General features: G+C 61.4%; 50 protein-coding genes (2 of these 50 running past the window's edge). 40 read left to right on the top strand and 10 right to left on the bottom strand.

Features of this window, described 5'->3' with window-relative positions; genetic code table 11:
• From E4S58_RS08415 to E4S58_RS08405, 3 genes are all read right to left on the bottom strand, one after another.
• Window positions 1-1,384: the 5' portion of a flagellin N-terminal helical domain-containing protein gene (locus tag E4S58_RS08415; protein ID WP_136635973.1), read on the bottom strand. The gene continues 167 nt to the left of window position 1, outside the view; the window shows 1,384 of its 1,551 coding nt (coding positions 1-1,384); the start codon lies at window positions 1,382-1,384; the stop codon falls past the left edge of the window.
• 209 nt (window positions 1,385-1,593) lie between these two features.
• Complete coding sequence (locus E4S58_RS08410) at window positions 1,594-1,944, bottom strand: hypothetical protein (protein ID WP_136635972.1); 351 nt, start codon at window positions 1,942-1,944, stop codon at window positions 1,594-1,596.
• On the bottom strand, window positions 1,937-2,215 hold the full coding sequence (locus tag E4S58_RS08405) for a rod-binding protein (RefSeq protein ID WP_136635971.1): 279 nt from the start codon (window positions 2,213-2,215) through the stop codon (window positions 1,937-1,939). Before E4S58_RS08405 ends, E4S58_RS08410 begins: the two co-directional genes overlap by 8 nt.
• Before the next feature lie 1,715 nt (window positions 2,216-3,930).
• Between E4S58_RS08405 and E4S58_RS17880 the strand changes: the two genes are divergently transcribed.
• From E4S58_RS17880 to E4S58_RS08390, 3 genes are all read left to right on the top strand, one after another.
• Window positions 3,931-4,980, top strand: a complete 1,050-nt coding sequence (locus tag E4S58_RS17880) for a flagellar hook-length control protein FliK (protein WP_169052640.1) — start codon at window positions 3,931-3,933, stop codon at window positions 4,978-4,980.
• A gap of 3 nt (window positions 4,981-4,983) precedes the next feature.
• Window positions 4,984-5,631, top strand: a complete 648-nt coding sequence (locus tag E4S58_RS08395) for a flagellar hook capping FlgD N-terminal domain-containing protein (RefSeq protein WP_136635969.1) — start codon at window positions 4,984-4,986, stop codon at window positions 5,629-5,631.
• A gap of 61 nt (window positions 5,632-5,692) precedes the next feature.
• Entirely contained in the window at window positions 5,693-6,556 is an 864-nt protein-coding gene (locus tag E4S58_RS08390) for a phosphotransferase (protein WP_136635968.1), read from the top strand.
• Here E4S58_RS08390 and ubiB read toward each other — a convergent pair.
• Both ubiB and ubiE read right to left on the bottom strand, forming a co-directional pair.
• On the bottom strand, window positions 6,537-8,072 hold the full coding sequence (gene ubiB / locus E4S58_RS08385) for a 2-polyprenylphenol 6-hydroxylase (protein WP_136635967.1): 1,536 nt from the start codon (window positions 8,070-8,072) through the stop codon (window positions 6,537-6,539). The genes E4S58_RS08390 and ubiB overlap by 20 nt on opposite strands.
• The gene (gene ubiE, locus E4S58_RS08380; protein ID WP_136635966.1) at window positions 8,072-8,818 is read right to left on the bottom strand and encodes a bifunctional demethylmenaquinone methyltransferase/2-methoxy-6-polyprenyl-1,4-benzoquinol methylase UbiE; all 747 of its coding nucleotides are present in this window, start codon (window positions 8,816-8,818) and stop codon (window positions 8,072-8,074) included. The genes ubiB and ubiE overlap by 1 nt, the downstream gene beginning before the upstream one ends.
• 100 nt (window positions 8,819-8,918) lie before the next feature.
• Between ubiE and E4S58_RS08375 the strand changes: the two genes are divergently transcribed.
• From E4S58_RS08375 to E4S58_RS08360, 4 genes are all read left to right on the top strand, one after another.
• On the top strand, window positions 8,919-9,416 hold the full coding sequence (locus E4S58_RS08375; RefSeq protein ID WP_136635965.1) for a hypothetical protein: 498 nt from the start codon (window positions 8,919-8,921) through the stop codon (window positions 9,414-9,416).
• A gap of 8 nt (window positions 9,417-9,424) precedes the next feature.
• On the top strand, window positions 9,425-10,276 hold the full coding sequence (gene mutM, locus E4S58_RS08370) for a bifunctional DNA-formamidopyrimidine glycosylase/DNA-(apurinic or apyrimidinic site) lyase (protein WP_136635964.1): 852 nt from the start codon (window positions 9,425-9,427) through the stop codon (window positions 10,274-10,276).
• 66 nt (window positions 10,277-10,342) lie between these two features.
• Complete coding sequence (locus E4S58_RS08365; RefSeq protein ID WP_136635963.1) at window positions 10,343-11,119, top strand: enoyl-CoA hydratase; 777 nt, start codon at window positions 10,343-10,345, stop codon at window positions 11,117-11,119.
• Between the two features lie 57 nt (window positions 11,120-11,176).
• Window positions 11,177-11,965 (top strand): SDR family oxidoreductase, encoded by a 789-nt coding sequence (locus tag E4S58_RS08360; protein ID WP_136635962.1) that lies wholly within the window; start codon window positions 11,177-11,179, stop codon window positions 11,963-11,965.
• A gap of 234 nt (window positions 11,966-12,199) precedes the next feature.
• On the opposite strand, the gene E4S58_RS08355 is transcribed toward E4S58_RS08360, so the two are convergent.
• Complete coding sequence (locus E4S58_RS08355) at window positions 12,200-13,840, bottom strand: alkaline phosphatase family protein (protein WP_136635961.1); 1,641 nt, start codon at window positions 13,838-13,840, stop codon at window positions 12,200-12,202.
• Window positions 13,841-14,230: 390 nt separating this feature from the next.
• Here E4S58_RS08355 and E4S58_RS08350 point away from each other — a divergent pair, with 390 nt between their 5' ends.
• The 7 genes from E4S58_RS08350 to E4S58_RS08320 all read left to right on the top strand — a co-directional run bounded on the left by E4S58_RS08350 (window position 14,231) and on the right by E4S58_RS08320 (window position 20,589).
• On the top strand, window positions 14,231-14,836 hold the full coding sequence (locus E4S58_RS08350; RefSeq protein ID WP_136635960.1) for a helix-turn-helix domain-containing protein: 606 nt from the start codon (window positions 14,231-14,233) through the stop codon (window positions 14,834-14,836).
• A gap of 70 nt (window positions 14,837-14,906) precedes the next feature.
• On the top strand, window positions 14,907-15,170 hold the full coding sequence (gene rpsT / locus E4S58_RS08345) for a 30S ribosomal protein S20 (protein WP_136635959.1): 264 nt from the start codon (window positions 14,907-14,909) through the stop codon (window positions 15,168-15,170).
• Window positions 15,171-15,650: 480 nt separating this feature from the next.
• Window positions 15,651-17,063 (top strand): chromosomal replication initiator protein DnaA, encoded by a 1,413-nt coding sequence (dnaA, locus tag E4S58_RS08340; RefSeq protein ID WP_136635958.1) that lies wholly within the window; start codon window positions 15,651-15,653, stop codon window positions 17,061-17,063.
• A 186-nt stretch (window positions 17,064-17,249) separates the two neighbouring features.
• Window positions 17,250-18,368 (top strand): DNA polymerase III subunit beta, encoded by a 1,119-nt coding sequence (gene dnaN / locus E4S58_RS08335; RefSeq protein ID WP_136635957.1) that lies wholly within the window; start codon window positions 17,250-17,252, stop codon window positions 18,366-18,368.
• 51 nt (window positions 18,369-18,419) lie between these two features.
• Window positions 18,420-19,544 carry a DNA replication/repair protein RecF gene (gene recF / locus E4S58_RS08330; protein WP_420821276.1) on the top strand — a complete coding sequence of 375 codons (1,125 nt, stop codon included), beginning with the start codon at window positions 18,420-18,422 and terminating at the stop codon, window positions 19,542-19,544.
• Window positions 19,541-19,972 (top strand): VOC family protein, encoded by a 432-nt coding sequence (locus tag E4S58_RS08325; RefSeq protein ID WP_136635956.1) that lies wholly within the window; start codon window positions 19,541-19,543, stop codon window positions 19,970-19,972. The genes recF and E4S58_RS08325 overlap by 4 nt, the downstream gene beginning before the upstream one ends.
• Window positions 19,969-20,589 (top strand): LysE family translocator, encoded by a 621-nt coding sequence (locus E4S58_RS08320; RefSeq protein ID WP_136635955.1) that lies wholly within the window; start codon window positions 19,969-19,971, stop codon window positions 20,587-20,589. The genes E4S58_RS08325 and E4S58_RS08320 overlap by 4 nt, the downstream gene beginning before the upstream one ends.
• Here E4S58_RS08320 and E4S58_RS08315 read toward each other — a convergent pair.
• A complete protein-coding gene (locus E4S58_RS08315) occupies window positions 20,586-21,200 on the bottom strand; it encodes a glutathione S-transferase family protein (protein WP_136635954.1) in 615 nt (204 codons plus the stop codon). The two genes, E4S58_RS08320 and E4S58_RS08315, sit on opposite strands and share 4 nt — an antisense overlap.
• Before the next feature lie 164 nt (window positions 21,201-21,364).
• Between E4S58_RS08315 and gyrB the strand changes: the two genes are divergently transcribed.
• Both gyrB and E4S58_RS08305 read left to right on the top strand, forming a co-directional pair.
• Complete coding sequence (gyrB, locus tag E4S58_RS08310) at window positions 21,365-23,782, top strand: DNA topoisomerase (ATP-hydrolyzing) subunit B (protein ID WP_136635953.1); 2,418 nt, start codon at window positions 21,365-21,367, stop codon at window positions 23,780-23,782.
• 231 nt (window positions 23,783-24,013) lie between these two features.
• Window positions 24,014-25,840 (top strand): ATP-dependent nuclease, encoded by a 1,827-nt coding sequence (locus E4S58_RS08305; RefSeq protein WP_136635952.1) that lies wholly within the window; start codon window positions 24,014-24,016, stop codon window positions 25,838-25,840.
• 302 nt (window positions 25,841-26,142) lie between these two features.
• Here E4S58_RS08305 and E4S58_RS08300 read toward each other — a convergent pair whose 3' ends face one another.
• From E4S58_RS08300 to E4S58_RS08290, 3 genes are read right to left on the bottom strand one after another with little or no spacing between them, the layout of a single operon-like run.
• Window positions 26,143-27,213 carry an alpha/beta hydrolase gene (locus E4S58_RS08300; protein WP_136635951.1) on the bottom strand — a complete coding sequence of 357 codons (1,071 nt, stop codon included), beginning with the start codon at window positions 27,211-27,213 and terminating at the stop codon, window positions 26,143-26,145.
• A gap of 5 nt (window positions 27,214-27,218) precedes the next feature.
• Window positions 27,219-27,533 carry a DUF4387 domain-containing protein gene (locus E4S58_RS08295; RefSeq protein ID WP_136635950.1) on the bottom strand — a complete coding sequence of 105 codons (315 nt, stop codon included), beginning with the start codon at window positions 27,531-27,533 and terminating at the stop codon, window positions 27,219-27,221.
• Entirely contained in the window at window positions 27,530-28,903 is a 1,374-nt protein-coding gene (locus tag E4S58_RS08290) for an acyclic terpene utilization AtuA family protein (protein ID WP_136635949.1), read from the bottom strand. The genes E4S58_RS08295 and E4S58_RS08290 overlap by 4 nt, the downstream gene beginning before the upstream one ends.
• A 132-nt stretch (window positions 28,904-29,035) precedes the next feature.
• Here E4S58_RS08290 and E4S58_RS08285 point away from each other — a divergent pair, with 132 nt between their 5' ends.
• The 24 genes from E4S58_RS08285 to E4S58_RS08160 all read left to right on the top strand — a co-directional run.
• Window positions 29,036-29,683, top strand: a complete 648-nt coding sequence (locus E4S58_RS08285) for a GntR family transcriptional regulator (protein ID WP_136635948.1) — start codon at window positions 29,036-29,038, stop codon at window positions 29,681-29,683.
• Complete coding sequence (locus E4S58_RS08280; protein ID WP_136635947.1) at window positions 29,683-31,422, top strand: ABC transporter permease; 1,740 nt, start codon at window positions 29,683-29,685, stop codon at window positions 31,420-31,422. Before E4S58_RS08285 ends, E4S58_RS08280 begins: the two co-directional genes overlap by 1 nt.
• The gene (locus E4S58_RS08275; RefSeq protein WP_136635946.1) at window positions 31,415-32,476 is read left to right on the top strand and encodes an ABC transporter ATP-binding protein; all 1,062 of its coding nucleotides are present in this window, start codon (window positions 31,415-31,417) and stop codon (window positions 32,474-32,476) included. Before E4S58_RS08280 ends, E4S58_RS08275 begins: the two co-directional genes overlap by 8 nt.
• 52 nt (window positions 32,477-32,528) lie before the next feature.
• Complete coding sequence (locus E4S58_RS08270) at window positions 32,529-33,596, top strand: ABC transporter substrate-binding protein (RefSeq protein WP_136635945.1); 1,068 nt, start codon at window positions 32,529-32,531, stop codon at window positions 33,594-33,596.
• 64 nt (window positions 33,597-33,660) lie between these two features.
• Window positions 33,661-35,139, top strand: a complete 1,479-nt coding sequence (locus E4S58_RS08265; RefSeq protein WP_169052639.1) for a serine hydrolase domain-containing protein — start codon at window positions 33,661-33,663, stop codon at window positions 35,137-35,139.
• 1,358 nt (window positions 35,140-36,497) lie between these two features.
• Window positions 36,498-37,649: an aminotransferase class V-fold PLP-dependent enzyme gene (locus E4S58_RS08255; protein WP_136635943.1), complete on the top strand. Its 1,152-nt coding sequence runs from the start codon at window positions 36,498-36,500 to the stop codon at window positions 37,647-37,649.
• A 64-nt stretch (window positions 37,650-37,713) separates the two neighbouring features.
• Window positions 37,714-38,601 carry an amino acid ABC transporter substrate-binding protein gene (locus tag E4S58_RS08250; protein ID WP_136635942.1) on the top strand — a complete coding sequence of 296 codons (888 nt, stop codon included), beginning with the start codon at window positions 37,714-37,716 and terminating at the stop codon, window positions 38,599-38,601.
• A 56-nt stretch (window positions 38,602-38,657) separates the two neighbouring features.
• Window positions 38,658-39,425 (top strand): amino acid ABC transporter permease, encoded by a 768-nt coding sequence (locus tag E4S58_RS08245; RefSeq protein WP_136635941.1) that lies wholly within the window; start codon window positions 38,658-38,660, stop codon window positions 39,423-39,425.
• On the top strand, window positions 39,422-40,114 hold the full coding sequence (locus tag E4S58_RS08240; RefSeq protein ID WP_136635940.1) for an amino acid ABC transporter permease: 693 nt from the start codon (window positions 39,422-39,424) through the stop codon (window positions 40,112-40,114). Before E4S58_RS08245 ends, E4S58_RS08240 begins: the two co-directional genes overlap by 4 nt.
• Before the next feature lie 14 nt (window positions 40,115-40,128).
• Window positions 40,129-40,881, top strand: a complete 753-nt coding sequence (locus E4S58_RS08235) for an amino acid ABC transporter ATP-binding protein (protein ID WP_136635939.1) — start codon at window positions 40,129-40,131, stop codon at window positions 40,879-40,881.
• Complete coding sequence (locus E4S58_RS08230) at window positions 40,881-42,296, top strand: aspartate ammonia-lyase (RefSeq protein ID WP_136635938.1); 1,416 nt, start codon at window positions 40,881-40,883, stop codon at window positions 42,294-42,296. The genes E4S58_RS08235 and E4S58_RS08230 overlap by 1 nt, the downstream gene beginning before the upstream one ends.
• Before the next feature lie 53 nt (window positions 42,297-42,349).
• Window positions 42,350-43,477, top strand: coding sequence for an S-(hydroxymethyl)glutathione dehydrogenase/class III alcohol dehydrogenase (locus E4S58_RS08225; protein WP_136635937.1), 1,128 nt, complete (start codon window positions 42,350-42,352; stop codon window positions 43,475-43,477).
• 158 nt (window positions 43,478-43,635) lie between these two features.
• Entirely contained in the window at window positions 43,636-44,412 is a 777-nt protein-coding gene (locus E4S58_RS08220) for an IclR family transcriptional regulator (RefSeq protein WP_136635936.1), read from the top strand.
• Between the two features lie 886 nt (window positions 44,413-45,298).
• Window positions 45,299-46,006, top strand: a complete 708-nt coding sequence (locus tag E4S58_RS08210) for a hypothetical protein (RefSeq protein ID WP_136635934.1) — start codon at window positions 45,299-45,301, stop codon at window positions 46,004-46,006.
• Window positions 46,003-47,934, top strand: coding sequence for a DDE-type integrase/transposase/recombinase (locus E4S58_RS08205; protein ID WP_136635933.1), 1,932 nt, complete (start codon window positions 46,003-46,005; stop codon window positions 47,932-47,934). Before E4S58_RS08210 ends, E4S58_RS08205 begins: the two co-directional genes overlap by 4 nt.
• A gap of 5 nt (window positions 47,935-47,939) precedes the next feature.
• Window positions 47,940-48,929, top strand: coding sequence for a TniB family NTP-binding protein (locus E4S58_RS08200; protein ID WP_136635932.1), 990 nt, complete (start codon window positions 47,940-47,942; stop codon window positions 48,927-48,929).
• Entirely contained in the window at window positions 48,926-50,725 is a 1,800-nt protein-coding gene (locus E4S58_RS08195) for a TniQ family protein (protein WP_136635931.1), read from the top strand. Before E4S58_RS08200 ends, E4S58_RS08195 begins: the two co-directional genes overlap by 4 nt.
• Window positions 50,712-51,131: a hypothetical protein gene (locus tag E4S58_RS08190; RefSeq protein WP_136635930.1), complete on the top strand. Its 420-nt coding sequence runs from the start codon at window positions 50,712-50,714 to the stop codon at window positions 51,129-51,131. The genes E4S58_RS08195 and E4S58_RS08190 overlap by 14 nt, the downstream gene beginning before the upstream one ends.
• Window positions 51,132-51,718: 587 nt before the next feature.
• Window positions 51,719-52,636 (top strand): dihydrodipicolinate synthase family protein, encoded by a 918-nt coding sequence (locus E4S58_RS08185; protein WP_136635929.1) that lies wholly within the window; start codon window positions 51,719-51,721, stop codon window positions 52,634-52,636.
• A gap of 3 nt (window positions 52,637-52,639) precedes the next feature.
• The gene (locus E4S58_RS08180; protein ID WP_136635928.1) at window positions 52,640-54,145 is read left to right on the top strand and encodes an aldehyde dehydrogenase; all 1,506 of its coding nucleotides are present in this window, start codon (window positions 52,640-52,642) and stop codon (window positions 54,143-54,145) included.
• Between the two features lie 7 nt (window positions 54,146-54,152).
• Window positions 54,153-55,514 (top strand): NAD(P)/FAD-dependent oxidoreductase, encoded by a 1,362-nt coding sequence (locus E4S58_RS08175; RefSeq protein WP_136635927.1) that lies wholly within the window; start codon window positions 54,153-54,155, stop codon window positions 55,512-55,514.
• A 37-nt stretch (window positions 55,515-55,551) separates the two neighbouring features.
• The gene (locus E4S58_RS08170; RefSeq protein WP_136635926.1) at window positions 55,552-56,517 is read left to right on the top strand and encodes a LysR substrate-binding domain-containing protein; all 966 of its coding nucleotides are present in this window, start codon (window positions 55,552-55,554) and stop codon (window positions 56,515-56,517) included.
• Window positions 56,507-57,544 (top strand): GlxA family transcriptional regulator, encoded by a 1,038-nt coding sequence (locus E4S58_RS08165; RefSeq protein WP_136635925.1) that lies wholly within the window; start codon window positions 56,507-56,509, stop codon window positions 57,542-57,544. Before E4S58_RS08170 ends, E4S58_RS08165 begins: the two co-directional genes overlap by 11 nt.
• Window positions 57,545-57,619: 75 nt before the next feature.
• On the top strand, window positions 57,620-57,671 hold the 5' end (the start) of the coding sequence (locus E4S58_RS08160; RefSeq protein WP_136635924.1) for a DUF2946 family protein. The gene runs 314 nt beyond the window's last position; 52 of the gene's 366 nt are visible here — the first part of the coding sequence; the start codon lies at window positions 57,620-57,622; its stop codon lies off the right edge, out of view.

The following is a 57,671-nucleotide window of genomic DNA, read 5'->3' as shown; positions in this document are numbered from 1 at the left end:
CGATGAACTCCGACTGGGTTTCGATACGGCCCTGAACGGAACCGAAGGCGGCGGCCGCGTCGATCGAGGTGTCGATGAAGGTCTCGATGTTGGTCAGCGCCGCAGCCGCACCTTGATCATTGGTGACATCGAGATCATCGAGGCCGGACAGACCACCTGTTGCGGTACCACCCGCGTTCCCGTCAACGGCCAGCGACACGTCGGCGCCGTCGTTGTCCAGCTGCAGAACATACTGGGAGTTGGCCGAGTCGTAGGTCACCTTGGAGGAGATACCGTCAAGCCCGGCGCCGTCGATCACGGTCTTGAGGCCGTTGGCGACGTCTTCGAACGTTTCGTTCTTGCCGGCGACATAGTCGTAGTTGGTGCCGTCGATGGTTACGCGATAGCCGTCACCCTCGCTGACGGCCGCAGTGGCCGAGAAGGCAACCTCGGAGGCGCGGGAGTCGATCGTTTCGCCCGTGAAGCCCGCACCGGCGCCGCCCGCGCCACCACCGTTGACGTTGGCCGTTACGGCAGAGTCGGAGGTCGACAGGTTGACTTCCACATCGTCGAACTTGGAGGTCGAGGTGATGGTGATCGTGTCGGTTGCGACGCTGGCGGTGATGTCTTCGATCCCGGCAGCCGACAGGGCGGCGGTCAGGCCTGCGGCGACGCTGTCTGCAGTGTTGCCCGAAGCTGCCGAGGTGAAGGTCACCGTCTCACCCGCGACCTGCAGGTTGTAGGTGTTGCTCGCGCCCGCGGTCACTGCGGCCAGCTGAACCGTCATCGTGTTGCCGGAGCTGGAGAATTCCGTGCCCGCGACACCGGCGAGGCTGTTGGAGCCAAGCGTTGCGGCCACGTTGCCCCCCAGGGTCGCGCCCGTGCCCATGACACCGGCGTCGAAGGTCAGGTCCTGACGCGCGACCGTGATGTCCGAGGACGACACGGTCCCGTCGTTCGCCCGGTCGAGCGAGCTGAGAACATTCACGTCTTCCGAGCCGGACAGAAGGTTCAGACCGTTGAATTGCGCCGCGCCGACAACGGATTTGATCTGGTCGGTCAGGGCGTCGATGTCGGTCTGCAGCTTGTTGCGGTCGACGTTGCTTTCATTGGCCGAGATGATCTTGCCCTTCATGTCCTGAAGCAGCTCGGTCACGGTTTCAGACGCGTTGCGTGCGACGGCAACGGTGGATTCGCCAAGCGACAGGCTCTCGGAGATCGCCTTGAAGCCCTTCACGTCGGATTCCATCACCTTGGAGATGGCCCAGACGGCGGAATTGTCCTTGGCGGAAGCGACGCGCATGCCGGTGGAGATCTGGCTCTGCGTTTCGCCCATGGACTTGTTGACCGACTTCAGGGTCTGCAGGGCCACCATGGCGCTGTTGTTGGTCAGAATGCTGGACATATACTGGTTCCTTGAGTCTTGAGCGCTTTGCGCCCGTTTCGCGATCCGCCCCGTTCGGGACGGGTAAGACTGTCGTTCTGACGTGTGCAGGAACCGGGTTCGTCCCGGTGCCGCGCCACCCTTTCGGATGCAGGGGCACCTTGACCGCGAGACCCTAATGGAAACCTAAGCAGGGCTAGCCATATTCATCGGATTTGATTCAAAATCCTTCAGGCCCGGCGTTCCACCTTGTTTTCGGTGATCGCGGGAAGCGCGCTTTTGTGGCCGTGTTCGTCGTAGGTTTCCAACGTCTTTCGAATGCGCCGAAGGGTCGCAAACCGGGTCGCCACCGTGCGGATGCCACGCAGCGCGCTGTCCAGAAGTGCCTGGTTGCGCACGGCCTTGCCCTGCAACCGTTCCAGCGCCTGTTTCTCGGACCCGCCTTCCAGGGCCAGGCGCTCCATCAAGGCCTCTTTTTCGGCCAGCAGGTCACCGATCGACGCGAGGTCGCCATTGATCAGCGCTGACCGCTCCCGCTCCAGCAGGGCATCGAGGGATTCATACAATGTGGTCTCAGTCATCATTCCGCTCCTTCAGCGAATGGAAAAGGGTCTCGGCCAGACCGATTCCCCCGGATTTCACCATTTGTCGGGCCTGTTCATCGCGCAGCATCGACGCGAACTGTTCTTCCCCCGCGCCTCCGCCGAAGGCCGACCTGCTTTCGCCAAGGCCTGCAGACTTCAGCATTTCCGACAGGAACGTGGCTTCGAGGTCTTCGGCCGCGCGGCGCAACTGCTGATCGCGCACCGTGGGTTGCCGCGATGCCGTTGTCGCGATTGGATCAGGGGTCATCAATCTCTCCAATTCTCATCAGATTGCTGGATTTTGCCGTGAACCGGTAAAGGATGAGTAACTGAATTCCCGGATAGTCGGCCCCGACCGGAAGAATTCCCGAGGCCGACATGAAAACTGACCTTTTGACCGTACTGACCGGCAAGACGCCGATGCGCCCCCCCGTGGCTGACAAGGCGGGAGATGTTGATTTTGAAAAGGTTTTCTTGATCGCGCAGGACGGGCCGCCGAAGGGTGGCTCAAGCGATCCGCAGACCCGACGGCAGGCTCAACCGTCCACCAAATCCGAGGATTCGCCGGACTCCGGCGATGTCGAGTTTGACGAAGACGCGATTCGCGATTCAGGATCAAACGGAGAAGAAAAGGATAAAACTACGGTTGAGTTTGAGGGTCAGGAAGCCAGGCCTCAAGCCGAGCGCCGATCCCGAAATGCAATAGTCGAGCAACAGGAATCACCCCGTGGCGAGGCGTCCAGAAGTGACGCCTGGTCTCGTTCGCGCGACGCCGATCATTCGGCAAGGTTCGCAGGGGCAGTTGAGGTGCCGCTGGCGAAACCCATCAGCGATGACGTGGCCTCAGCTCCGGTGAGACAGGTTTCCTTACCGGCCACTGACGGCAGGGGCCCGGCGCAGCGTCATCGGATGGCGCCCTCGCAAGGTTCAGTCGATTTTCGCTCAATAACCATCGACGGACCTGCGTCCAAACCCATCGACGAGCCTGTCTCAAATCCTGCACCCAGGTACGATTCCCCGATCGGCGCCGATACGGTAAAGGCACACCCTGAACCGGATTCTCCGGCAGCCCGATCCAGTGAGCCGCGGACCGGCCCGCAGGTTGCTGAATGGACGTCCCCTCCGTTGGGTAACGAGCCGGGCCTGGCCTTTCATAAAGCCACGTCGGTGCGCAATCGTGCCTTTGTCCCCCCCGCGTCACCAACTGACACCCGGGTGGAAACGGCCAGCCGAACGATCCACACGGGCCATCCTCCTGCCGACCGCCACGCTGCGCAGCTGGTCGCGCCCAATGCCAAAATGATGCCGGGGATACAAAACGACCATGCCGGTGCCACGGGGTCCCAGGCACCAGACCCGCGACCTCAAATTGCCGCCGACGGCGTTCCAGCGACGCGCGAGGCTGACGGAGATCCCAGGCCAACCGTCCAGCCGCCGACGGCCGGTCCGGACCGCCGGTGGACACCGGCCACGACTGTCCGTGGCCGTGCCGAGAAAACGCATCAGCCACAGCACACCTTTGCTCAAGCCCCGGGCGGGAACCGAGGGGTGGTCATGTCACATCCGCCAGCGGCCAAAGTGCCCGATAGCAGCCCCCTCCCTGCACAACGCGAAGATCTGCCCGCGTCCCGAGTGCCGGGGACACAGGATACGTCTTTCGCGACCAAGACCTCGGGGCCCAACCGTGACCGCGAAGGCCCCCGCGATCCTGCGACGCATGATTTCGAGGGCGGAACAGCCCGGTTCGACCCGCGCGCCGACGCTTCGACCCGTCAGAGTACGGACCAGACGCGAGCTTCGCCGAATGCCGCATCACGTGTGGTCCGACCTGTCCCGGCGGATGACCCGGCGCCGGTGCGCCCCATGCCGAGCAATACTCCAGAAACGCGGGCGGACGCCCGGCAAGACCCTGTGCACGTGGGTCGGTTCGAGTCTCAGCCTCAGGGCCTCAAAGCTGGCGCGACCAGACAGGAACCGCACGCAATGCCTTCCCGGATCACCTCTCCGGCGCCAACAGCAAGCAAACCGCTGTTTTCCGACACACCGCGCGTGCAGCCGGTGGCCGCGGATGTCGAAGGCGCACCTGCAGCAGCGACCAGCCAGGTCATGACCGTGAAACACGCCCCGGCCCCGATCACCATGACCACGGCTACAGATCGGGTGACAATGGTGCGCAGCGAAGTTGATCAACCGCCCGCCAAGGCTGAGACTCACGGCGCGGCGGTATCCGCCGAGGTGCGTGATCAGCGGTCGGACCACACCGCTCAATCTGCGAACCGGGAAACGCTGCCAAGCCAGAAACAAGAGGCGACACATCCGACCACGTCGCCGCTGGTTCCGGCCGAGCCCCAGCTGCGACGCCCGGTCGCCGCTGCCGACCGGGCGAAGTTGGCACCCCGCAAAGAAATCCCGGAAGATGCGGCAAAGACAATCCCGTCGAATGACACGCAGCGTCAAGCCAAAGCGATGTCGACTGTCTTTCCCCTGAACGCGCCGCAACCCACTGCAGGCAATGCGGTTTCACCCGAGGTGCCATTCGAGCTCACGATCGCCGATCAGCCTGATCTGCACCCCGACGCGATCCGAGAAACCAGCCATGGCACGACCTCCCACGCGGCCCCTCGACCGTCTATGGCTCCACAGTCCGACCTGGCCGCGCGCGTGGCAGATCAGGTTGCTCAAGTGGCGCGGCATCTACCTGGTGGGCCCGTCGAAATCGCGCTGAGCCCCGAGGAGTTGGGGCGCGTTCGGATGCAGCTGACGACCTCCGACACCGGACTGACGTTGATGATCACAGCCGAACGTCCCGAGACGCTGGATCTCATGCGGAAGAACATCGACCTGCTGGCCGATCAATACCGCGACCTTGGCTACGGAACCCTTGATTTCGCCTTTGGACAGGAAACTGCCGATCAGCGTGGCTCCGGGGGCGGTGGAAACCCGTTTGGCGACACGCCCGCAAACGAACCGGTCGAACAGGTCCAGCGCTCCGTTCTCAAAACCGCCAAGAGCGGCATGGACATCAGGATATAACCCATGGAAATCAACAGCACGACGCCGACCTCGACAGCTTCCAAACCTGCCTCGCAAAACAAGGCGGTCATCAGTTCGGATTTCGAAACCTTCCTCAAGATGCTGTCGACCCAGCTTCGGAACCAGGATCCGATGAACCCCGTCGATTCGGCCGATTACGCCGTTCAGCTGGCGACTTTTTCCTCGGTGGAACAACAGGTTCTGACCAACAACCACCTCGAGGATCTGGCGAACCGCATCCAACTGTCGGGGATGAGCGACCTTGCCGGCTGGGTCGGGATGGAGGCGCTGAGCACCTCTGGCTCCGTCTTCGAAGGCGGCCCCGTGACGCTGAACCCCGATCCGCCCGCTGCGGCCGATCGGGCGGTTCTGGTCATCAGAGATAGCAAGGGATCGGTCGTCGACCGCATCGACCTGCCACTGACCGAAGACCCCTTTGACTGGGATGGCACGACCATGTCCGGTTCGACTGCCGCCTATGGGCATTACACCTTCGAACTTGAAAGCTCGGCCGACGGAGAGATCCTGTCGACCGACCCCGTGCCCAGCTATTCTCAGGTCGTCGAGGCGCGGCGCATGGGCACGGAAACGCGGCTGATCCTGTCGGGCGGTGCCACGATCTTGGCTGCGGATGTCATCGGGCTGCGCTGACCTTGCGTGACGGCATGTGCTGGCTTATCCCGGTTCAATCGACCGGAGCCGGACCAGCCCGATGTATCACGCCCCGCCGAAATCCTGCCCGCCGCCCTCACTGGTTGAGGCCGTAGAGGCGTCGCTGCCAAGCGCGGCATGGCAGCCGCTGACTGGCGGGTTGACCAATCGCGTCTGGCGGGTCGGTGATCATGTGGTCAAACTTTATGAACCGCGGTTCGCGACCCCCCTGTTTCCCAACGACCCGAAGGCCGAAGAGGCCGCGTTGCGGGCCCTGGGTCCCGATGGTCTGGCGCCACGGCTGATTGCACATCTGGAAGGGGTCTTTGGCGCCGCACTGATCTATGAATTCCAACCTGGTCCTTCGGGGTTTCATGACTTGGCCGGATTGGCGACTGCCTTGCACCGCGTCCATCGGACCGCGCCGCCGATCGGACTGCGTCGGCTTCCAGGAGGGTCGGATGCGATTCTGGCGCAGACCCAGGATCTGATGGCACGACTGTCAAAGTCCTATCCGGACCTGACCGGGGCCTTGCGTGACCTTCGGTCTGCGCCGAACGTGGTCGCTGTTGACCCGGTGTTCATCCACACCGATCCGGTCGCCGCGAACGTGGTGCAGGGGGCGAAGGGACCAATTATGATCGACTGGCAATGCCCTGCCTTGGGCGACCCGGCCGAAGATCTTGCGATGGTGCTGTCGCCGTCGATGCAGTCCGCCTACGGGGTGGCGCTGCCAAGCGACGCGGCCGCGACATTCCTGGCCGCCTATCCTGATCCGGATGTCGTCCAGCGTTACCGCAGGCTTGCGCCGTTCCACCATCTCAGGATGGCGGCCTATGCGATGTGGTCGCTTGAAAACGGGCGGGTGGCAACGGCCCGCGGGGCGGATCTGGAGCTCGACGCGCTCAGGCGAGCAGTGCCATAGCCCCGACCGCGACAGCCGCTCCGATCACGCCGCCCGCGCCCAGCCACAGGTATCGCGCCCGTGACGGTGCCGGTCGGCGCTGCTCAATCTGGGCCATCTGATGCATCAGGCTGCGTTCCACCAGCATCGGCAGGCGGGGGCCGAAACGTGTCAGGACCTCGGCCGTCTTCTTCAGGTCGCGGGCCAGCGCCACGGGGCCAAGACTGCGGCGGATGTAGTCTTCGACAACGGGGCGCGCGACCTCCCAGATGTTGATCTGTGGCGACAGCGACCGGGCGACGCCTTCGACGACAACCATGGTGCGCTGCAGCAGGATCAGCTCGGTCCGGGTTTCCATTCCAAATCTTTCAGTCACGTCGAAAAGATATGAAAGAAGACGTCCCATCGAGATGCGGGTGGCATCCATGCCGAAGATCGGCTCTCCGACGGCGCGCAGGGCGCGGGCAAATTCGTCGACATCCTGATCGGCCGGGACGTAGCCGGCCTCGAAATGCACCATCGCGACGCGCATGTAATCGCGCTTGATGAAGCCATAGAGGATCTCGGCGTATACGCGGCGGGTGTATTCGTCGATGTGGCCCATGATCCCGAAATCATAGGCAATGATCGCCCCGTCCGCGGCGACCTTCAGGTTGCCCTGGTGCATGTCGGCGTGGAAATACCCATCCCGAAGTGCATGGTTCAGGAACAGCGTCAGCACATGTTCGCCCAGCTTCGCGCGGTCATGCCCGGCCGCATCCAGCGCGGCATTGTCACCAAGCGACACGCCCTCGGCCCAGGTCATGGTCATGATGCGGCGGCCGCTTTCCTGCCAGCGGATCGCGGGCAGGCGAAAGCTTTCGTCCCCCTCGGTATTGGACGCAAAGGTCGAGGCGCTCGCGGCCTCCAGCCTAAGGTCCAGCTCTCCGCGCACCACGCCATCGAAGTGTTCGACCACCTCCGAAGGGCGCAGGCGGCGCGACGCCGGAGACAGGAATTCGATGATCGAGGCGGCAAGATAGAAGGCGTCGACGTCCTTGTGGAACGCGCGCTCGATGCCGGGGCGCAGAACCTTGACCGCAACCTCTTCACCGGTCTCGGTCAGGCGGGCCTTGTGCACCTGCGCGATCGAGGCCGCGGCGATAGGTTCTGAAAATTCAGAAAAGACAGTATCAAGTGGCCGTTCCAGTTCGGCCTCGACCATCTTCTGCGCGACGTCGCGGGAAAACGGGGGCAGACGGTCCTGCAGGACGCGCAGCTGTGTCGCCAGGTCTTCCCCGACAAGATCGGGCCGCGTCGACAGGATCTGCCCGAACTTGATGTAGGCAGGTCCGAGCGCCGACAGGGCGCGGGTGGCGGGCGGCATGGACGGATCGCCCTTGTGGCCCAACCACTGAAACGGCCATCCGGCCACCCGGGCGGCCATGCGCAACAACGGCGGTGCGTCGTACGCATCAAGGATCACCTTCATCGCGCCGGTCCGTTCCAGCGTGGCGCCCGTGCGGACCAGCCGCCAGATGTTGTGCGGGCCGCGCATCAGATCTTCCAGCCCGAATGAAGCGCCGCGATCCCCATGGTCAGGTTGCGGTATTTCGCCTGTTCGAACCCGGCCTCGCGCAACATGCCAAGGAAGGTATTCTGATCGGGAAACTTGCGGATGGATTCGACCAGGTACTGATAGCTGTCTCGGTCGTTTGCGATCACCTGTCCCAGCAGCGGGATCAAGTTGAAGGAGTAGCGATCATAGGCCCATTGCAGCGCCGGTGTCGGAATTTGCGAAAATTCCAGAACCATCAGACGGCCGCCGGGTTTCAACACGCGGTAGGCCTCTTTCAGCGCCTCAAGCGGCCGGGTCACGTTCCGGATGCCGAAGCTGATCGTGTAGACATCGAAGGTGCTGTCGGCAAAGGGCAGGGCCATCGCGTCGCCCACCACCCAGTCCAGGCTGTCGGCCATCTGCGCCGCCTCGGCCCGTTTGCGCCCCGCGACCAGCATCGGTTCGGTCAGGTCGCACACCGTGGCATGGCCCGACCCCGCACGGTTGAGAAACCGGAACGAGATATCGCCGGTCCCACCCGCGACATCCAGCAGACGCTGCCCGGCGCGGGGTGCCAGCCAATCCATCATCGCGTCCTTCCAGATGCGGTGGATGCCCAGGCTCATCGCGTCGTTCATGACGTCGTACTTCGAGGCGACAGAAGAGAAGACCCCCTGAACCTTCCCGGCTTTCTGATCCTCGGGGATGGTTTCAAACCCGAAATGCGTCGTGTTCTGATCGGTCATGGAAGGTGGTTTACCCTGCCTAAGAAAAGCCTCAGTTCCCTGCCATATGTGGGCGCGAGACACAAACCGTCAAATCGGCGCATCAAAGGACCGAAGCGGTATGGAGCAGGTATTGTCATACGCCATGCTGGGCATGGCCATCGCACTGTTGGCGGTGCTCATGCGGATGTTCAGCCGCCTCTCCTCCGAGGGGCTTGAGATCGCGCGCGACGCCGGACGCAGCGTTCACGAGGTCGCGATCCCGATCCGGGTCATCGCGGCGCTGTCGACGCTGATCGTGCTGATCCGGGTGGCCGAGGTCGCGCAAGTGTCGGTCTACGGCGTGATCGGCGGGTTGATCCTGATGCCGTCGCTCGCTTGGCTGAACGCCTATGTCTGGCAGTTCCGCGCGACTTTGAAGGGGTCGGACCTGACGGTGATGGGACCGAATTTCCGCACGCAGGACTATGACCTGACACGCCTGATCGAGGTGCGCGACAACCTGCATGGCACCTGGGGCCTGCGGTTTCAGGGTGGCGAAGGCTGCTGGCTTCTGAAATACCTCAGTGGTCGCAACACCCTGCGCCGGGCCCTGCTTGAGGCGCAGCCCTACTACTAGGCCGCCCCATGCCCGAATTGCCCGAGGTCGAAACCGTTCGCACCGGCCTTGCCCCGGTGATGGAGGGCGAGGTCATCGCCCAGGCCCATGTCAACCGCCCCGACCTGCGCTGGCCCTTCCCCGAACGGATGTCCGAACGGCTGACCGGCGCGCGGATCGAACGTCTGCGGCGGCGATCCAAGTACATCCTGGCCGACCTCGACCGGGGGGAAACGCTGCTGATCCATCTGGGCATGTCCGGCCGCATGACGGTCTCGGGCGATCCGCTTGGTCAGTTCGTGCATGACCACCCGCAGGCCGAAAAACACGACCACGTGGTCTTCGACATGGCGTCTGGCGCGCGGATAACCTTCAACGATCCCAGGCGCTTCGGTGCGATGGACCTGATGTCGACGGTTGAATCCGAAAGCCACCCCCTGCTGGCGGCCCTTGGGCCGGAACCGCTCGGCAATGCCTTCAACGAGGACTACTTCATCGCCGCGGTGAAGCCCCGCCGCACCCCGATCAAGACCGCGCTGCTGGATCAGAAACTGGTCGCCGGGCTGGGCAACATCTATGTCTGCGAGGCACTGTTCCGCGCCGGGATCGCCCCCACGCGCCGGGCTGACCGGATCGCCACGCCCCGTCTTGCCGCGCTGGTCCCGATCATTCGCGACGTGTTGGCCGAGGCGATCGCGGCGGGGGGATCCTCGCTCAAGGATTATCGGCAGGCGGACGGCGAACTGGGCTATTTCCAACACAATTTCGATGTCTACGGGCGCGAGGGCGCGCCCTGCCGCACCCCCGGCTGCGAGGCCACGATTCGACGGGTCGTGCAGTCGGGCCGGTCGTCCTTCTACTGTCCGCAATGTCAAAGATAGCTTGATCCGAAGGGGCAAGCTGTTAGTGAATCGCTTCTGACACTCACAACAGACGGCCCTTACCCCATGGCTTACGAGACGATTATCGTCGACATCGAAGACGGCGTGGCGACAGTCAAACTGAACCGCCCCGACGCAATGAACGCCCTCAACACCGACCTTCTGGGCGAACTGGCGGATGCGCTAACTGCCGCACAGGCCAACGAAAAAGTCCGCTGCATCATCCTGACCGGATCCGAGAAGTTCTTTGCCGCCGGCGCCGACATCAAGATGATGGCCGAGAAGTCCTTCGTCGACGTTTTCGCGGGTGATCTGTTCACCGAGGAAACCGGCGCCATCCTTCGTGTCCGCAAGCCGATCATCGCTGCCGTGGCGGGATATGCGCTGGGTGGTGGCTGCGAACTGGCCATGATGTGCGATTTCATCATCGCCGGGGACAACGCCAAGTTCGGCCAGCCCGAGATCAACCTTGGCGTCATCGCGGGCATCGGCGGGACGCAGCGCCTGACCAGATTTGTCGGCAAATCCAAGGCGATGGACATGAACCTGACCGGTCGCTTCATGGATGCCGAAGAAGCCGAACGCTCGGGCCTCGTGTCGCGGGTGGTGCCTGCCAAGAAGCTGATGGAAGAGGCGCTGGGCGCGGCCACGAAGATTGCCGAGAAGTCGATGATCTCCGTCATGGCGGTGAAGGAGGCGGTCAACCGTGCCTATGAAACCCCGCTGACCGAAGGCCTTCTGTTCGAGCGCCGGGTGTTCAATTCGCTCTTCGCGACGGACGACCAGACCGAGGGCATGAACGCCTTCCTCGAAAAACGCCAGCCGCAGTTCCGCGACAGATAAGGCGACGGGCGGACACGGTTCCGCCCGTAAAATCAAAGCGTTCCGGGGGAGGGAACCATGGAGATCAAGGGCAAGGTTGCCATCGTCACCGGCGGTGGCCAGGGGATCGGCGCGGCGCTGGCACGGGCATTACATGCCGCCGAGGCCAAGCATGTCTGCGTCTGTGACCTGAATGGCGACAACGCCCGGGCGGTGGCGGATGAGATCGGCGGCACGGGGCTGCAGGTCGACGTGCGCGATGCCGCGGCGATCGAGGCGATGATCGACCGGATCGAGGCCGATGAGGGCCCGGTGGATCTGATGTGTTCCAACGCCGGCATCGCCAATGCCTTTGATCTTAAAGTGGAAAACGCGGCCGGCGCGACGGCGGAGGAGTGGCAGCTGGCCTGGGAGGTCAATGTCATGGCGCATGTCCACGCGGCCCGGGTGCTGGTGCCCCGGATGATCGCGCGCGGTGGCGGATATTTCCTGCACACGGTCAGCGCGGCAGGCCTGCTAAGCCAGATCGGCAGCGCCACCTATTCGACCACGAAACACGCCGCCGTGGGCTTTGCCGAGAACCTTGCCATTTCCCACAAGGACGAGGGAATTCGCGTATCTATCCTTTGTCCTCAAGGGGTTGCGACCCCCATGCTCAGCGGGATCGGCGACAGCGGGCCGCAATCCGGCGACGGGGTTCTGACCGCCGAGGCCGTGGCCGAAAGCGCGTTGGACGGCATCCGGAACGACCAGTTCCTGATCCTGCCGCACCCGCAGGTGCAAGAGTATATCGAGGCGAAAGCGGCCAACTATGGGCGCTGGATCGGCGGGATGGCCAAGTTCCAGCGCGGGTTTCGCGAGACCTGATTCAAGGCGCTGATTCTTAGGGGAAATCCTGACGTCATAAGTAGCGCTAATGAATTTCGGAATCCATTAGCTCAGCTTATCGAAGGGGTGCTGCCGGGGGCTTTGCCTGCGAAACGGGCAGAGCCGCGCAAAACGCCCCGGCGGTTTGCGCGGTCCGTTCGGGGCAGGACGCGCGCCCCTTTGGCAGGGGGCGCCTGACCAACCCTTTCCAAACCGTTACAGCTCCGCCCGGTGTCAGTCGCGGAAATCGCCCTTGGACTTGCCGCGATACTTGGCGGTCAGGGCGTCGGGCACCTCGGATCCGTCGTAGAGGAAGGGCAGGATGCCGACCCGCGCGCCGCGCCCGCGCATCTTTTCCAGATCCGCCTCGGACCGGGTGACCCGCTGCGACAGGCGCAGGCCCCAGGCGTGCAGGTGGCCATAAAGCCGCGCGATCTGATCGGCCTGCGCGGGATCGGCGCCGAGGTCGTGATATTCGTCGGGGTCGGTCGCCAGGTCGAACAGCATGGAGCGGAAGCCGCCTTCGGCATGGATCATCTTCCACCGGCCGTCGAACACCATGAAAAGCCGCGCATCGCGACTGTCGACGCCCAACTGCGCCCGCATCGGCGTGACGGAATAGTCGTATTCGGAAATCACGACCTCGCGCCATGTTGCGGGCTTCTGTCCGTGCAGAAATGGCAGAAGGGATCGACCTTCGATGATGTGGTCGGGCACGGCGCCGCCCGCGGTCTCGACAAAGGTGGCGGCCAGGTCGATCGCCTCGACCAGGGCATCGCAGGTGGTGCCGCGCGTGGCCTCGGCCTGGGGCCGGGGGTCCGAGATGATCAGCGGCACCTTGACCGACTGCTGGTGAAACAGGTCCTTTTCGCCCAGCCAGTGATCGCCCAGGTAATCGCCGTGATCCGAGGTCAGCACGATCATCGTGTCGTCGATCTGCCCGGTCGCCTCGAGATGGTCGAGGATGCGGCCCAGCTGATCGTCGCATTGCCTTATCAGGCCCATGTAGGCGGGAATGACCTTGGCGCGGACCTCGTCGCGGGAAAAGCTTTGGCCGATCTTGTTGCCCATGAAGGCGGCATAGACGGGATGTGGATCGACGCGTTCGCCGGGATCGCGGCGGGCGGGCAGCACGTCGTCGGGGCCATACATGTCATGGTAGGGCGCGGGCACGATGTAGGGCCAGTGTGGCTTGATATAGCTGACATGGGCGCACCAGGGGCCGGTCGCGTCGCGCAGGAAATCCAGCGTGCGATCGGTGAGCCAGGGGGTCTCGCTGTCCTCTTCGCGGATGTTGGCGGGTTTGTCGGCGTTGCGGAAGAACCATCCCGAGGCGATTTCGTCGCCCGACAGCCCGGCATTGGCGAAATCGGCCCAGGGGTTGTCGGACGGATAGCCCCTGGATTTCAGGAATTCGTTGTAGGGGCTGCGCTTGCGGTCATAGAACCCGTCCGGCCCTTCGCCCCAAAGCCCGTCATCGCGCACCACCGCGTCAAAGCCGCATTCGGACTGCCGCGCGCCGATCACCGTGTCGGGGGCCAGGCCCAGGCGTTCCATCCCCTCGGCGTCGGCGACCATGTGCGTCTTGCCGATCAGGTAGCAGCCCATGCCGAGCTTGCGCAGGTGATCACCCAACGTGATCTCGCCCACCCGCAGGGGAAACCCGTTCCACTGCGCCCCGTGGGACGAGGCATAGCGCCCGGTGTAGAAGGACATGCGCGACGACCCGCAGACCGGCGATTGCACATGCGCCTGGGTAAAGCGGACCCCGCGCGCCGCTACCCGGTCGAAATTGGGGGTTTGCAGCGTCGGATGCCCGGCACAGGAGAGGTAATCGAACCTCAGCTGGTCATACATGACGAACAGGATGTTCATGGCGATCCCCCCCTTGATGCAGCGCAGTTAGGCATCCTGACCGCGCGATGCCAAGCGGGACGCCGATGCAGTCGGGATGCCACAAGAATTCACGGCTTCGTGATCGGCGTCGATGCCGCGCGGTTCCAGCGCCACCAGATCCCTTGTTTTGCTGGAAAAGGGGGCGCGCGTCGATTGCGCCGGGCGCCAATGCGGAATGGCCAAATTTCAATTATTCCGGTAGGATAGTATGATGCAAAGGGAAACGCGGCTTCCGTCGGACCATTGATCCAGATTAAGGTCGTACCCGTATACATGTTGTGAATAAGTGATGCCGGCAGCACGGGTGTCAGAGGCGATTTGACCTGTCACCTGCCTGCCGGTTCCAGTGACCGGGGTAAGGGGGTAGCCATGTCAAAGCCAGCCGCCGAACGCAGTCGCACGGAAATGGGGTACCGGGTGAAAACCCTGCGCGAGAAGCGCGGGCTTACATTGCAGGTTCTGTCCGACCGGAGCGGCCTTGCGATTTCGACGATTTCCAAGATCGAGCGGGGCCTTATGGCGCCCACCTACGATCGGTTCTCGGGCCTGGCGAAGGGCCTGGGCGTCGATGTGTCGGAACTGTTTTCCGACCGTGGAGAGACCTTCGAGCCCGGCCGGGTCGAGGTGGCCCGCGTCGGAGAGGTCAGCCACCTCGAGACCGAGAACTACAGCTACGAGCTTTTGTTCACCGATGTGCGGGCCAAGGGCATGACGCCGATCCTCGGCACGCTCAAGCCGCTTGAGAAGATGCAGTTCGACCGGATGGTGCGCCACCCCGGAGAAGAGTTCCTGATGGTGCTGTCCGGATCGGTCGTGGTGCAGCTGGAAGGCAAGGACGACGTGATTCTCGGCACCGGGGATTCCCTGTACTTCGACAGCGGTCGCGGCCACCTTTATGCTGCGGCTGAAGATGCGGGGGCACGGATCCTCGTTGTTTGTACGCATTCCGGCGATAACCCGGTGCAACCCGGTTGACTTCGCGGCGAGTCGGGCCTAATAGCGCGGCTTCAGAACGTACGAACCCTAACCACGGGACGGAATAATTATGGCCAATTCGCCTCAATCCAAGAAGCGCGCACGTCAGATGGTTGCCCGTCAGACGGTCAACAAGGCGCGCCGCTCGCGCATCCGCACCTTCCTTCGCAAGGTGGAAGAGGCGATTGCGTCGGGTGACAAGTCGGCAGCTTCCACTGCACTTCAGGCTGCACAGCCTGAACTGATGCGCGGTGTCACCAAAGGCATCATGCACAAGAACACCGCAGCACGGAAAATGTCGCGTCTGTCCGCCCGCGTGAAGGCAATCGCCTGATCCGAACGGACAACTGCTTGAAGTTTAAAGGGCGTCGCGAAAGCGGCGCCCTTTTGCTTGTGGCGCTTCTGCCACCGTATTCAGATTCGATTTCGACCTTCTGCGAGTCAAGAACTTCTTGTCGTTGCGACTCTCTCCCGGCAGTTGCTAAAGCTTGTCTTGCGATTCACGTCGCCTGTTTGGGGCACCAAGGACCCCGGTCGAGCGGAACACCCGGCACAGCCAGCATAGAATGGCGCTACGCCGGATTAGGGACGATCCGAACCGAACCAGGGTGCAGGCGGGTTTCGCAGCTTTAGGTTGAGTGGTCGGGGACAATGTTCCACCCAACCCGCTGCGAGTCCTGACAAAGTATGTATGACCAGAGCGTGTTCCTGCTGCGGGGACCGTACTGGCTGTGCTTTGCCGTTACAGCGCGTGTTTCGGGCCATGAGGCCGATTGAGCAAGTTCGAAGAAAATCTGGGGGCAACAGAACCAAAATGACAAAAGAGCAATGGGGCACGGTCAAGGAAAAGCTGCTGAAGAACGTCGGGCAGAGCAATTATCGCAATTGGATCGAGCCCCTCGTCTTTGACCGGATGGATGAAGGCGTGGCCGTGATCGGCGCCCCGAACTCTTATGCCGGCACCTACGTCGCCCGGAATTTCGGCGATCTCATCCTGGGCGAAGTCTCTGCCGTCTACGACCAGGTCCGCCGCCTTGAGTTCATCGTGAACAAGGCCGCCAACACCAACGCATCCCAGCCCGCGCGCCCCGCGGCGATGGAGGTTGAACCGACAGCCGAGGCGCCTGCCAGCGCCCCGGCCCCGGCTGTTGCCGCCACGCCCGCGCGCACCGGCCTGGACGCGATGCTTCAGCCCGCGCCGCTGGATCCGCGTTTCACCTTCGACCGCTTTGTCGTCGGCAAGCCGAACGAACTGGCCCATGCCGCTGCCCGGCGTGTGGCCGAAGGCGGCCCGGTGACCTTCAACCCGCTGTTCCTGTACGGCGGCGTCGGCCTGGGCAAGACGCACCTGATGCACGCGATTGCCAACGAACTGCAGGTGAACCGGCCCGAGCTGACGGTGGTCTACCTGTCCGCCGAACAGTTCATGTACCGTTTCGTCCAGGCGATCCGCGAACGCCGCACGATGGATTTCAAATCGCTGTTCCGCACCGTCGACGTTCTGATGGTCGACGATATCCAGTTCATCGCCGGCAAGGACAGCACGCAGGAAGAATTCTTCCACACCTTCAACGCGCTGGTCGATCAGAACAAGCAGATCATCCTGTCCGGCGACCGCGCCCCGGGTGAAATGACCGACATGGAAGAGCGCATCCGGTCCCGCATGCAGTGCGGCCTGATCGTTGACCTGCACCCGACCGATTACGAACTGCGCCTTGGCATCCTGCAGTGCAAGCTGGATGCGCACCGCGACCAGTACCCGGATCTCAAGATCGCGCCCGGCGTTCTTGAATTCCTGGCGCACCGTATTTCCACCAACGTCCGCGTCCTCGAAGGCGCGCTGACCCGTCTGTTCGCCTTTTCGTCTCTGGTCGGTCGCGAGATCACGCTGGACCTGACCCAGGAATGCCTGGCCGACATCCTGCGCGCCTCGGACAAGAAGATCACGGTCGAGGAAATCCAGCGCAAGGTCGCCGAACACTTCAACATCCGCATGTCCGACCTGATCGGGCCCAAGCGGGTGCGCACCTTTGCCCGGCCGCGCCAGATCGCGATGTACCTGGCCAAGACGCTGACCTCGCGGTCGCTGCCGGAAATCGGCCGCCGTTTTGGCGGGCGCGACCACACCACGGTGATCCACGGCGTGAAGCGCGTGGAAGAGCTGAAGGTGCAGGACAGCCAGATCGCCGAAGACGTCGAGATGCTGCGCCGCGCGCTCGAGGCCTGATCCGCCAAAAAACCGGTACGTGACGCAGGGGATCGTGGAAACGGTCCCCTTCGTTTTGCGGGTTGCCTTGACCCTGCCCGGAAACCATCGGAAAAAGCCAAGAAACCACTTGTGTGACGCCATGAAACCGGTAGCTTTCCGGTCCCGGCATCGCACGGGTCAAATCTGGGACAGGAGTCTGGGGTCATGAAAATCAGCATCGAACGTGCCGCGCTTCTCAAGGCGGTGTCCCAGGCCCAGTCGGTGGTCGAGCGGCGCAATACGATCCCGATCCTGGCGAACGTGCTGATCGAGGCCGAGGGCAACGACGTGCAGTTCCGCGCCACCGACCTGGATATCGAGGTCGTCGACAAGGCGCCGGCGATGGTCGAACGCGCCGGGGCGACCACGGTCAGCGCCGTGACCCTGCACGAAATCGTCCGCAAGCTGCCCGACGGGTCCATGGTGACCCTGTCCGAGGACGGCGCGGCAGGCCGCCTGACGGTCACCGCGGGCCGGTCGAACTTCAACCTCGCGACCCTGCCGAAGGAAGATTTCCCGGTCATGGCGTCGTCGGAATACCACTCGAACTTCTCGGCCCCCGCGCCGGTGCTGCGCCGCCTGTTCGACAAGTCGAAATTCGCGATTTCCACCGAGGAAACGCGGTATTACCTGAACGGCGTCTACATGCACATCGCCGAAGGCGAAGGCGGCCGGGTGCTGCGCTGCGTGGCCACCGACGGCCACCGCCTGGCCCGGATCGACGCCGAGCTGCCCGAGGGCGCCGAGGACATGCCGGGCGTGATCGTGCCGCGCAAGACGGTCGGAGAGCTGCGCAAGCTACTGGAAGACGACGAGATGAAGATCGCCGTCTCGGTCAGCGAAACCAAGGTGCGCTTTGCCACCCCCGACATCACCCTGACCTCGAAGGTCATCGACGGCACCTTCCCGGATTATTCGCGGGTCATCCCGCAGGGCAACACCAAGAAGATGGAAGTGGACGCCGCCGATTTCGCCAAGGCGGTCGACCGTGTGGCCACCGTGTCTTCGGAACGGTCGCGCGCGGTGAAGCTGGCGCTGGACGAGGACCGGCTGGTCCTGTCGGTGAACGCCCCGGATTCGGGCGCAGCCGAGGAAGAGCTGGCCGTGGCCTATGGCGATGAGCGGCTCGAGATCGGGTTCAACGCGAAATACCTGCTGGAAATCGCGTCCCAGGTGGACCGCGAGAACGCGGTGTTCCTGTTCAATTCGGCCGGTGACCCGACCCTGATGCGCGAAGGCAACGACACGAGCGCGGTCTACGTCGTCATGCCGATGCGCGTGTAAGGGGTGGCCGCTGGCGCGGCCAGCGCGTCGCGCGAGAGTATTTTTGGCAAGATGAAGATGGGGGTTGGCTTGGGACGGTTGTGTCTGACCCGGCTGACCCTGTCGCATTTCCGGTCCTACCGGCGCGGCGTGGTCGAGACCGACGGGCGGCCGGTGGCGATTCACGGGCCGAACGGGGCGGGCAAGACCTCGCTTCTGGAGGCCGTGTCTATGATGTCGCCCGGACGCGGCATGCGGCGCGCGGCGGCCGAGGATCTGATCCGGCGGCCCGAGGCCCTGGGCTGGAAGCTGACGGCCGTGCTGCGGTCGCTGCACCAGGTGCATGAGCTGGAAACCATGGCAGAGCCGGGCACGGCGCGTAGCGTGCGTATCGACGGCAAGGCGGTGGCGCAGGCCGGGCTGGGGCGCGTGGCGCGGGTGCTGTGGCTGGTGCCCTCGATGGACCGGCTGTGGATCGAGGGGGCCGAGGGGCGGCGGCGGTTCCTGGACCGGATGACGCTGAGCTTTGATCCATCACATGCCGAGGTATCGCTGGCCTATGAGAAGGCCATGCGCGAACGCAACCGGCTGCTCAAGGACATGGTGCGGGACGAGCATTGGTACGTTGCGCTGGAAGGCCAGATGGCCGAGGCCGGGGCAAAGATCATGGCGAACCGGGCGGCGGCGCTGGAGCTGCTGAGGGCGGCGACAGAGGATGCCGCGACGGCCTTTCCCGCGCCGGAACTGGCGATGCGCCATGCCGAGGGGGATCTGCCCGACGGCGCCGAGGGGCTGCGCCGGGCGCTGGCCGAAGGGCGGCGGCGCGATCTGAGTGCGGGGCGCACGCTGATCGGGCCGCATCGCATCGACCTGGAGGCGCATTGGGCGGCCAAGGGGATCGCGGCCAGGGATGCCTCGACCGGGGAACAGAAGGCCTTGCTGATCTCGCTGATCCTGGCGAATGCGCGGGCTCTGGCCGAGGATTTCGGGGCGCCGCCGATCCTGCTCTTGGACGAGGTGGCGGCGCATCTTGACGCCGATCGGCGCGCTGCCCTTTATGACGAGGTCTGCGCCTTGGGCGCGCAGGCCTGGATGACCGGTACCGGAGCGGAACTGTTCACGGAGCTGGGCGCGCGGGCGCAGCACCTGCGCGTGACCGAAGAGGCCGGTGAAAGCCGGGTGGAGGAGGCGGCATGACCCCGCAGCGTGTGAACCTGATCACTTTGGGTGTGGCGGACCTGGGCCGGGCGAAGGCGTTCTACGCCGCGCTTGGCTGGGATCCCGTGCCCTCGCCGCCCGAAGTGGCGTTCTACCGGATGCATGGCATGGCGCTTGGGCTGTTCGGGCTGGCGGATCTGGCGAAGGACCAGGGGCGCGAGGGTGCCACGCTTGGCTTTGGCGCGGTGACCCTGGCGCAGAACTTTCCCGACCGGGCGGCGGTGGATGCGGCCTTTGCCGCCGCGCTGGCCGCCGGGGCCACGAACCTGAAAGCCCCCGAAGAGGTCTTCTGGGGTGGCTATTCCGGCTATTACGCCGACCCGGACGGCCATGTCTGGGAACTGGCCCACAACCCCTTCTGGACCGTCCACGAGGACGGCACCCTGACGATACCGGATCCTGAATGACCCTCACTTTGACTCAGCTGGCCTTTTACGCCGGCGCGCTGTTCGTCCTGTTCCTGACCCCCGGACCGGTCTGGCTGGCCCTGACCGCGCGCGCCCTGTCGGGCGGGTTCAACGCCGCCTGGCCGCTGGCGCTTGGCGTGGTGATCGGCGATGCGCTCTGGCCGTTGCTGGCGGTGCTGGGGGTGAGCTGGATCGTCGGCCAGATCGAGGGGTTCATGACCATCCTGCGCTATGTCGGCGCGGCGATGTTCCTGACCATGGGGATCCTGCTGATCCGCAACGCCGACAAGACCATCGCCGCCGACAGCCGCCTGACCCGGCCCGGCATGTGGGCGGGGTTCGTCGCGGGGCTGGTGGTGATCCTGGGCAACCCCAAGGCGATCCTGTTCTACATGGGCGTGCTGCCCGGGTTCTTCGACCTGAGCCAGGTGACGGCCTGGGACGTCGCGGCGATCATGGGGATTTCCATGGCCGTGCCGTTCATCGGCAACCTGCTGTTCGCGCTGATGGTGGACCGGGTGCGGCGGGTGCTGGCTTCGGGGCGGGCGATGCGGCGCACCAATCTGGTCGCCGGGGGGCTGATGATCTGGGTCGGCCTGCTGATCGCCGTGCTTTAGCCTAGCGCGGCCTTGGCGTCCTCAAGCCGCTTGTGGCCTGCTGCATAGGCCGGGCGCTGTTCGCAGCGATCCAGGAAGGCCTGCACGCGGGCCAGCGGCGTATAAAGCCCGAAGGCCGCGAGATAGCCGATCGAGCCCGCCATCATCGCATCCGCCATGGTGAAATCATCGCCCGCGAACCAGTCGTGGCTGTTCAGGTGCGATTCAAACGCGTCGGTCATCCGGTCGAACGTGCCCCAGGGATAGGAGGTCGGCCGCTGTTCCAGCCCGCCGACCTTTTCGGCAATCGCAGGTTCCAGCGCCGAGGGGGTGAAGAACATCCAGTACAGGTACGGACCCCGCGCGGCGGCATCCAGCGCCGGGGCCAGCCGCCCCATGGCGTAGCGGTCGGCGAGGTAGAGCGCGATGGCCGCCGTATCGGCCAGGTGCACGTCGCCATCCGACAGGGCGGGCAGCTTGCGCAGGGGGCTGGCGGCGGCGAACCCGGGGCTGGGTTGCGCCTTGGGATCGGCGAAATCAAAGCGCTCCAGCTGGTAGGGCTGGCCCACTTCCTCAAGCAGCCAGAACATACGTTCGGCGCGGCTGCGCGGGGTCCAGTAAAGGGTGATCATGGGGTTCTCCGATGCGCGATCCTGATGCGGCGCAGCCTAGCGAAACCGGGGGCCTTGTCCATTGCCGCAAGGGCAGCGGGAAACCACCAAATATTGTGTCTTTGGCGTGACAAGACCCCCAGCCGACGGTATAAACTGGGCATCTTACGAGGAGCGTTTTCCGCATGGCTGAAGCCCAGAATACCGAGCAATCCTACGACGCGGATTCCATCAAGGTTCTCAAAGGCTTGGATGCCGTCCGCAAGCGGCCGGGCATGTACATCGGCGACACCGACGACGGGTCGGGTCTGCACCACATGATCTACGAGGCCGTGGACAACGGCATCGACGAGGCGCTGGCCGGTCACGCGGACTTTGTGAAGGTGAAGATTCACGCCGACAATTCGGTATCGGTGCGCGACAACGGCCGGGGCATCCCGGTGTCGATGCACGCCGAGGAAGGCGTATCCGCGGCCGAGGTCATCATGACCCAGCTGCACGCGGGCGGGAAGTTCGACCAGAACTCCTACAAGGTGTCGGGTGGTCTGCACGGCGTGGGCATTTCCGTGGTGAACGCGCTCAGCGACTGGCTGGAACTGCGGATCTGGCGCGACGGCAAGGAACACTATGTCCGGTTCGAGAATTCGGAAACCGTGAAGCCGCTGGAAGTCGTCGGCGAGGCCAATGGCGAGAAGGGCACCGAGGTGCGGTTCCTGTCCTCGACCCAGACGTTTTCGAACCTCGACTACGACTACACGACGCTGGAAAAGCGCCTGCGCGAACTGGCCTTCCTGAATTCCGGCGTGCGCATCGTGCTGGAAGACGAACGCCCCGCCGAACCGATCCACACCGAGCTGTTCTACGAAGGCGGCGTGAAGGAATTCGTCAAGTACCTCGACCGGTCCAAGCAGGGGATGATGGACGATCCCATCTTCGTCGAGGGCGAAAAGGACGGCATCGGCGTCGAGGTCGCGATGTGGTGGAACGACAGCTATCACGAGAACGTCCTGCCCTTCACCAACAACATCCCGCAGCGCGATGGCGGCACGCACCTGGCGGGCTTCCGGGGCGCGCTGACCCGCACGCTGACCCGCTATGCGCAGGAATCCGGCATCGCCAAGCGCGAGAAGGTGACCTTTACCGGCGACGATGCCCGCGAAGGCCTGACCTGCGTGCTGTCGGTCAAGGTGCCCGATCCCAAGTTCTCGTCCCAGACGAAGGACAAGCTGGTGAGCTCCGAGGTGCGGCCGGCGGTCGAGAACCTGGTGGGCGAAAAGCTGTCCGAGTGGTTCGAGGAAAACCCCAATGAAGCCAAGATGATCGTCGGCAAGATCATCGAGGCCGCCATGGCCCGCGAAGCCGCCCGCAAGGCGCGCGAACTGACCCGCCGCAAGACGGCGCTGGACGTGAACTACCTGGCCGGCAAGCTGAAGGACTGTTCCGAAAAGGACCCGTCCAAGACCGAACTTTTCATCGTCGAGGGTGACTCGGCCGGGGGCTCGGCCCAGACGGGCCGGGACCGGGGCACGCAGGCGATCCTGCCGCTGAAGGGCAAGATCCTGAACGTCGAACGCGCGCGGTTCGATCGCATGCTGTCGAGCCAGGAGATCGGGAACCTTGTCATGGCCCTTGGCACCGGCATCGGCCGGGACGAATTCAACATCAGCAAGCTGCGCTATCACAAGATCGTCCTGATGACCGATGCGGACGTCGACGGCGCGCACATCCGGACCCTGTTGCTGACCTTCTTCTATCGCCAGATGCCCGAGCTGATCGAAGGCGGATACCTGTATATCGCGCAGCCGCCGCTGTATAAGGTTTCGCGCGGAAAATCAGAGGTTTACCTGAAGGACCAGGCCGCGCTTGAGGATTACCTGATCGACCAGGGCACCGAAGGCGCGGTGCTGCGCCTGGGCGGCGGCGACGAAATCGCCGGCCCCGATCTGGTGCGCATCGTGACCGAGGCACGGACGATCCGCCGCTACCTTGACAGTTTCCCGACGCATTACCCGCGCCACATCCTGGAACAGGCCGCCATCGCCGGTGCCTTTGTCGCCGGCGAGGTCGACGCCGACCTGCAGGGCGTGGCCGACAACGTCGCGCAGCGGCTGGACGAGATCGCGGTCGAATACGAACGCGGCTGGTCGGGCCGCCAGACCCAGGACAAGGGCATCCGCCTGTCCCGCGTCCTGCGCGGCGTCGAAGAGGTCCGCACGCTGGACGGCGCGGCCCTGCGCTCGGGCGAGGCGCGGCGTCTGGGCCAGATGACCGACCACCTGAAAGAGATCTACGGCACCCGCGCCACCCTGGTCCGCCGCGACCGCACACAGCCGATCCACGGCCCCCTCGACCTTCTGGACGCCATCCTGCAGGAGGGCGAACGCGGGCTGCAGCTGCAACGCTACAAGGGTCTGGGCGAGATGAACCCCGAACAGCTGTGGGAAACCACGCTGGACCCCGAGGCGCGCACCTTCTTGCAGGTCAAGGTCGACGACATGGCCGAGGCCGACGACATCTTCACCAAGCTGATGGGCGACGTCGTTGAGCCACGCCGGGAATTCATCCAGGCCAACGCGCTGAACGTGGAAAACCTGGATATCTGAGGCCTTGTAGGATCGCGCATAATCGTGCGCGGTGAGCATAAGATTGCGCGATTTGCGCATAATGTTGCGCCCGTATGCAGACGCAGGTTCTTGGTTGGCATCGGCATTCATCAGCGAAAGACTGATGGCTAAAGAGATGTTGTAGTAGGGGAAGATTGCCTTTTGAAAACTATTTTCCATTCAGCGCAAAGCGACTGACAAGTCGAAGTATATCACGAGCGAGATGTTTCTATGAGCGGCGACGCTACATCCGAAATCGACCAGATTTATGAAGTTGCCAATGTATCTGGCAACGCGGGCGAAAAATCTGGCTCGGGCTCCGGAGCCATGAAGCTGACAAAAGCCACGATCAAGAACTTCAAGGCGATCGAGGAAACCACCATTCCGTTGTCGGATTTCACGGTCATTGTGGGAACCAATGGCAGCGGAAAGAGCTCTATCTTGCAAGCTCTTCACTGGATGCTACAGAGTGGTCGAAATCTCAGCGTGGAGCCACGATCCCCGGCAACTGCGACAAAAAATGCAGAGGCTTCAACGCTTTCGGAACTCGAAGCGACATACATGCCGTCGCCAGAATACAAAAATGCTTCTCATTCAACCGAGTGTGGCAACTTTGCCGCAGCTCCCAGAATGGATTTGGAAATCGAAGCAAGCATTGATGGGGCACCGACGATCGGAAGTTCGATGTGGATCAAGTCCGCACGAAACGAAGGTATCAGCGTCCATGTTCCCTCCAACAATCTGATCACGACGCTAATACGATCTCAGCAGCGGGAAATTTCGGCCTACATTCCGGGACTTGCGGGCATACCATTGTCGGAGGAAAAACGGTCCAAGAGGATTGTCCACCGCCAAGCAGCGGCAGGCGACGCAAATACGGTTCTCAGGAATGTATTGGAGTTGCTCAAGGGAACCGCGTCGACACATGGAAGGGATAGCCTTGCAGAAGTCGAGGCGCTTGTATCCCGGGTTTTGGGACCTCTAAACCTCCAAGTCACTTTCGACGATGAAAAAGACTACAAAATAAATGCTGCGTTTCAAACGGAAGCGATGAAAGCTGCTGATCCCAAACGCTTTAAGCCGTTGAAACTGGCCGGTATCGGATTTCTACAAGTCATCCAGATATTTGCATACTTGGTTTATTTCCGACCTCGGATTCTCTTGGTCGATGAGCCGGATTCGCATCTTCATCCCGATGTGCAAGAACGACTTACTCTCGCTCTCATGGAGGCAGCCATCAAGTATGACTGCCAAGTTCTGCTTACTACGCACAGCCCCAGTGTCGTTCGAGCTCTTACGGTGGATGCGACGCTCATCTGGATGAAACAAGGAAAGGTTGCCAGCGACAATACTGATGAAATCCGGCGCGACATGGGTTGGGGCTTGCTGGACAAGAGCATCCTGTTGGTAACCGAGGATGATAAGGTTGGCATGTTGAACAAGCTGCTCAGCCAGTGGCCAACCTTGTTTCGGAAGACCGCAATCTGGCCTGCCCGCGGTAGCTCAAGCCTTCCTCCGGCAGCGAGCATCGCAGGCCTCCGTCAGTTGTTTGGTAATAAAATGAAGATCGTGCTCCACAGAGATTGCGATTTCATGCTGCAAGAGGATCAAGCTCTTCTCGCGCAGCCTTACAGCGATCAAGATATCGCGGTCTGGTTCACAAATGGCTCAGACATTGAGTCATACTGGATCAATGATGCCATAGTTTCATTTGAGTATGCTGTGTCTGCGGAGGAAGCCCGCGAGTTGATCAATGACGCATGCGATCTGCTCGACGCAAAGGATGCTGCAAAGCGCTTCAACTCTAAACGGACAGAGGTGGTCAAACAGATATCAGCCTACCAAAAAGGCGAGGCTGAGTATGTGGGACCGGCAGAAGCGCGAGTTAAGCTTTCTGAGCGCGGCAGAGAGTTCACATATGTAGGCAAAGAGCTCCTTTCAGCCGTGCGCAAGTCAGCCACAGATAAAGGATTAAAAGGTGGACATGGGCTGGGGAAAGCTCTTCCAGGAGATGCAGAAGTGGCAGAACACCTGAAGAAATTATTGCAGGGTCTCTGAAATCAAACTGCTCCCATTGGAGGTCGCGCTCTTCAGTTCGCTTTACGAATATGACGGGCGCTCGTGGAAATCGTAGCGAACGGCCTCACTCCCCATTAGCTTTGGGGTTTGTCATCATACAACTCCAACGGCACGGCGGCACTGGTTTGCAAGTCGGTTCACATAATGGCTATTTCGCCGCAAATCCAAAGCGCTCGACCAATTAAACAGATCGATTTCTAAATTGTGTCGGCAACGGTCATCTACGAATATTAGCAGACAGGGCTGCTTGTCAAAAGCAATGTCTGAGGGGTCTCAGATACTCAACGTTTGATGGAAGAACATTGCCTCTCCAACCAACCTGAAATCACGTCGACGATCTGGTCGGAATTTTTCTCCAGCATCATCATATGACCGTTGCCATAAATATCTCTATCTTCAAGAAGGATGTGGTCCACTTCGACACCCGCTTGCCGCAGAAATCCGACTGTCAGGTGATCATACATCCTGTGATATGACGCCTCTGCTGAAATCACTAAGGTCGGAATCTTTTTGAGATTCGGCAGTTGGCGAGCAGGTGTCGCCTGGCGCCAGCCCAAGATAGCCCAATCGGTCGCAAAACCTTCAAATTCCAACGGGCTTTTTTCCGAAACCGGCGGTGAGTATTCCAGCGGCGCTATCGTAACCCCGAATGGCCGGGCTGGTGCGTGGCTTACCGCAGTGCCTCCTCGGAGATCGACTGCGTCTCGCGGAGGACCCACTGGCTCGACAGCGACGATCCCTTGCGTCAGGTCCGGTCGGGCATCGGCAATGAGCCAGCCGAACGCGCCAGCTTGAGAATGAGTGAGTAGGACAGCCGGCCCGATCCTGTCGAGCAGAGCGGCCCCGGCGGCTCGCATCAACCACTCGCTCTCGGCGTCAGGGATATAGGGAACCATGCTGGCGTAGAAGGCATCGAACTGCGGATCTCCGCGATGCCCTGCGCCGGGCCATTGGGTGTGGTTTTCAGCGCCGGGCCAACCCAGGTGCTTCGACGATGCAGTGAAAAGAAACTCGACCTTCTCGGGGCTCATGACGCGCAGCGGTCCGTGGAGGGAAGGATGAAGGGCAGAGCGCCCGCGGGTGGGCTGATCGACAACGGCGACGCACCAACCATCATCAAGAAGTCGGTTCGCCCAGCCCGGACGTCCATCCGGCGTTGTCATCCAGCAGGTGCCCGTCAAGCCGCTGCCATGTATCAGGACAATTGGCCAGGGGTGCCGACGACGGTCCGGATGCAGCACCTCGACGAACATCTGACCGTGCATGATCGCTCCAACCGGGCTGTCGACGTAGCTGCCGCCGACAAAGAATGCCTCGCTCGAGGCCGAGCCGTGACATCCTTGGTCATCCATCTGCGTCAAAGGTTTCCCAGTTCCAGATCGAGCAGTCGGACATAGGACTGTCCGCTGTGCATGTCGCGCTCTTCGACCGCACCCTGGGGTGAACGGCGCGGAAAGGAGAGCTTGATCGTCCGAAGGCTCGGGACCTCAAAGCGTTTCACCTCGTCGGCCTCGCGCCCGTAGATTGCTCCGATGCTCCTTGCGGACAGGGCTGGCAGACTGCGGCATGCCTCGAAGGTGTGGTCATCGGGAAAGAAAACGTCAATCGTGACCCAGAAGGGACCGGCATTCTTGGAGCGGACATAGCGGGCAACATCTTTCAGTCGAGTCATTGCGCAGCGACCTTTACTGGTTGAAGGGACAGGCGGACGAGCTCGAGCGGGTCATCGACCGACACGACGTGGTTTAGACGGAATTCGTGCACCTGGCCGCGTTCGATCTCGGCAGGTGAAAATGGATAGGCATAGCTGGGCAAAGGGATGCCGGGCTTGCGTGGAAAATGAAAGAAAGTGGAGTTCAACGATTTGGCGATCCGGGTCGCCAAGTCTTGGGTCGGCGCAGTAACGATCATCATTAACCCGATCTCCTGCGGGATGTAGTCGGGCTTAACTGGCGTGCCTGAGACCGCATTGTAGCCGTAGGGTCTGAAGGAAAGTGACCAGCCTTCAAGGCCCGGGAAAGTTCGTTGCACGACGGTATCGAGATGTCCGCTCATGCGCTCGAGGAATGCCGGAAGGTCCGAGAGAACATCGGGGTCCTGAATGCCGATCATCATGATCGTCTGGAATGGGCCCGAGGACGCTCCCTCCAGCTTCATTGTGTAGGCCCCTTTTTCCCAGCGTGACCCGGATACACGAACGGTGCGAGAGTCCAGCTGCTCGTATCGCGCATCGGTTGCATCGAGAACTCCACCGGGTTCGTAAAGCCGGAACGGGTCGCTATTCTCGTAAAGCATGTGGGCCGAGACGGATTCAGGTGTGCAGCGGGTCTCCGGCGACAGCGGCCTAACATCGAAATGGTCACGGCCCACCTCGATCAACACACCACCGCCGCGGGGATCTTCGGTGCAAAGGCCACCACATTCAGCAATTTTGCCAGCATGCCATGCGCTGGCAACGCCTGCGCCATTCATTAGCGGCACAGCCGCAAGAATGGCCGCGTCAGTGGTGCGTCCGGCGAGAACGATATCAGCGCCGTGCTTCAAAGCCTCGATGAACGGTTCGGGCCCCATGAGCGCGACAATGTGGCGGCACTCCGTGGCTACATCGTCCGAGTAGTCGGCCGCCGGGGGCAGGCTTGTGATGCGCCCGTCGCGCGCCTTGGCGGAAAGTCTTGTTTTATCCTGTTCGCTGTAAATAAGTGCGATCTGGGGCGCGAACCCCAATTCACCGGCCACTTCGTCGACAATCTCGCGGGTCCAATCGACGCCCATATCGGTGCCTGAGGTTGCGCAGGTGCCGATCAAGATCGGAACTCGCCGTGGCAACGCTACTTGCATCATTGCCTTCAAATCGCGCTTTACCGCATCGCGACCCACCTTGGAGATGCCGGTGGCAAGGCAGGAGGGGCCGCTATCCGTCGAACCAGCGTCAACAGCGACGACAACTGCACCCATATTCAGGCCTGCTTCAACCTGCTCAGCCCGAACCCCACTGCCCAATGCGCCCGCAGGCACAACTACCCCAACCTTGATATCGCTCATGTCGCAAACCTCGTTTCGTGTCAGGCTCACGTTATGGTATACAATCATGGCCAACAAGTCAAAAATATGTTGACATAACCCTCATTATCGCGACACAAATCTAAAAATGGTCGACAATAAGGCGGAGAGTGTATGAGCGGAGAAGCGAACCCTGTGAGGTTGGTCGAGGCGATTGGCGCAAAGATCGTGGGCGGGGAAATGTTGCCTGGCACCAAGTTGACTGAGGCATCCTTGGCGAAAGAGCTGGGCGTCAGTCGGGCGCCGCTACGCGAGGCGCTCCTGAAACTTGAAGAGCGCAAACTGATCGAGCGTGTGCCGTATTCCGGGATGCGGGTCGCAAGCATTTCCAGCACGGCCGTCGATCAGATGTTCGAAATCCGCGAAGTGCTTGAGGGGCTCGCCTGTTATCGCGCCGCGCAGGTCATCACGCCCGAGGAGGTCGCCTCGCTTACTGCCTGGGTGAACGCCAGCGAGGAACGGATCGCCGGAGTAGAAGCTGAGGGGTCCAAGGCATTGGCGGCTATCGGCGATTTCCATGACGAGATTGCGCGCATCAGCGGCAACGGTGAGCTGCGTAAGTTGCTGGGTCAAGAGATCTGGAAGTTCCTTCGCGTGAATTACCAGCTGCACAGCCGGACGCCGGAGCGATTGGAAGAGGCCACGCGGGAACACCGCCAGATCATCGACGCTCTCGGGGCCCGTGACGCCGAGCTCGCTCAGCTTCTGATGCGCCGCCATATCTCCAAAGCGCGCCGCGGTCTCATTAAGGGGGATTCGTAATGAGCGCGACTGACGCACTCGACCCGTCCATATCGGCGAAGTCCCGGCGTCGTCTCGGAAGCAACGGGCTGACGGCGCAGATCGTAATCACGATCATTGCTGTGCTTCTCATAGCCACGGCGCTTGCGCCGACACTTCTTCAGGTCTTCATGGACAAGCCTCTCTATTACCCCGAGGCGCAGTTCACGCTGAACAACTTCGTGCGGATATTCACCGATCCGGAAATACGCGCGACCGTCGGAACGACGGCCGTTTTCACTGCTATTACGGTCGCATTGTCCATGTTTTTCGGCGTCGGTGCCGCAGTCCTGCTGGCCCGCACCGACATGCCCGGAAAAGGCATTCTTGGAAGTCTTGTGCTTTGGCCGCTTTATCTTTCGCCCCAGGTGATCGGCTTCGGAGCGATAATCGCCTATGGGCCCACCGGCATCGTCACGCTGCTCGTCGAGCGGTGGACCGGAATCGACGACCCCTGGAACCTTTATACTATTACCGGAATGGCGGTGATCACTGCGATTGCCAATGCGCCGATCACCACGCTCTACTGCATCGTGTCCGCCCGCCAGCAGGATCCGAACCATGACGCCGCCGCGCGGATCACTGGGGCTGGAACGCTTCAGATCTTGAAACGGATCAGCCTTCCGCTGATGCGCCCTGCCCTGATCTTCGCTTTCATCATGAACATTGCCCATGCGGTCGAGACGCTGGCGATCCCTCTTATTATCGGCGGCCCAGTCAACATCGACCTGCTCACCACGCTGATCTACAAGCGGTCGCTTCAGGCAGGGGGAACGCCTGACTACGGCCTATCGGCAGCGATGGCCGTCATGTTGGTCGCCTTCGTCGGAGTGCTTTTCCTGATCCAAAGGCTTCTGCTGCGAAAGTCCTTCCGTTTCGTTGGCGTCGGACCGAAAGCTGGCGCACTCAGGAAATTGCCGCTCGGTCCCTGGAAGTGGGCGGCCTTTCTCGCGATGACCGCCTATGTCTTCTTTGCGATCGTCGCAATTGTCGGCGCGGTCTTCTTGCGCTCGGGCACGTTCATCATCACGCCACTCGTGCCGATCATGGACGCTTTCACCACGCAGAACTATATCGATCTCTTTGTCGTGGATGCCTACAGACGCGCGATCCTGAACACGATAGTTCTTGCGATCCTCGGGGCGGCGCTCGGCACGATCCTTATTGCCGCGATTTCGTTCGTGGCGCAGCGGTCGGATTTCGTGTTGCGGCGGTGGTTGGACGGGCTTGCCCAGATGCCGCGGGTTATCCCCGGTCTGATTGTGGGCCTCGGGGTGTTTTACGCCTCGGTCTTCGTGCCTGGGCTGTCGATCCTTCGAAACTCTATCTGGTTGCTGCTGATAGCCTATCTGATCCGTTTTCTTAGCGCGGGTTACGGTATCGTCTCGCCCGCGCTGCTCCAGGTCACGACGGATTTTGACAAGGCTGCGAAATCTGTCGGGGCAGGCTGGACTGTCACGGTGACGCGCGTCTTGCTGCCTTTGCAGAAGCACGCGCTATTGTCCTGTTTCGTGCTGCTCATGATCCTGATCGTGAAGGACTATTCGACGGCCGTCTTCCTCATGGCGCCCGGATCCGAAGTGATCGGGACCTCCATGCTCAGCCTTTGGCAACAGGGGTTCATCGGTCCCGTCGCTGCGCTTGCCGTCGTGCAGGTCCTCCTTACCACCATTCTCGTGGCCGTGGCCACGCGCCTTTTCGGAGTGAAACTCTATGGCTGATGTCATTGTTGAAAACTTGACCCGGACATTCGGGAAAACCATGGCTCTGGACGGCGTCAGCTTTCATGTCCGGTCGGGCGAATTCCTGACCCTGCTCGGACCTTCGGGCTGCGGGAAATCCACCACTCTGAATGCGCTCGCCGGGCTGGACCGGCCAACTTCGGGCGCGATCCGGATCGGCGACACGACGGTCTACGACAGCCTCTCCGGCACTTTCGTTGATGCGCAATACCGACGGCTCGGGCTGATGTTCCAGTCCTATGCTCTTTGGCCGCACATGTCCGTTTTCAAGAACCTCGATTTCGCGCTTGAGCTCAACGGTATTCGTGGCAAGGCCGCGCGTGACCGGATCCGGGAAACCCTCGAACTGGTGGACATGGCCGAGTATGCCGACCGTTTTCCAGGAGAGCTCTCGGGCGGGCAGCAGCAACGAGTAGCTCTGGCGCGGACGATGGTCTACCGCCCCAAGATCCTACTTCTGGATGAACCGCTTTCCAACCTCGATGCCAAGCTCCGTGAGAAGGCGAGGCTCTGGTTGGCTGATATCCAGCGCAAGTCCGGCATCACCACCATCTTCGTCACGCACGACCAGTCGGAGGCCCTGTCGCTGAGTGACCGCGTAATTGTCATGGAGAATGGCCGCATCTCACAAATCGGCACCCCGCGCGACGTTTACATGAACCCGGCCAATCCTTTCGTCGCGGACTTCGTGGGCGCGAGCAACATCTTTGAAGCGGAATTTGTTGCGCCGGAGTCCGGTGGCGGCCGCTACCGGCTCCCTGATGGAAACCAATTCCTTGGCCCGCTGCCCGCACAATCTGCGCCCGGCGCACAGGTCACTGTCAGTATTCGCCCGGAGTCCGTGCGCCTTACAGATACGGCTGCGTCAGGTGCCCTACCCTGCGAAATCGTCGCTCGATCCTATCTCGGGTCAACTTCGCTGCTCGTGGTGAAGATCGGGCAACTCTCGCTCCGGGTCGAAGCCCCGGCCAATACTCCTGACGAGGGGCGCTACGTCGAGTTCCCCGAAGACGCCGTCCGCGCCTTCGGATGAACGGTCCGCCACGGACCACAACCACAATCAATCACCAATAGGGAATAGGAAAATGAAGAAGATACTGATCGGCGGGCTCCTCGCCGTTACCATTGCCACGTCCGCTTTCGGGCAGGACAAGCAGAGCGCCGAGTATCAGGCGATGATCGAGGCCTCCAAACAGGAGGATGGGCTGCTGGTATATTCCAACCTGCCCACCTTCATCTGGGATGACTTCATCGCGCTCCTCGCGGAGACCTACCCATGGGTGAAGATGGAAACCACTGACATGGGTGACGAGCTTTGGGAACGCTACTACGCCGAGTCCGGCTCCAAAACTCGGACGGCTGACCTGATCTCTACAACCGCGCCGAACCGCTATGCCGAGTTCATCGACCGGGGCGAGATCGAGCCCTACGTTTCTGTCGAGAGCGACGCCTTGCCGGAGTGGAGCAATCCCGAGCCCGGCCTCTATACGGTGTCCGCGAGCCCGGCGATCATGGTCTACAACAAGATCACACTACCGACGCCGCCGGACTCGCTGCACGGCATTGCCGAGATGATCCAGGCGGACCCCGCCAAGATGAATGGCAAGGTGTCGACCTATGACGCGTCGTCCAACTCCTTTGGCACAGCGATGTTCGCCACCTGGCTTCAGAAGGACGACAACACGTGGGACGTCCTCGATATCATCGGCTCGGCGACGCGGCCTGAAAGTGGCGCCGGCGTCCAACGCGAGAAGGTTATGACTGGCGAATACGATCTGGCCTTCTTCTTCAACAGCGTGAGCCTAATTTCGCTGTCCAAGCCAGAGGTGCAGCAGCTGGTCGGGTGGAGCTACATCACGGACGGCACACCGGTTTCGCTTCAAGGTGCAGCTGTGACCAAGGCGGCGACAAGCCCGAATACTGCCAAGATCGTCCTTGATCTAATGCTTTCGAAAGAGGGTCAGATCGCGCTCGCCAAGCGTGGATTGACACCTTACCGCGAGGACGTCGAACAAGGCGATTTGCCGTTCCCCGTGCTGAAGACAGCGGCCGACAAGATCGGCGAAGAGAACCTGATCTACTACAGCTATGACCGCGACGTCGTGAACAGCTGGCCCGACGTGGTGACTCGCTGGTCCAAGGCTTTCAAGTGACATGATATTCGGCTGCGGACCTGTCTTCGGGGCCGCAGCCAAAACTACAGGCAGGGTGCAGACGATGGTCGAAGCGATGAATGACATACAGGCAGGGGCGTCGAACGACGGACTGGAAAGATGCACACCGACAGCTGTCGGTGTTTCCTCACCCGCCGTTGAGGCTTTGCTCGATGCTTTGGATGCGGCAGGCATCGAAATGCACAGCCTGATGATTGCGCGCCATGGAAAGGTTGCGGTCGAAGGATGGTGGCAACCCTACGAGCCTGAGCGGACCCACATGCTTCACTCGGTGACCAAGGCCTTCACATCCACGGCGGTTGGAATTGCCGTCGGCGAAGGGCTGGTTGATCTGGACGCGCTCGTCTCCACCTACTTCCCAGAGAGAATTGAAAAATTCGGGTCCGGCAACCTCTCCCGGATGCGTGTGAGGCATCTTTTGAGTCAGACCTCCGGACACGACAGGGGTGTGTCAGGCTCAGTCTGGCGCAGCATTCCGACCAGTTGGGTGGATGAATTTCTCAAGATCCCGGTTCCCCACGAACCGGGAGAAAGGTTCCAGTATTCCAGCGCCACGAGCTTCATGCTCTCTGCCATCATCTCGCGTGTGACGGGCATGCCGATGGCCAACTATCTGCGCGATCGCTTGTTCAAGCCCGCGGGGATGACCTCACTGCTCTGGGATGCGGGACCGGAGGGGATAAATCCCGGTGGCAACGGTGCGAGCGCCACGACATCCGACATCCTCAAGCTCGGACTTCTTTATCTGAACGACGGCATGTGGGACGGGCGAAGGCTGCTTCCGGCGGGGTGGGCCGCCCAAGCGTCTGCCCCGACCGGATCAAACCCTTACGGTTTGCACTGGTGGGTTCTGCCCGGAAAGCCTGGCTATTTCGCCTTCGGGGCGTTCGGCCAGTATATCTTCGTTTTCCCCGAGCTTGACGCCGTAATTGCCACGACCGCGGCTGTTCCTGGTTCGATCAGCCGACCGGATGTCGGCCTTCCTCCAATCATCTGGCAGCATCTCGACAGTCTCTTCGGCGTGCCGGGAGGGGCGGCCGTCGACGACCACCTCCGGGCGAGACAGAGTGGGCTGACAGTAAGTCTACTGCCAAACCAAGTGGACGAACCAGTCGATGCCGCTTCCCTCGTGGGAACATTCGCCGTCGATGCCAATGTCGATGGCGTCTCTTCTGTGTCCCTCGAAATTGATCAGGACCATTGTATTTTGACACTAATGGTTCACGGCGAGTTCCACGTCATCGAAGCAGGAGTTGCTGGACGCTACAACAAAGGCACAACTTCAATGCCCGGATTTGGTCTACATCACGGCTACGAACCTGAATTGCTGCATGTCGTCGCCACCTCTGGATGGGTCGCTCCGAACGTCTTTCGAGTCGCATGTCAGTATGTTGAAACGGCTTTTAGAGATAACTTCGATTTCGAGCTATCATCTGGAAAGGTGACGCTTATCAGGCGCGTAAATGTAAATGGTGCGTTCACCGAGAAACCAAAATTGATGCTCGTGCGTGAGATGACCTGAGACAGACCCAGTGGCCAGCCCCTGACAGTAAATGTTGAAGCCGCGCTGAATTCAGCGCGGCTTAATTCACGTAGAGATTTTGCGGTCTGATTCAGTAGCATCGCATTGTGCCAAAGGAATCAGTGGAGCAAGACGTTCCGTTGCTTCCTCTCGTTGTTCCGAAGGAATCTGTAGACCAACTATTTCCATAGTTGTCGCGGGTTGTTCCAAAGGAGTCAGTAGAGTATACGCTTCCATCACTCCCACGCGTGGTTCCGAAGGAGTCAGTATACCAAGAATTCCCGTGGTTATCGCGCGTTGTTCCGAAAGAATCTGTTGAATAAGTTCTGCCGTCGCTGCATCGCGTTGTTCCAAAGCTATCAGTCGAGCAACTGTAGCTTTGGGCTCCAGCGATGCTGGGACCCATAGCAAGGACTGATACGGAAGAAACGATAAGTAGGAATTTTGTCATTTCAATCTCTCTAATTTGAGCTCGCGTCGAAGATGCCACCACGCCTTTTTGAGATACAATTAGTGAAAGATTTACTTCCTGAAAACCTCTCGAAGGAATATTCGAGAGGTTTCATTGCCGGTGTTGCTTTGTAAGCGGACCAAAAATCGCCTGATCCACATTTACCGTCAGGGTTGGACCCAGTGGCGGTGCTTTTGAAGTCATCCACCCGAGAGAGTCGTGTAGCATGGTCTCAGCCCGGAAACTGGCGATGCTCACCTTCTAATGCCGGGCATAGCAGCACGGATCTCAGAGCTCGGCATGTCCGGCATTACTTATATACAGTCTGTGAAGCTCGTGCGTGGGGTCCGGGGTTGGACCGGTAAGCGGTCGCGGCGTTCGAATAATCTTCCGAACGAACTCTGCCGTCGTCGTTCGGCAATCGGGCTTAACCTGCTCCCCTGAAAAGTTCGCGGTTTGAGGTTAGCCTGTTCTCCGATTGCACTGCTCCCCAACCGTGGAGTTTCGGAAGCCGGATTTTCCCGGCTGTCCCCCGATGGCGGGCTGGTGACGCCATCGGGATAATGCAATGCATTCGGGACGTTTTATCCGATCGCGCTGTGGGAAAAGGCATCGCGTGACACCTACGTCAAGCCGACAGCGTCTTGCAGGTGTTGGTGAGGCACACGCTCCAGCAACCTTCCGGACGCACCGAGCTGTATTTGTAGTTGGCTACCTTGCTTCCCGCGCAGGCGTTTCAAACTGAACAAGGAAATAATTCTTAAAAAACGGAATAAATACTAACGTTCTGTGAAAAATACTCTGGACGCACGGGCGGGGCTCACTCCAAGTATCGTTTATCGAGATATTTATTTTCGAAAATCGATCATGCCGATCAGGCGCGACCGATCAGCGAGAGAGTGAGAAAATGGCAAAATCCTACGACGTAGCCGGGCTGAGAGATGTGTTCCCGTCGTCCAAGAAGATCACCTACCTTGACAGCGGCTTTCAGGCTCCGATGTGCGTGCCGGTAAAGGAGAAGCTTGAACAGTTCATCGCGTCGTCCTTCGAAGATGCCGGTCCGAAATCCGGCTGGATCGACGAGATGGAAGAGACGCGCCGCAAACTGGCGTCGTTCATCAATGCATCGCCTGAAGAGATCGCGTTCACCAAGAACACCTCCGAGGCGATGAATATCGCGGCGAACGCCCTCGGGCTGAAGGAGGGCGACGAGGTTCTAATGTTGGAGGGAGATCATCCCAACAACGCTTATGCATTCATGAATCTCGCACAGAACGGTGTATCCACTCGCTTCGTTCCGATGCCGGAGCGTGTCGATGGTGCGTATGTCGCACAGTATGTGCAGGACAACACCAAGGCGATCTCGATGTCCCTGGTCACCTTCCATGCCGGACACCTGTTCGACGTCGCGAGTGTCGGACGCCTGTGCCGCGAACGCGGGATCCACTTTGTCGTGGACGTGATGCAGGGCATCGGGGTCACTCCCGTCGATGTGAAGGCCATCGGTGCGACTTTCGTCGGGTCCGGAACGCACAAGGGGCTGCTCGTCCCGCAGGGTCTGGGTTTCCTTTACTGGAACCGGGAATTCGCCGACGCAAAACCGGCCTACATGGCCGCCATCACGGTGGAAAACCCGCCGGCCGATTTCATCGCCCGCCACGACAACATGGCGCTTGCCGCAACGGCTCGCCGTTTCGAGATCGGCAACTTCAACCTTCCGGGCGCCATGGCGCTCGGAGCGGCGCTCGACCTGATCAACGAGGTCGGCGTTCACGAGATCGAGGCGCATTGCTACGACCTTGGGGACCGCCTGATCGCGGGCCTCGACAAGCTTGGGGTCAAGCTCGTGGGGCCCCGCGACCGCAAGGCCCGCGCGCCCCACATCTACGTGGCGGCCCTGCCAGCGGACGAGTGGGTGCCGTTCCTCGAGAGAATGAATGTTCGCGTTTCGCCCGAACGGGACGGAATTCGCATTTCACTGGGAATGTTCAGCGATGCCGCTGACATCGATCGGTTCCTGAAGGTCGCCGACGAAAAACTCGCCAGCATCGCTGCGTGAGCTCTTGCGGGCTTGCCGCAGAGAAGGCGAGCCCGTGTCATCAACTCCGAACAGGGAGAGAACCATGAAGTCCAACACCAAAGCAACCTCTGCAATCGCTGCTGTCCTGATGGTTGCCGCCTCGGCGGCCAGCGCGGATAGCGTCACGCTTGATCGCATCAAGGACAACGGGTCCATCACGATCGGTCATCGTGAGGCCTCGATCCCCTTCTCCTACCTTGGGGCCAACCAGGAGCCCGTCGGCTTCTCGCTGGACCTGTGCGAGAAGATCGTTGCCAAGATCGAGGCCGATCTGGGCGAGGAAATCGACGTGAACTATGTTCCCGTCAACTCCTCCAACCGGATCCCCCTGATCCAGAACGGCACGGTCGACATCGAGTGCGGCGGCACTGCGAACAACAAGACCCGTCAGGAACAGGTCTCGTTCAGCGTCGCGACCTTCGTGAGCCAGCCGGCCTGGCTGACCATGAGCGCCAGTGGCCTGAAGGAAGCGGCCGACCTGAAAGGGCAGACCGTCGTTGCGACCCAGGGCTCCAATGCCGTTGGTTTTGCCCAGCAGATGTCGACCGACGGCCTCGACCTCAACCTCGTGCAGGCGAAGGACCATGCGGAATCGTTCCTGATGCTGACGTCTGGCCGTGCCAAGGCGTTCCTCGAAGACGATATCCTGCTCGCCGGACTTCGCGCCGCGGCGTCGGACCCCAGCACGCTGGCCTTCCTTCCCGACAGCTACGACAAGATCTACTATGGCCTGATGTTCGCGAAGGATGACGCCGAGTTCAAGGCGCTGGTGGACGGTGTGCTGTCCGACATGATGGCGTCGGGTGAGTTTACCCAGGCCTACGAGAAATGGTTCATGCAGCCGATTCCGCCGAAGAACCAGAACCTCGACTTCCCGATGAGCGAAGCCCTGAAAGAGCGCGTCGCAAATCCGAGCGACTCCGTCGAGTAACCCAAGCCTAATCCGGCCCTGCGTCGCGGGGCCGGACCTACGACAGGGAAAGCCGAATGTTTGACGTGTTATTCCAACGTGGCTTTGATGGACGGCTATATCTCGAATGGCTTCTGTCGGGTCTGGGCTGGACTCTCGCTCTTGCTTTCATCGGATGGTGGATCGCCTTCGCCATCGGGGTGCTGGTTGGGGTCGGTCGGACCAGCAAGAGCAGGGTCATTGCCGCGCTCTCGCGACTTTATGTCGAGATTTTCCGGAACATCCCGGTTCTGGTGCAGATGTTCCTCTGGTATTTCGTCCTGCCCGAGTTGCTGCCGACCGGGCTTGGAACCTGGGTCAAGCAACTGCCACCGCCATGGGGTGCGTTTTTTCCCGCATTGCTCTGCTTGGGCACCTACACGGCGGCCCGTGTCGCGGAACAGGTTCGCGCAGGCATCGAAGCCTTGCCGCAGGGACAGGAAGAGGCGGCGGCCGCCCTCGGCCTCAGCCAGTTGGATACCCGCCGCTTCGTGGTCGTTCCGCAGGCGTTGCGTTTGATCATTCCCAGCCTCACAAGCGAGGTGATGGGCATCTACAAGAACACGTCCGTGGCCCTGACGATCGGGCTTCTGGAGCTGACCGCCCAAGCCCGCCAGATTTCGGAGAATACCTTCCAGACATTTGGTGCCTTCGCTTCGGCGACGATCATCTATCTCCTGCTCGCCCTGGTGGCCTATCGCCTGATGCTCTGGATCGACGCCAAATATCACATCCCCGGAACATCCCCTTCCAAACCTGCCCGGAAGCCGTTGTTCGGACTTTTCGGAAAGCGAGGTGCAGCATGAACGGCTTGGATTTCTCGGTTGTGGCAGACGCCCTTCCCTATCTCTGGAAGGGTCTTCAGTTCTCGCTCACCCTGACGGTTGTGGCCTTCGCGGCCGGGCTTGTCCTTGGGGTCGCTCTTGCACTGGTCCAGCATCTCGAGGTGCCGGTCCTGTCCCCCTTGGCGAAAGTCTATGTCGCGATCATGCGATCCATCCCGCTGATCATGGTCCTCTTCTGGTTCTTCTTCCTGGTGCCTCTCATCATTGGGGCGATGATGAACAGCGGTCGGCCCGTGCCAATCGGGGGATTGTGGACTGCCATCATCACCTTCTCGCTGTTCGAGGCAGCCTACTATTCGGAAATCATCCGTGTCGGCCTGCGGTCCGTGAACAAGGGGCAATACGAGGCTGCCAAGGCTCTCTCCCTGTCCACGGCGACGACCTATCGCTCGATCGTGCTGCCACAGGTGTTCCGGATCACAAGCCCGATCATCCTGAACCAGACCATCATCCTCTTTCAGGACACGTCTCTGGTCTACGTGCTCTCGCTCACTGACCTGACCGGGGCGGCGTCGAAGATCGCCCAGCTGAACGGGACGCTCGTCGAAATGTATCTCTTTATCGCCTTGGTCTACCTGGTCATCTGCACCTCGGCGTCTCAACTCGTCGCGGTCCTACGAAAGCGGACCCGCATCGCAACGACCCGCTGAAGTCGGAGACAGTCATGAACCAATCAAACGCAAACACCAATGTCGTCGAGATGATCGATGTCTGTAAGCGCTATGGCACCTTCGAAGCCCTGAAGAAGGTGAACCTCTCTGTCCGCAAGGGCGAGCGCATCATCATCTGCGGCCCGTCCGGCTCCGGCAAGTCGACACTGATCCGCTGTATCAATCGGATCGAACAGCATGACGCCGGCAGCATCGTCGTTGAAGGCCAGGAACTGACTGGCGCTGAACGCGATATTGCCAAGGTGCGCCGCGAAGTCGGGATGGTGTTCCAGAGCTTCAACCTGTTCCCGCACCTGACCATCCTGGAAAACTGCACGCTCGCGCCGCGCCGCGCACGCGGCCTGAGCAAAGCAGAGGCTGAAGATCGGGCGATGCACTACCTCTCGAAGGTGCGTATCCCGGATCAGGCCAAGAAGTATCCCGGGCAACTGTCGGGTGGCCAGCAACAGAGGGTCGCCATCGCGCGCGCGCTCTGCATGGAGCCGCGTGTCATGCTGTTCGACGAGCCGACGTCCGCACTGGACCCGGAGATGGTCAAGGAAGTCCTCGATACGATGATCGGCCTCGCGGAAGAGGGTATGACAATGCTTTGCGTGACCCATGAAATGGGCTTCGCGAAGCAGGTCGCAGACCGCGTGGTCTTCATGGACGGCGGTCAGAAGATCGAGGAGGCCGATCCGCAGACCTTCTTCGGCGCCCCCGAGAATGACCGCACCAGGGCCTTCCTTCAGCAGGTTCTCCACTGATGACATCCGCTTTTGCAGATGCCGGGGCGTTTCGGCAAGAAGCCGACAGCCTTGGACCGGTCGAGGTTCCGGTGCAAGCCTACTATGGGGCTCAGACCGCGCGCGCCATCCGGAACTTCGAAATCTCCAGCACGAAGCTGTCCGATTTTCCCGATCTTCTCAAGGCACTGGGATACGTGAAGAAAGCGGCAGTAAGGGCGAACCTGGCCTTTGACCTCATCGACCCCGGGATCGCAGACGCGATCGAGCACGCTTGCGATGAGCTGATTGCGGGCCATCATGCAGCCGAGTTCCCTGTCGACGTTTTCCAGGGCGGTGCCGGAACTTCGACGAACATGAATGCGAACGAGGTGATCGCCAACATCGCGCTCGAGAAACTGGGTCTGCAAAAGGCTGACTACGAGCGGGTGCATCCCAACAACCACGTGAACCTGTCGCAATCGACGAACGACGTCTACCCGACGGCGATCCGTTTGGCGATCTTGTTGCGTTACAAGAAATTGGTGGCTGCGGTCACCCAGCTTGCAGACGCTTTTGAAGAACGGGCGAAAGCTTTCGCGCCCGTATTGAAACTGGGACGGACCCAGCTTCAGGATGCAGTGCCCATGACTTTGGGGCAGGAGTTCCACGCCTTCGCATCGACCCTGCGAGAAGACGTGTTGCGCCTGAAGGAAGCCGCGGCGCTGTTTCTCGAGGTCAATCTGGGCGGCACGGCGATCGGCACAGGTATCAATACGAGGCCCGGATACAGCCAAAGTGCGGTTCAGGAGCTTGCGCAGCTTACGGGTCTGCCGATGGTGCCCGCCGCCGATCTGGTGGAGGCCTGCTGGGACACCGGTGCTTTCGTGCAGTTCTCGGGGACGACCAAACGTCTGGCAACGAAGCTGTCCAAGATCTGCAACGACCTTCGCCTGCTGAGCAGCGGGCCACGCGGGGGACTGAACGAGATCAACCTGCCTCCCATGCAACCCGGATCGTCGATCATGCCGGGTAAGGTGAACCCGGTTATCCCAGAGGTGGTGAACCAGGTCGCATTCCAGGTGATTGGCACCGATCTCACGATCACGTTGGCGGCCGAGGCCGGTCAGTTGCAGCTCAATGTCATGGAGCCAGTGATCTGCTTCAATATCCTCAACAACTTGTCACTTTTGACGAATGCCGCGAACACGCTGAGGGTTCATTGCGTTGTCGGGATTACCGCCAATGAAGCAGATTGCGCCAGGCACCTGAACGCAGGTGCAGCGGTCGCTACCGCCTTGACACCGATCATAGGATACGATCGGGCGGCCACGCTCGCCAAGCAGGTTCTGACAACCGGACGCAGCGTCCGGGACCTTTTGGGCGAGATCCCCGATCTTTCCGAGGACTTGGCCAATCAGGTGACCGATCCGGAACGACTGACGCGCCCGATCTGACCTGGTTCGGCACCGCCGACACTCTCAAATACTCAAGACATGAAGGAAAAACCATGCGCACCAAAGCTGCTGTCGCCGTTGCGGCCGGGAAGCCCCTCGAGATCATGGAAGTCGAACTTGATGGCCCGAAAGCCGGAGAGGTTCTGGTTGAGATCAAGGCTACCGGCCTGTGCCACACGGACGAATTCACGCGATCGGGCGCCGACCCTGAAGGCATCTTTCCTTGCATCCTCGGACATGAAGGGGCCGGCATCGTCGTCGAGGTCGGAGAGGGCGTGACCACCCTGAAACCGGGCGACCACGTGATACCTCTTTACACCCCCGAATGTCGGGAATGTCCGTCCTGCCTGTCGGGCAAGACCAACCTCTGCACCGCAATCCGCAACACCCAGGGTAAAGGTCTGATGCCGGACGGCACCACCCGTTTCTCGATGCTGGATGGCACCCCGATCTACCACTACATGGGGTGCTCGACCTTCGCAAACCACACGGTCATGCCCGAAATCGCGCTGGCCAAGGTCCGCGACGACGCCCCCTTCGACAAGATCTGCTACATCGGCTGCGGTGTGACGACCGGCATCGGCGCGGTGATCAATACCGCGGGTGTCGAGATCGGATCGACCGCTGCCGTGTTCGGATTGGGCGGCATCGGACTCAATGTTATCCAGGGGCTGCGCATGGCCGGTGCGGACATGATCATCGGCGTCGACCTGAACGACGACAAGGCCGAGATGGCGAAGAAATTCGGCATGACCCACTTCGTGAACCCCTCGAAGGTCGAGAACACGGTGCAGGAGATCGTCAATCTCACCAAGCGCGGCGCGGACCAGATTGGCGGCGTCGACTACTCCTTCGACGCGACCGGCAACGTTAGCGTCATGCGTGACGCGCTGGAATGCTCGCACCGCGGCTGGGGCGTATCGGTGATCATCGGCGTTGCCCCGGCGGGAGCCGAAATCTCGACACGCCCCTTCCAGCTCGTGACCGGACGCGTCTGGAAGGGCACGGCCTTTGGCGGTGCCAAAGGGCGGACTGACGTTCCCAAGTTCGTCGACTGGTATATGGACGGCAAGATCGAGATCGACGCGATGATCACGCACAAATTGACCCTTGATCAGATCAACCATGGCTTCGATCTCATGCACGAGGGCAAGTCGATCAGGGCAGTCGTCGAGTTCTAAGCTGGCCTTCGAAACCGCGCGGCCCAACAGGCCAATTCGTTCTGGGGTCGCGCGGCACGCCACCAAAGATGAGTTCACGTCGGGTTCATGGAGGCGCTATTGATTTCTCTATAATCGGAAGTCATTGTATCGAATAAAGAGAATTCAGGACATACAGAATGACTCGTGATGCAGATTCACCGATCGACCGGGTCTTCGCGATCCTGAATGTCGTGGCGCAGAGCAAGAAGCCTCTGGCCATATCGGAGATCGCCGAGGAACTCGATATCCCACTTCCGTCAGCGCACCGTCTTGTAGGCAACTTGGAGGCGCGGATGCTCTTGCAGCGCGCGCTTGGCACCAAGAGGTTCACGGTAGGGAACCAATTGGTCACGCTCGCGGCGAAAACCATCAGCACCTCTTTCCGAACAGCGCGCCGCCATGCCGTTCTTCAGTCGCTTTCTGAGAAGATAGGTGAGCAGTGCGAAATAGGTTTGGTCCGAAACAACCGCGTCGTTTATGTCGATAGCGTTCGAGTGGCGAGCGTGCAGGGGCTGCAATTTGACCCGGGGAGCGATGCGCCGCTTCATTGCACGTCGACGGGCAAGATCTACCTCAGCCTGATGCCAACGCGGGCCCGGGAGAAGCTTGTCAATTCACTCGAGCTGGTTCGATACACGCCCAACACAGTAACCGACCACGAGGACCTGATGACGGTCCTGAACCAGACAAAGAGGCAGGGGTGGGCCGCGTCGAACGAAGAGTTCGTTTCAGGCGTCGTCGGCTGCGCAGTTCCAATCGTGACGCCCAAAGGCGATCTGATCGCCTGCCTCGGCGTGTCCGTGCCCACGGCGAGGGTTTCATTCGGCAAGCTATCGAACTTCGTGCCGCATCTGCTCGAAGCCGCCGAGGTGCTTTCAGAGACAGTGTTGGGCGAACAAGCGGAATTTGAATAACGAATTCCTATTAGGGCGTAGCGAACTGCGAACTCCAGAGGCTGAACGGCAGAGCTGTCGCTGTGTCCTCCGAGAGGCTCAATCGCGGGCCCGATGTCTTGCAAAGCTGACGACGCAATTTGGACTTGTCCGGCTTCGGTGGAGAGCGTTTAGCTCACTTCCTTGCCTTCCGCGCGAATGAGTTAGGGCTCTGGTAGCCGAGCAAGGAATGTGGCCTGATGGGGGAGAGGTGCACGTGGATGTATCTGGCGATAACGTTTTCCGCCGGCTGGCGGGATTGCCATGCAACCGGCCAGATCAGCTCCGATTTGATGGTGTTGAAGAACGCTTCCACCATCGAGTTTTTGTAGCAGGTCCGACGCCCGTTCATTAACTGCCGCGGACTACTTACTCTTGCCGCCTTCGGCTCCTTGGTCTTCCAGTGGCTTATGCCAGCTGCCTGGCACCGGGAAACCCAGAACAATCTGCTCCATAGTCCAACGCTTCTGCCACACGCACAACGATCGTCAAGCGTAGCTTGACAGCATCAGTATAGCATTTCGCCGTCGGTCGAGCCACATCGACCTTGGAGTCCTGGGAATTCCCGGGCTTGTCGGCCGCCTTTCAGGGTTGACCCGAGTCTTTCAGACAGAATCAGGCAATTCCGCAAATCTGTCGACCGAAAATCACATAGCCCTATAGGGCTATGTGATTAAAGCAGGACATCATCTTAGAAAAGACGTTTCTGGATTTTTATCGTCGAAATCAAGAAAAAGTATGTATATTATTGTGTACTTTCTGATGCTTAACAGAAATTTTGCCTCCGTTATATTTTGGTAGAATTTGTGCCTACGCGTTGCCTCATTCGCCCACGAGAACGATTCCGATCAACTGAAGGGGCGAAGAAATGATGGGCGACGACGACAAATACAACGATCCAGCACGCACGATTTACAGGAGAGGGTTGCAAAAGAAGGTTAACCGTCAGACCTCCAGCAAAGCTTTCGGGATCGTTGACACGGAGAGTGAACTCGAGTCGATCACCCTGATCGCGGCAGATCTCGATCCCCGGGTGCGCCGCGTCCGTCCGCAGCCATGCACGTTCGATCTCAATACTGGCGACGCCTACCCTTCGAAACAGGCTCTCATGGATGCCGTGCGTGGAACCCGCTACAGGCCTTGGTGCTATACACCGGATTTCCTGTTGGAACTCGTCGACGGTTCAAAGGTCTTCGTCGAAAGCAAGCATACCCGGTTCCTCCAGCGGCATCCGACTTTCAGTGCAGTTCCTATCGCGATGGCCGACTACGGTCACCGGTATGCGATAGTCACCGAAGGCATGCTGCCGCGACCGCTTCAGCGCAATCTCCGGACTCTGAAAGTGTCGCCGACAGTTCCTCTGAGCGCTGAGCAGCGCTCTTGGCTGATCGATGACTGCCCGAGCAGTCTTCTTTTTCGAGAAATCGAAGACCTCGGGTTTAGCAGGAACAGCGTCTATACCGCGATCCGCGAAGGCTACTTGGCAGCAACACTGGATCAGAAACCGTTCAATGACCGGACCGTCCTCATGCCTTCGGCGGGGTCGACCGCACATCTTGAGGTGCTTCCGCTATGACCGTTGTTCAGAAAGTCGACGGGCGTCATCTGCGATTGGATGGCGAAATCTACAGGGTCATTGGGCGCGTTTCCGGTCGACCTGCTGTCTGCATTGAATTGGACAGTCATCAGTCGGAGATCACGCTGGAGGAGTTCCACGATGCGATTTCACGTGGTGACGTGTCCGACGGCCAGGAACCTGAATTTGAGGGGCGTGTCTTGAGCCCTGAGGAGAAGGTCGAAGCGTCTTATCGCAAACGCCTCCTCGAGCTCGTTGAAGGCTTCCAGTCCGAGGGGATGAAATGGCCTCAGGTTATCGAGCAAACCCAGAAGCAACTAAAACTGGATGAGAGGTTCGCATCTTACGCGGCCGAGATGCCGGCAGTCCGCACGATCCAGAATTGGCGAAAGCGGGTCCATCTGAAAGGTCACATCGGTCTTGTGGACGGGCGGTCGGCCAACTCAGGATACTTTGAGCCGCGCCATGATGAACTATTCGAGGAAATCGTTCTCGACGTCATAGAAAACCATTTCCTGAGGTCGGATGCGGTAACTGTCACCTACGTGGCAAATACAGCGCGCGAAAAATACACAAAAAAATGCATTTCGGACGGTCGCAAACCCGAAGCATGTGGACGGAAATCGGTAGAAGCGATCATTCGCGACTATGTCGTCCACGAGGATGCTCTGAAGTCTCGAATGGGAGCGAAAGCTGCACGCCCGTTGCTCCGACAAGCAGGCAGGTTTCAAAAGGTCGACTATGCTTTTGACCGGCTGGAGATCGACTCCACTCAAGCGGATATTTTCGTCGTATACGAAGGCAACCTCGTCCGGCCCTGGGTAACGATCGTGGTCGATGCAGCAACCGGTTTTATCGTCGGTCAGGTGGTATCGCTCGCGCCGCCAACCGGTGCGTCGACCGTAGCCGCGCTATTCGAGGCAATGACAGGGCCTGATGATGCCTTCTTCGACCTCCATGGAATCCAAAACCGCGTTCGAGTGAAAGGGAATCCGCTGACGGTTGTGGCGGATCAGGGGTCGGAGAACGGCGGCGAAATCATAAAACGGCTGCTGGAAGTAACGGGCGTCGAACTCCAGAAAAATATCCCCGGTCATCCGGAGAAAAAGCCGTTTGTGGAACGCGGGATGAGAACGTTGAAGACCTTTGTGACTACGTTGCCTGGCACAACACAGACGCAGTTGATGCCCGCCCAGACACGAACGGCGAAGGCGATAGATGAGGCGTGCCTGACCTTCGAAGACTTCGCGAGCATGCTTCAGCGCTGGCGTTTCGATATTTATGGCAGGCTGCCTCGACGCAGCGTTCAGTCGCCGCTCCGGCGTTCGGAGTCGCCGACCGAAAGCTGGAAGCGACTTCTGACCTTGGCACATGTGCCCGAGCCGCTGAGCCGGAACGAGCTCATCCAGATGTTCTATTGTGTCCGCGAAAAGCGTTGCCTGTTCCATTACGGCATTGAGGTGGGCCGCGTGCAATACTGGTCGTGGGACCTGGCACAGATTCACCGCAATAATCCGAATACAGTCCAGCTGGACGTCTGGACGAACCCCGGGGACATTCGAACGGTGATCGTGGTGCATCCCGATACGGGCAAGGCCATTACAGTCCCTTGCAAGAACCCCGAAATGCCACCCCTGACCGCGGCGGAACGAGATCGCATTCTGGCGGCGAACCGCCGAAAGCCGGAGGACTACTTCTCCGCGCATGAAGCGCTGGCAGCACTTGTCGAGGGCATGCACCACGCCCCCCGCAAGAAGAAGTCGAAGATGGCAAAGGCCGGCGAAGAGGCGCGGCGGGTCCACAGGGACAAGGAAATCGTCCGGAAAAGTTCAACGCGTGTGGTGCAGGACAATCCCATCGAACCGGCGGTGGCGATGCTGCCGGTCCAAATCCCCACAAAACGCAACAAAATAACAATGCGAGGCTGACACACATGCTCGAAGCACCGTTGAAGAACCTTCGAATTTCCCATGCACGGTATGATGCCGCGATGGCTGCGCTGCGGGACGCGATCAAGCTCGCGGGCGTTCACGGGACTTGCATTCCGTTGCTCGGACCGACGCGGGTAGGCAAGACAGATCTGGTCGAGGCGATCTGCAATGAGCTGGTCACTGAAAGCGCTGGTCCGGGTTACATGTTGCCGACGCCGGATCTAATTCAAGGATTCATCCGTCCGAAACCAAACGACGCAGAAATCTATGCGGCGATCATCCGAGCGATGGGCGCGCGGGTCGCTCCGAACACCAAGCTGGCGGTGCTCCAGGATCGGGTCCAGGAGCTCATTTATCAGCGCGGTATCAAATATATCGTGCTCGACGAATGCAGCCACTGTGCCGAACCAGGCGCAAACCTCACCAGGAGGGGCGCAGCGGATCACATCAAGACGGTCATTGATCAATCCGGAGCCGTCGTGATCCTGACAGGCTTGCCCAAATTTCAGAGGCTCATCGATCAGAATGAACAGCTTTCGGCGCGTTCGATGGCGTCGATCTATCTGTTGCCTTATCGGTGGTCAGACCAAGAGGACCGGCAAGAATTCGTCGCGGTGACCTACTCGATATTCGACCATCTGGCGGACGTGGGTATCGAGCTGGAATTCGATCCACTCGATATGACGCGGCGTCTCTATGCCGCGACCGGGGGGCGGGTCGGATTGGTCGTAGAGCTGATCGAAGCGGCCCTGAAGAGCCGTCTCACGTTGGAAGTGTTGTTGCGTCAGGACCTGCAAAAGGGAGCGTCCACGCGCCTCCAAACGTCTTCCGATATGCCGGCGATTTTCGGGCCCGAGGTGCCACAGGACACCGTCCTGGCGAGATCTTATGCCATGGTCATGCGGGACGCGGGCCTTCGCTTGCCCAATCCGAACTCCGCCAATGAACTGCATGTATTCCAGCATGCCGAAGACGAGGTCACGGCGGCATGATCCCCCAGCGCGACGAAAGCTTCCTGGGATTTCTAAAGCGTCTCTCCGATGCCGAGGGATATCCGGACCTGGGCGGGTTCCTTACCGACATTGGCTGTCCTTATGGGCGGCCGTTGGTGGAAAACGCAGAAAACCTGGCTGTGGCGCTGGGGGTAGAGTTCCAGCTCCTTGAACCGCTCCTCCCGCGCAGCCGCCCGACGGACCCGGCATTGGACTGGCGGTTTCATCGTATGCACGCGGACCCAGTCTGTCCGGCATGCCTCGCCGCGGGTCGCCCGCGCCGCAAGGAATGGCGGCACGCGCTTGTTTCCGCATGCGCTGTGCACGGCACAGAACTGCTCGAGACCTGCCCCGGCTGCGAGTCCCCGCTGAGGGTGACGGACGACGGACATGCGAGCTGCATTTGCGGAGCGCACTACGCTGACGCTCCACAGATCCTCGCGACTGACGGCGCAGTCCAGATTTCTCGTGCTATCGCGGGACTCCCCGCAAATATCGTCGGTTTCGACCTGGAGGGCGGCTCTGACCGATCTGTAGCACGGACGGTGTGGTTCCTGGCTTCGGCGATGCGGTCCACGCGAACCGGGAAGCCGGGAAAAGACGGTATTCCAAAAACCTTAGCGGAAGCCCGCGAGATGATCGGCACGGTCGAACCGCTGCTGTTCGACTGGCCGACGGCATTCGATGGTCATGTGCAGGACCTCTGGGATGCCCCGGAAGCGGACGGGCAAACGGCGGCGGCGCGTCTGGGGTCCTGGTATCAAGGACTGATGAAACAGACCGGATCCGTCGCGGATGCTCTCCAAGAGCGTTGCCTCCATATGGCTGGGGCTATCTGCGGGGACGCGTATCGGTTGGCGGGCGCTTCCGGAGAAGGCGCATGGGTGAGCGCAGCCGAAGGAGCAAAAAAGTTGGGTATCCGGGCGGAACGGATTGTCGATGCCGTCAGGACCGGCAAGATGAACGGGCGGTTGGCGCGATCCGGCACTGGGCATGTCCACACGATAGTCGCGCGCTCGGATATCGAGGCCACTCGCATCTTGCGGTCGCAAATGCTCGACAAGACGCGGGCTCGCGAGTTTCTGGGGGTAGGTCGAAAGCAGTTCGAACTGCTTCTCGAGGCGCATGTCGTGGCAGCGGTCGATGTCAATGTTCGTCATCCATGCGTCGCGGGGGGCTTCGATCGGGACGACCTGACCCGGAGGGTTTTCGTGATCCGAAAGAATCTGGCTCCGACCTGGGACATCGAAGAACCGACGATTGCCTTTCGCGACCTGACTCTACGAAGGACCACTGACAAAAAGGCACTTCTGGCGGTGTTCCGGGCGATCAAATCAGGGACTATCCATGCGCGCCACTTCGACAGCGGACAGCGTCTTGGCGATGCGCTGTTCTCCGAAAAGGAGATCTCGGACCTGCTGGCTGCACAAGGCGCACCGAGCGCAATGACTGCGGGAGAAGTCGCGAAGATAACAGGCTGGAGGCCGGAATGTGTTACGCATTGGTGCGCGGCGGGACTACTTCCGTCTACTCAAGGTCGCGTAGGCGGCGCTGATGCGTGGCTGATCGCCCCAGAGGATCTCGCGCAGTTCCAGCAGAAATACCTCGTGCTCGCGGATGTTGCTGAACAGTGCCAAACGACATCCCGGGCTCTCATCTCGCGCCTCGCCGGACGGGGCATTTCACCGGTTGGTGCGAAAACCGTCGGAAAAACGGCGAGAGGTCATCTGCTCTCCGTCGCCCATTTCGCGCGTCTCATGCACGTAGGCGAAAGGCTGGAACATGCCGCAAGATAAAGATCACTCGGGCCCCGAACTGTCGATGGAAGAGCAAATGGCGCGGACGACAAAGGCGGCCGCCCAGCTTCGGGTGGATGTCGTCGCTGTGCTCAGCTGGTATGATGTCGAGCGCCCCGGCAGAGTGCGGTGGGTAGAGATCCAGCGGCACTATTCGTGCGAGGACTTCGACATCGCACATGTGGAGCCCTCCTGCGAAGCCCGAGAAGTCCGGAGAGAGGCTCGCCATGACCTTGAGAAGGCGCTGGAGGCCTTGGGGTGGCGCATCCTTCCGGAAGGGAAACATGTTCACGGCTTCTTCGCTTCTCTGGATTCCATTTCTGCGCATAAACGGCTGTCGGAGGCTCGGCGTGTCCGGAAGGCTCTGACTGCGAGCGGCCTCGAGCGATCCCCAGGCAGCGATTAGCCCGGTTTCATCGAGGAGCGAAAATGCGCGCCGGGAGCATTAGCTTCCGGTTTAGTCGCGTGCGGTTTTGTATCGACCGTATCTTTCCCTACATTCCAGAAAATGACCGAACTCCGACGATAAGGGCGTTGTCCATTGCGGAGACCGAAGACTCGAGCGCGCCCTGCCAAAGCTTGCAGGGTGCCTGCGGAGTTGTTATACATTCCAGTAGCTTAGGTTCGTCCGAATCCGGATGGCTGACCACGCAAGGTTATGAGCGAAACGCGCAAGACTATGCGCGAACGCCGCACAAACCTGTGAGCGAATAGTGTCGATTTTCTTGTTTGCGATCAGTGAGGGACGCGCACGGTTATGCGCAGTCCTACAGGCCTCACCAGCCTTCTGAAACCCCGAAAACCCCGGCGCGTGTTTGGTCTCGACGCCGGGGTTTTCACGTCTGGAGGGGCAGAAAACCCGGCCGCGCGGCAACCGCATTAGCCCTGCTAATGCCTATCCTCAGATCATTCTCCTTTGCCGGATCGACGCCGTTCGCCTAGGCCTGAAGCCAGGGCGCCCGCGTCCAATTCAGGCCAGAGGAGAGAGGACACATGACAGCCCGCTTCAAGCTGGAAGGTATCTACACGCCGGTCATCACACCCTTCGATGACGCGGGCGAGATCGACTTTGAGTCGCTTGCCGACCTTGTCGAACGTCTTGTAACAGCCGGTGTTCATGGGCTGATTTCCGGCGGCTCCACCGGCGAAAACTATGCCGAGACGGTCGAGGAACGGCTGCAGATCGCGCGGTTCATCACCGATCGCGTCAAGGGACGCATCCCGGTTTTCGTCGGGACCGGGGCGCTGCGCACGCCGGATTCGATCGCTCTGGCCGAGGGGGCGGTGGACATGGGCGCCACCGGCATCCTGCTGGGCACGCCGCCCTATTCGGTCCCGACCGAGCGGGAGAATGCGTTGAACGCCCTGGCCATCGACCGGGCCTGCGGGCTGCCGATCATCCTGTACAACTACCCGGGCCGCATGGGCGTCGAGATGGGGCGCGAGTTCCTTGACCGCGTGGGCCGGTCCGCCAATGTCATCGGGATCAAGGAAAGTTCCGGCGATATCAACCGGGTGCACCTGCTGGCGCGCGATTACCCGCACATCCAGATGTCCTGTGGCATGGACGACCAGGCGCTGGAGTTCTTCGCCTGGGGTGCGCAAAGCTGGATCTGCGGCGGGTCGAACTTCCTGCCCGAAGAACACATCGCGCTGTACGAGACCTGCGTGATCAAGGGCGATTTTGCCAAGGGCCGCCGGATCATGTCGGCGATGCTGCCGCTGATGCGGGTGCTCGAACAGGGCGGCAAGTTCATCCAGTGCATCAAGCACGGGGTCGAGGTGTCGGGCCTGCACGCGGGGCCGATGCGGCCGCCCCTCAAGGGTCTGAACAAGGAAGAAAAGCGCGAGCTGGAACAGGTCATCCGCACGCTGAAGACCACCGTCAAATCCATCTGCGAGGGAAACTGAGCCATGACCGACCTGCTGACCCACGAGGAATACGCCTCCATCGCCGCAAGCCTGGACCTGCCGCAGAACGCCTGGATCGACGGCGGCTATCGGCCCGCGATCTCGGGCAAGACGTATCAGACGGTGAACCCGGCAACCGGTGCGGTGCTGGGTCCGGTCGCGGCCTGTGACGCCGCGGATGTGGATCTGGCCGTGACCAAGGCGCGCGAGGCCTTCGACGACGGCCGCTGGTCGGCGCTGCATCCCGGCGAGCGCAAGGAGGTGCTGCTGCGCCTTGCCAAGCTGATCGAACGCAACGCGCGAGAGCTGGCGGTGATGGAGAGCCTCGAGTCGGGCAAGACCATCTATGATTGCGAAACCGTCGATCTGCCCGAGACGATCCATACCCTGCGCTGGCACGCCGAACTGATCGACAAGATCTATGACCAGGTGGCGCCCGCGTCGGCCGATCATATCGCGATGGTGGTGCGCGAACCTGTGGGCGTCGTCGGTCTGGTCCTGCCGTGGAACTTCCCGTTGCTCATGCTGGCATGGAAGATCGGCCCGGCGCTGGCCGCGGGCTGCACCGTGGTCGTGAAACCGGCCGAGGAGACATCGCTGACAGCCCTCCGACTGGCCGAACTGGCCGCCGAGGCCGGACTGCCGCGCGGCGTGCTGAACATCGTCACCGGCGGCGGGGCCGAGGTGGGCGAACCGCTTGGGCGGCATCCCGGCGTCGACATGGTGTCCTTCACCGGCTCGACCGTCACCGGGCGGCGGTTCCTGCATTATTCGGCCGACAGCAACCTGAAAGAGGTCGTGCTGGAGCTGGGCGGCAAGAACCCCTGCATCGTGCTGGACGACGCAGAGGATCTGGATGCCGTCGCGGCCCATGTGGTCAACGGCGCCTTCTGGAACATGGGCGAAAACTGCTCTGCCGCGTCGCGCCTGATCGTGCAGACGGGCATCAAGGACCGGCTGATCGAGAAGGTCACGGCCCATGTCCGCGAATGGCCCGTGGGCGATCCGCTGAACCCCGAGGTGCGGGTCGGCGCGCTGGTATCCAAGGCGCATTTTGCCAAGGTCGCCGGGTATCTTGATGCGGCGAAAAAGGCCAAGGTCCTGATCGGTGGCACGTCGCCCGCCGACGGTTTTGTCGAGCCGACGGTGGTCGAGGCCGACCGCGCCTCTTCGCTTGCAACCGAGGAGATCTTTGGCCCCATCCTGACGGTCATCCCGGTCGGCAGCTTCGAGGAGGCCATCGCGGTCGCCAACGACACCGACTACGGTCTGGCCGCGTCGATCTTTACCGCCAACGGCAAGCGGGCGATGCGGGGCGCACGGATGCTGCGGGCGGGCACGGTCACGGTGAACAGCTTTGGCGAGGGCGACATCACCACGCCCTTCGGCGGCTACAAGCAATCGGGCTTTGGCGGGCGCGACAATTCGGTGCATGCGCATGACCAGTACACGCAGCTCAAGACGATCTGGCTGGATCTGGCCGACACCTCCGACACGGGCATCGACTGAGGTCGCCATGGCGCGCCGCCCCACGTCGCACCGCCCAGTCCGGCGATTGCCCGTCCACACCGGCCCCGCCGGGTGGGAAGCGATCCTGCCGCCGCGCGCCGCCGGTTCGGCGCTGAGTGGCGAGGTAGGGTGCGACGTGGCCATCGTGGGCGCGGGCTTTGCCGGGCTGTCGGCAGCCCGGCACTTGCACACGGCCGATCCGACGCTGGACATCGTGGTGCTTGAGGCCGGGCGCATCGCCCAATCCTCGGCCGGGCGCAACTCCGGCTTCATGATCGACCTGCCGCACGATCTGACCAGTTCCGACTATGCCGGGACCGGAGAGGCGCGGGACCGCGTCCTGACCCGCCTGAACCGCCACGCCATCGGTTTTGCCGAAGCGATTGTCGCCGACTTTGGCCTGCCCAAGGGCACCTTCCGCCGGTCCGGCAAGATCAACGGCGCGGCCTCGCGCGTCGGCGAAGCGGCCAACCGGACCTACGCGCAGCATCTGCACGATCTTGGCGAACCGCACGAGATGCTGGATGCCGACCAGATGCGCGGGATCACCGGGTCCGACTATTACTCTGGCGGGCTGTTCACCCCCGGCACGGCGCTGATCCAGCCTGCCGCCTATATTCGCGGGCTGGCCGACGGGATCGCCGCCAAAGGTGTGCGCCTGTTCGAGGACAGCCCGGTCACGGGGTTCGAGAGCACCCAGACCGGATGGTCGTTGAAGACGCCATCCGGAACGGTAACGGCCCAGAAGGTCATCCTGGCCACCAACGGGCATCTGCAAAGCTTCGGCTTCAAGACCGGGCAGCTGATGCACATCATGCTGAACGCCTGCATGACCGCCGAACTGCCCGCCGAGGCGCTGGTGGCGCTTGGCGGGCAGGACAGCTGGGGGCTGACCCCTGCGGATCCCATGGGCTGCACCGTCCGCCGGATCGCCACGCCCGAGGGTGGCAACCGCATCGTCATCCGGCAGGGCGGCTATTACCGGCCCGACATGCAGACCAGCGCCGCCGACCTGGCCCGCGTCACCGCCAACATGCGTCGCAAGTTCGACGACCGGTTTCCGGCGCTGCGGGACGTGCCGTTCGACCACGCCTGGTCGGGGCATCTGTGCCTGAGCCGGAACGGCGTGTCGGTCATGCGAGAGCTGGAGCCGGGGCTGTATTCCGCCTGTGTCCAGAATGGGTTGGGCACGACGCGCGGCACGCTGACCGGGATCGGTGCCGCCGACCTGGTGCTGGGGCGGCAGACCGAGATCACGCGCTTTTTCCTGTCCGAACCCGAACCGTCACGTCTGCCGCCGCATCCATTCGACACGATCGGTGCAAATGCGTATCTTCGCTGGAAAGAATGGCAGGCCCGGACCGAATGAAGGGCCATGTGATTGCCAGTGTGAGGGGCAAAGCAAGATGAGACCCGTCCGTCGCAGACACCTTCCCTCGCTCGGTGCGCTGGCGACGTTTGAAGTGGCGGCAAAACACCTGAGCTTCACGCTGGCCGCCAAAGAGCTCAACATCACGCAAGGGGCCGTCAGCCAGCAGATCCGCCTGCTGGAAAAGGCACTCGACGTGCCGCTGTTCATCCGCAAGCACAACGCGTTGGAGCTGACGCCGGCCGGCGCGGACCTGAGCGCCGCCGTGGCGGCAGGTCTCGATACGATCAGCGCAGGTGTCGGACTGCTGCGCCCCGAGGCCGCGCCGCAGACGATCACGATTTCCGCCACCAACGGCATGGCGGCCTATTGGCTCAAACCGCTGATCGACAGCTTTCGGCCCGATCACCCTGACATCGGTTTCGTCATCCTTGCGTCGGACGAGGACGGCGCGATGCGCAATTATTCGGGCGTCGACATCGCGCTTTTGTGCGGCAACGAACGCAGCGAAGTCGGCGAGACGCTGCACTACCTGTTCCCCGAAGCGGCCCTGCCGGTCTGCGCGCCGGGCTACTTGGCCGACCATGGCCCCTTTGCGGACCCGCAGGATCTGAACCGCGCCAACCTTCTGCACCTGCATGAACGCCATTGGAGCGCCGATGCGATCGGCTGGCAGCCGCTTGGCTGGGAGGAATGGTTCCGCGCCCAGGGGGCAAGCTGGGGTCGGGGGGCATCGAGCCTGACGACCAACAAGGTCGGGCTGCTGATCGAGGCGGCGATTGCGGGCGAGGGCGTCATGCTGGGCTGGCAGCATATGGTCACGCCGCTGATCGCCCAGGGTCGGCTGGTCGTGGCGCATCCCGCCCAGGTCACGGCCGGGCGCGGCAACTTCCTGCGCTGCCAGACCGCCGCGCTTCAGCGCCCGGCGGTGGCGCAGTTCGTCGATCACCTGTTGGCGTCGTTGACCCGACCCGGCACACCGGAGCCCCGCCATGACGGATGACCCGTTCGACACCGACCTCGAAGCCCTGGTTCCCAAGGGCGCGGCCTATCAGCCGGTCGAAAGTTCGGGCGCGCCGCGGGCCTATACCTTCATCCTCGTGCCCGGCTTTACCCTGCTGGCGTTTTCCTCGGCGGTCGAGCCGCTGCGCATCGCCAACCAGCTGTCGCAGAAGCCGCTGTATCGCTGGACGCTGATGTCGAAGGGTGGTGTGCCTGCGGTCAGTTCTTCGGGCATCGAGGTGTCGGTCGACGCACCCCTGTCGGTCCAGGACAAGGAGGTGCGGCTGTTCGTCTGCGCGGGCAATCCGGCGATGGCAGCAGGCGACGGCGCGGTGGTGTCGGCCGTCCAGCGGCATCATCGCTTTGGCGGCACGGTCGGCGGCATCTGCACCGGGGCGGTGGCGCTGGCCCGGGCCGGCCTGCTGGACGGGCGACGATTCACGCTGCACTGGGAAAACCAGCCGGGCTTCTGCGAAACCTTCCCCGATCTGATGCCGACGCCCGCCCGCTACGAAATCGATGCTCGGATCATGACCTGTGGCGGCGGGGCCGCGGCGACGGACATGATGCTGGCGCTGATTGCCGAAGACCACGGCGCCGCCTTTGCCGCGATGGTGTCGGACATGTGCCTGCGCCCGGTCATGGCCGGGGTCGATCCGGCACAGCGCAGTTCGACTGCGGCGGTCATGACCTCGCGCAGCAAGGCGGTGGTGGCGGCCGTGAACCTGATGCGGGCCAACATCGACACCCCGCTGGCCATCCCGGACATCGCGCGTGCGGTCGGCTGTTCGACCCGGCAGCTCGAGCGTCTGTTCTCGCGTCATCTGAACGACACGCCGGGCGTCTTCTATCGCAATCTCCGGCTGGACCGGGGGCGGAACCTTCTGGCCACGACCGATCTGTCGGTGGCCGAGGTCTGCATCGCCTGCGGGTTCGAATCCACCACCCATTTCTCACGCACCTTCAAGGCGCGCTTCGGCATCGTGCCGACCAAGGTCCTGCAGCGCCCCGGAGAGGCCGCGCGCTAGGCCCCGACGGTCGCCGATGCCGCACCCCCCTGCCACGGGCTGGCGCCAGACGCGGGTCTGCGCTATCCCGGCCATATGGTCCGCCCGTTTCGCCGACACCTTCTGATCCTGATCGCCGTGCTCGTGC

This window comes from Pseudooceanicola onchidii (assembly GCF_004959925.1).
Taxonomy (GTDB): domain Bacteria; phylum Pseudomonadota; class Alphaproteobacteria; order Rhodobacterales; family Rhodobacteraceae; genus Pseudooceanicola; species Pseudooceanicola onchidii.
This window is presented reverse-complemented; position numbering and strand designations above follow the sequence as displayed.

Excerpts from the sequence above, each read along its gene's own strand:
- rpsT (WP_136635959.1), top strand. The coding sequence starts at position 14,907 with ATGGCCAATTCGCCTCAATCCAAGAAGCGCGCACGTCAGATGGTTGCC.
- E4S58_RS08355 (WP_136635961.1), bottom strand. The coding sequence starts at position 13,840 with ATGAACATCCTGTTCGTCATGTATGACCAGCTGAGGTTCGATTACCTC.
- E4S58_RS08230 (WP_136635938.1), top strand. The coding sequence starts at position 40,881 with ATGACATCCGCTTTTGCAGATGCCGGGGCGTTTCGGCAAGAAGCCGAC.
- E4S58_RS08405 (WP_136635971.1), bottom strand. The coding sequence starts at position 2,215 with ATGACCCCTGATCCAATCGCGACAACGGCATCGCGGCAACCCACGGTG.
- E4S58_RS17880 (WP_169052640.1), top strand. The coding sequence starts at position 3,931 with ATGCCTTCCCGGATCACCTCTCCGGCGCCAACAGCAAGCAAACCGCTG.
- E4S58_RS08175 (WP_136635927.1), top strand. The coding sequence starts at position 54,153 with ATGGCGCGCCGCCCCACGTCGCACCGCCCAGTCCGGCGATTGCCCGTC.
- ubiE (WP_136635966.1), bottom strand. The coding sequence starts at position 8,818 with ATGACCGATCAGAACACGACGCATTTCGGGTTTGAAACCATCCCCGAG.
- E4S58_RS08180 (WP_136635928.1), top strand. The coding sequence starts at position 52,640 with ATGACCGACCTGCTGACCCACGAGGAATACGCCTCCATCGCCGCAAGC.
- E4S58_RS08195 (WP_136635931.1), top strand. The coding sequence starts at position 48,926 with ATGATCCCCCAGCGCGACGAAAGCTTCCTGGGATTTCTAAAGCGTCTC.
- E4S58_RS08365 (WP_136635963.1), top strand. The coding sequence starts at position 10,343 with ATGGCTTACGAGACGATTATCGTCGACATCGAAGACGGCGTGGCGACA.
- E4S58_RS08290 (WP_136635949.1), bottom strand. The coding sequence starts at position 28,903 with ATGAGCGATATCAAGGTTGGGGTAGTTGTGCCTGCGGGCGCATTGGGC.
- E4S58_RS08350 (WP_136635960.1), top strand. The coding sequence starts at position 14,231 with ATGTCAAAGCCAGCCGCCGAACGCAGTCGCACGGAAATGGGGTACCGG.
- E4S58_RS08250 (WP_136635942.1), top strand. The coding sequence starts at position 37,714 with ATGAAGTCCAACACCAAAGCAACCTCTGCAATCGCTGCTGTCCTGATG.
- E4S58_RS08220 (WP_136635936.1), top strand. The coding sequence starts at position 43,636 with ATGACTCGTGATGCAGATTCACCGATCGACCGGGTCTTCGCGATCCTG.
- E4S58_RS08275 (WP_136635946.1), top strand. The coding sequence starts at position 31,415 with ATGGCTGATGTCATTGTTGAAAACTTGACCCGGACATTCGGGAAAACC.
- E4S58_RS08210 (WP_136635934.1), top strand. The coding sequence starts at position 45,299 with ATGATGGGCGACGACGACAAATACAACGATCCAGCACGCACGATTTAC.
- E4S58_RS08375 (WP_136635965.1), top strand. The coding sequence starts at position 8,919 with ATGGAGCAGGTATTGTCATACGCCATGCTGGGCATGGCCATCGCACTG.
- E4S58_RS08185 (WP_136635929.1), top strand. The coding sequence starts at position 51,719 with ATGACAGCCCGCTTCAAGCTGGAAGGTATCTACACGCCGGTCATCACA.
- E4S58_RS08390 (WP_136635968.1), top strand. The coding sequence starts at position 5,693 with ATGTATCACGCCCCGCCGAAATCCTGCCCGCCGCCCTCACTGGTTGAG.
- E4S58_RS08205 (WP_136635933.1), top strand. The coding sequence starts at position 46,003 with ATGACCGTTGTTCAGAAAGTCGACGGGCGTCATCTGCGATTGGATGGC.
- E4S58_RS08240 (WP_136635940.1), top strand. The coding sequence starts at position 39,422 with ATGAACGGCTTGGATTTCTCGGTTGTGGCAGACGCCCTTCCCTATCTC.
- E4S58_RS08305 (WP_136635952.1), top strand. The coding sequence starts at position 24,014 with ATGAGCGGCGACGCTACATCCGAAATCGACCAGATTTATGAAGTTGCC.
- E4S58_RS08410 (WP_136635972.1), bottom strand. The coding sequence starts at position 1,944 with ATGACTGAGACCACATTGTATGAATCCCTCGATGCCCTGCTGGAGCGG.
- E4S58_RS08315 (WP_136635954.1), bottom strand. The coding sequence starts at position 21,200 with ATGATCACCCTTTACTGGACCCCGCGCAGCCGCGCCGAACGTATGTTC.
- E4S58_RS08165 (WP_136635925.1), top strand. The coding sequence starts at position 56,507 with ATGACGGATGACCCGTTCGACACCGACCTCGAAGCCCTGGTTCCCAAG.
- E4S58_RS08325 (WP_136635956.1), top strand. The coding sequence starts at position 19,541 with ATGACCCCGCAGCGTGTGAACCTGATCACTTTGGGTGTGGCGGACCTG.
- dnaA (WP_136635958.1), top strand. The coding sequence starts at position 15,651 with ATGACAAAAGAGCAATGGGGCACGGTCAAGGAAAAGCTGCTGAAGAAC.
- mutM (WP_136635964.1), top strand. The coding sequence starts at position 9,425 with ATGCCCGAATTGCCCGAGGTCGAAACCGTTCGCACCGGCCTTGCCCCG.
- E4S58_RS08170 (WP_136635926.1), top strand. The coding sequence starts at position 55,552 with ATGAGACCCGTCCGTCGCAGACACCTTCCCTCGCTCGGTGCGCTGGCG.
- E4S58_RS08360 (WP_136635962.1), top strand. The coding sequence starts at position 11,177 with ATGGAGATCAAGGGCAAGGTTGCCATCGTCACCGGCGGTGGCCAGGGG.
- dnaN (WP_136635957.1), top strand. The coding sequence starts at position 17,250 with ATGAAAATCAGCATCGAACGTGCCGCGCTTCTCAAGGCGGTGTCCCAG.
- E4S58_RS08190 (WP_136635930.1), top strand. The coding sequence starts at position 50,712 with ATGCCGCAAGATAAAGATCACTCGGGCCCCGAACTGTCGATGGAAGAG.
- E4S58_RS08270 (WP_136635945.1), top strand. The coding sequence starts at position 32,529 with ATGAAGAAGATACTGATCGGCGGGCTCCTCGCCGTTACCATTGCCACG.
- E4S58_RS08285 (WP_136635948.1), top strand. The coding sequence starts at position 29,036 with ATGAGCGGAGAAGCGAACCCTGTGAGGTTGGTCGAGGCGATTGGCGCA.
- E4S58_RS08265 (WP_169052639.1), top strand. The coding sequence starts at position 33,661 with ATGGTCGAAGCGATGAATGACATACAGGCAGGGGCGTCGAACGACGGA.
- E4S58_RS08225 (WP_136635937.1), top strand. The coding sequence starts at position 42,350 with ATGCGCACCAAAGCTGCTGTCGCCGTTGCGGCCGGGAAGCCCCTCGAG.
- E4S58_RS08300 (WP_136635951.1), bottom strand. The coding sequence starts at position 27,213 with ATGGATGACCAAGGATGTCACGGCTCGGCCTCGAGCGAGGCATTCTTT.
- gyrB (WP_136635953.1), top strand. The coding sequence starts at position 21,365 with ATGGCTGAAGCCCAGAATACCGAGCAATCCTACGACGCGGATTCCATC.
- ubiB (WP_136635967.1), bottom strand. The coding sequence starts at position 8,072 with ATGCGCGGCCCGCACAACATCTGGCGGCTGGTCCGCACGGGCGCCACG.
- E4S58_RS08295 (WP_136635950.1), bottom strand. The coding sequence starts at position 27,533 with ATGACTCGACTGAAAGATGTTGCCCGCTATGTCCGCTCCAAGAATGCC.
- E4S58_RS08280 (WP_136635947.1), top strand. The coding sequence starts at position 29,683 with ATGAGCGCGACTGACGCACTCGACCCGTCCATATCGGCGAAGTCCCGG.
- recF (WP_420821276.1), top strand. The coding sequence starts at position 18,420 with ATGAAGATGGGGGTTGGCTTGGGACGGTTGTGTCTGACCCGGCTGACC.
- E4S58_RS08245 (WP_136635941.1), top strand. The coding sequence starts at position 38,658 with ATGTTTGACGTGTTATTCCAACGTGGCTTTGATGGACGGCTATATCTC.
- E4S58_RS08320 (WP_136635955.1), top strand. The coding sequence starts at position 19,969 with ATGACCCTCACTTTGACTCAGCTGGCCTTTTACGCCGGCGCGCTGTTC.
- E4S58_RS08235 (WP_136635939.1), top strand. The coding sequence starts at position 40,129 with ATGAACCAATCAAACGCAAACACCAATGTCGTCGAGATGATCGATGTC.
- E4S58_RS08395 (WP_136635969.1), top strand. The coding sequence starts at position 4,984 with ATGGAAATCAACAGCACGACGCCGACCTCGACAGCTTCCAAACCTGCC.
- E4S58_RS08255 (WP_136635943.1), top strand. The coding sequence starts at position 36,498 with ATGGCAAAATCCTACGACGTAGCCGGGCTGAGAGATGTGTTCCCGTCG.
- E4S58_RS08200 (WP_136635932.1), top strand. The coding sequence starts at position 47,940 with ATGCTCGAAGCACCGTTGAAGAACCTTCGAATTTCCCATGCACGGTAT.